At 58.5% G+C, this 53450-nt stretch carries 43 protein-coding genes, 1 other RNA gene and 1 riboswitch; of the genes, 14 read left to right on the forward strand and 30 right to left on the reverse strand.

The features are described from left to right. A partial coding sequence (tsaA, locus tag ACTOZL_RS03550; protein ID WP_482476708.1) for a tRNA (N6-threonylcarbamoyladenosine(37)-N6)-methyltransferase TrmO occupies positions 1 to 639 on the forward strand: 639 nt, incomplete at its 5' end. A 77-nt stretch (positions 640 to 716) separates the two neighbouring features. Here tsaA and ACTOZL_RS03555 read toward each other — a convergent pair. The 3 genes from ACTOZL_RS03555 to ACTOZL_RS03565 form a co-directional block, all read right to left on the reverse strand. Next, positions 717 to 1466, reverse strand: coding sequence for an alpha/beta hydrolase (locus tag ACTOZL_RS03555; protein ID WP_482476709.1), 750 nt, complete (start codon positions 1464 to 1466; stop codon positions 717 to 719). A 73-nt stretch (positions 1467 to 1539) separates the two neighbouring features. Then, on the reverse strand, positions 1540 to 2451 hold the full coding sequence (locus ACTOZL_RS03560; RefSeq protein WP_482476750.1) for an SPFH domain-containing protein: 912 nt from the start codon (positions 2449 to 2451) through the stop codon (positions 1540 to 1542). 17 nt (positions 2452 to 2468) lie between these two features. Then, positions 2469 to 2939 (reverse strand): NfeD family protein, encoded by a 471-nt coding sequence (locus ACTOZL_RS03565; protein WP_482476710.1) that lies wholly within the window; start codon positions 2937 to 2939, stop codon positions 2469 to 2471. 268 nt (positions 2940 to 3207) lie between these two features. Here ACTOZL_RS03565 and ACTOZL_RS03570 point away from each other — a divergent pair, with 268 nt between their 5' ends. The 3 genes from ACTOZL_RS03570 to ACTOZL_RS03580 are packed head-to-tail and all read left to right on the forward strand — an operon-like array spanning position 3208 to position 6603. Further along, entirely contained in the window at positions 3208 to 4551 is a 1344-nt protein-coding gene (locus ACTOZL_RS03570) for an AI-2E family transporter (RefSeq protein WP_482476711.1), read from the forward strand. A 14-nt stretch (positions 4552 to 4565) separates the two neighbouring features. Next, on the forward strand, positions 4566 to 5111 hold the full coding sequence (locus ACTOZL_RS03575; protein WP_482476712.1) for a hypothetical protein: 546 nt from the start codon (positions 4566 to 4568) through the stop codon (positions 5109 to 5111). 25 nt (positions 5112 to 5136) lie between these two features. Beyond that, positions 5137 to 6603 (forward strand): GH25 family lysozyme, encoded by a 1467-nt coding sequence (locus ACTOZL_RS03580; RefSeq protein WP_482476713.1) that lies wholly within the window; start codon positions 5137 to 5139, stop codon positions 6601 to 6603. 48 nt (positions 6604 to 6651) lie between these two features. On the opposite strand, the gene ACTOZL_RS03585 is transcribed toward ACTOZL_RS03580, so the two are convergent. After that, positions 6652 to 7308, reverse strand: coding sequence for an HAD family hydrolase (locus ACTOZL_RS03585; RefSeq protein WP_482476714.1), 657 nt, complete (start codon positions 7306 to 7308; stop codon positions 6652 to 6654). Between the two features lie 106 nt (positions 7309 to 7414). On the opposite strand from ACTOZL_RS03585, the gene ACTOZL_RS03590 reads away from it, so the two are divergent. Continuing rightward, the gene (locus ACTOZL_RS03590) at positions 7415 to 8068 is read left to right on the forward strand and encodes a thiamine diphosphokinase (protein WP_482476715.1); all 654 of its coding nucleotides are present in this window, start codon (positions 7415 to 7417) and stop codon (positions 8066 to 8068) included. A gap of 77 nt (positions 8069 to 8145) precedes the next feature. Here ACTOZL_RS03590 and ACTOZL_RS03595 read toward each other — a convergent pair whose 3' ends face one another. The 11 genes from ACTOZL_RS03595 to ACTOZL_RS03645 all read right to left on the reverse strand — a co-directional run bounded on the left by ACTOZL_RS03595 (position 8146) and on the right by ACTOZL_RS03645 (position 22400). Then, positions 8146 to 8949: a hypothetical protein gene (locus ACTOZL_RS03595; protein ID WP_482476716.1), complete on the reverse strand. Its 804-nt coding sequence runs from the start codon at positions 8947 to 8949 to the stop codon at positions 8146 to 8148. A 253-nt stretch (positions 8950 to 9202) separates the two neighbouring features. Beyond that, a complete protein-coding gene (locus ACTOZL_RS03600) occupies positions 9203 to 10912 on the reverse strand; it encodes a glutamine--tRNA ligase/YqeY domain fusion protein (RefSeq protein ID WP_482476717.1) in 1710 nt (569 codons plus the stop codon). Between the two features lie 109 nt (positions 10913 to 11021). Next, the gene (locus tag ACTOZL_RS03605; RefSeq protein ID WP_482476718.1) at positions 11022 to 12605 is read right to left on the reverse strand and encodes an NAD(P)/FAD-dependent oxidoreductase; all 1584 of its coding nucleotides are present in this window, start codon (positions 12603 to 12605) and stop codon (positions 11022 to 11024) included. Between the two features lie 91 nt (positions 12606 to 12696). Next, a complete protein-coding gene (locus tag ACTOZL_RS03610) occupies positions 12697 to 13260 on the reverse strand; it encodes a prolyl-tRNA synthetase associated domain-containing protein (protein ID WP_482476719.1) in 564 nt (187 codons plus the stop codon). Positions 13261 to 13340: 80 nt separating this feature from the next. Then, a complete protein-coding gene (locus tag ACTOZL_RS03615; protein WP_482476720.1) occupies positions 13341 to 14489 on the reverse strand; it encodes an acyl-CoA dehydrogenase in 1149 nt (382 codons plus the stop codon). A gap of 90 nt (positions 14490 to 14579) precedes the next feature. Further along, positions 14580 to 15599, reverse strand: coding sequence for an electron transfer flavoprotein subunit alpha/FixB family protein (locus ACTOZL_RS03620; RefSeq protein ID WP_482476721.1), 1020 nt, complete (start codon positions 15597 to 15599; stop codon positions 14580 to 14582). Between the two features lie 21 nt (positions 15600 to 15620). Beyond that, positions 15621 to 16355, reverse strand: coding sequence for an electron transfer flavoprotein subunit beta/FixA family protein (locus ACTOZL_RS03625; RefSeq protein WP_482476722.1), 735 nt, complete (start codon positions 16353 to 16355; stop codon positions 15621 to 15623). Positions 16356 to 16820: 465 nt separating this feature from the next. Further along, positions 16821 to 18032, reverse strand: coding sequence for an aspartate kinase (locus tag ACTOZL_RS03630; protein WP_482476723.1), 1212 nt, complete (start codon positions 18030 to 18032; stop codon positions 16821 to 16823). A gap of 80 nt (positions 18033 to 18112) precedes the next feature. Continuing rightward, a complete protein-coding gene (locus ACTOZL_RS03635) occupies positions 18113 to 19306 on the reverse strand; it encodes a homoserine dehydrogenase (RefSeq protein WP_482476724.1) in 1194 nt (397 codons plus the stop codon). Positions 19307 to 19331: 25 nt separating this feature from the next. Beyond that, positions 19332 to 19772, reverse strand: coding sequence for an ACT domain-containing protein (locus ACTOZL_RS03640; protein ID WP_482476725.1), 441 nt, complete (start codon positions 19770 to 19772; stop codon positions 19332 to 19334). A gap of 234 nt (positions 19773 to 20006) precedes the next feature. Further along, entirely contained in the window at positions 20007 to 22400 is a 2394-nt protein-coding gene (locus ACTOZL_RS03645; protein ID WP_482476726.1) for a transglycosylase domain-containing protein, read from the reverse strand. A gap of 254 nt (positions 22401 to 22654) precedes the next feature. Between ACTOZL_RS03645 and ACTOZL_RS03650 the strand changes: the two genes are divergently transcribed. From ACTOZL_RS03650 to ACTOZL_RS03675, 6 genes are all read left to right on the forward strand, one after another. Beyond that, positions 22655 to 22951, forward strand: a complete 297-nt coding sequence (locus tag ACTOZL_RS03650; RefSeq protein WP_482476727.1) for a DUF1292 domain-containing protein — start codon at positions 22655 to 22657, stop codon at positions 22949 to 22951. Between the two features lie 33 nt (positions 22952 to 22984). Continuing rightward, positions 22985 to 23176: non-coding RNA, 6S RNA (gene ssrS, locus ACTOZL_RS03655), on the forward strand. A 253-nt stretch (positions 23177 to 23429) separates the two neighbouring features. Next, positions 23430 to 24584: an iron-containing alcohol dehydrogenase gene (locus tag ACTOZL_RS03660; RefSeq protein WP_482476728.1), complete on the forward strand. Its 1155-nt coding sequence runs from the start codon at positions 23430 to 23432 to the stop codon at positions 24582 to 24584. Positions 24585 to 24731: 147 nt separating this feature from the next. Then, the gene (locus tag ACTOZL_RS03665; protein ID WP_482476729.1) at positions 24732 to 26012 is read left to right on the forward strand and encodes a hexokinase family protein; all 1281 of its coding nucleotides are present in this window, start codon (positions 24732 to 24734) and stop codon (positions 26010 to 26012) included. Positions 26013 to 26082: 70 nt separating this feature from the next. Continuing rightward, positions 26083 to 26709, forward strand: a complete 627-nt coding sequence (locus tag ACTOZL_RS03670) for a flavodoxin family protein (RefSeq protein ID WP_482476730.1) — start codon at positions 26083 to 26085, stop codon at positions 26707 to 26709. 10 nt (positions 26710 to 26719) lie between these two features. After that, positions 26720 to 28015 carry a CapA family protein gene (locus tag ACTOZL_RS03675; protein WP_482476731.1) on the forward strand — a complete coding sequence of 432 codons (1296 nt, stop codon included), beginning with the start codon at positions 26720 to 26722 and terminating at the stop codon, positions 28013 to 28015. A 118-nt stretch (positions 28016 to 28133) separates the two neighbouring features. On the opposite strand, the gene ACTOZL_RS03680 is transcribed toward ACTOZL_RS03675, so the two are convergent. Further along, entirely contained in the window at positions 28134 to 28841 is a 708-nt protein-coding gene (locus ACTOZL_RS03680; RefSeq protein WP_482476732.1) for a DUF2461 domain-containing protein, read from the reverse strand. A gap of 438 nt (positions 28842 to 29279) precedes the next feature. Here ACTOZL_RS03680 and ACTOZL_RS03685 point away from each other — a divergent pair, with 438 nt between their 5' ends. Continuing rightward, on the forward strand, positions 29280 to 30644 hold the full coding sequence (locus tag ACTOZL_RS03685; protein WP_482476733.1) for a radical SAM protein: 1365 nt from the start codon (positions 29280 to 29282) through the stop codon (positions 30642 to 30644). Positions 30645 to 30767: 123 nt separating this feature from the next. Beyond that, positions 30768 to 33137 carry an HAD-IC family P-type ATPase gene (locus tag ACTOZL_RS03690; RefSeq protein ID WP_482476734.1) on the forward strand — a complete coding sequence of 790 codons (2370 nt, stop codon included), beginning with the start codon at positions 30768 to 30770 and terminating at the stop codon, positions 33135 to 33137. 58 nt (positions 33138 to 33195) lie between these two features. On the opposite strand, the gene ACTOZL_RS03695 is transcribed toward ACTOZL_RS03690, so the two are convergent. The 3 genes from ACTOZL_RS03695 to ACTOZL_RS03705 form a co-directional block, all read right to left on the reverse strand. Then, positions 33196 to 34524, reverse strand: coding sequence for an MATE family efflux transporter (locus tag ACTOZL_RS03695; RefSeq protein ID WP_482476735.1), 1329 nt, complete (start codon positions 34522 to 34524; stop codon positions 33196 to 33198). Next, positions 34517 to 35368 carry a GNAT family N-acetyltransferase gene (locus tag ACTOZL_RS03700; protein WP_482476736.1) on the reverse strand — a complete coding sequence of 284 codons (852 nt, stop codon included), beginning with the start codon at positions 35366 to 35368 and terminating at the stop codon, positions 34517 to 34519. The genes ACTOZL_RS03695 and ACTOZL_RS03700 overlap by 8 nt, the downstream gene beginning before the upstream one ends. Before the next feature lie 174 nt (positions 35369 to 35542). Then, entirely contained in the window at positions 35543 to 36748 is a 1206-nt protein-coding gene (locus tag ACTOZL_RS03705) for an acetate/propionate family kinase (protein WP_482476737.1), read from the reverse strand. Positions 36749 to 36906: 158 nt separating this feature from the next. Here ACTOZL_RS03705 and ACTOZL_RS03710 point away from each other — a divergent pair, with 158 nt between their 5' ends. After that, positions 36907 to 38094, forward strand: coding sequence for a tRNA(Met) cytidine acetate ligase (locus tag ACTOZL_RS03710; RefSeq protein ID WP_482476738.1), 1188 nt, complete (start codon positions 36907 to 36909; stop codon positions 38092 to 38094). 55 nt (positions 38095 to 38149) lie between these two features. Here the strand turns inward: ACTOZL_RS03710 and ACTOZL_RS03715 are convergent, their stop codons facing one another. The 11 genes from ACTOZL_RS03715 to ACTOZL_RS03765 all read right to left on the reverse strand — a co-directional run. Then, on the reverse strand, positions 38150 to 39817 hold the full coding sequence (locus ACTOZL_RS03715; RefSeq protein ID WP_482476739.1) for a formate--tetrahydrofolate ligase: 1668 nt from the start codon (positions 39815 to 39817) through the stop codon (positions 38150 to 38152). Between the two features lie 12 nt (positions 39818 to 39829). Beyond that, positions 39830 to 41335 carry an IMP dehydrogenase gene (locus ACTOZL_RS03720; RefSeq protein WP_482476740.1) on the reverse strand — a complete coding sequence of 502 codons (1506 nt, stop codon included), beginning with the start codon at positions 41333 to 41335 and terminating at the stop codon, positions 39830 to 39832. 30 nt (positions 41336 to 41365) lie between these two features. Then, positions 41366 to 45052, reverse strand: coding sequence for a phosphoribosylformylglycinamidine synthase (locus ACTOZL_RS03725; protein ID WP_482476741.1), 3687 nt, complete (start codon positions 45050 to 45052; stop codon positions 41366 to 41368). Between the two features lie 20 nt (positions 45053 to 45072). Continuing rightward, entirely contained in the window at positions 45073 to 46338 is a 1266-nt protein-coding gene (gene purD / locus ACTOZL_RS03730) for a phosphoribosylamine--glycine ligase (protein ID WP_482476742.1), read from the reverse strand. Positions 46339 to 46356: 18 nt separating this feature from the next. Continuing rightward, positions 46357 to 47535: a phosphoribosylaminoimidazolecarboxamide formyltransferase gene (locus tag ACTOZL_RS03735; protein WP_482476743.1), complete on the reverse strand. Its 1179-nt coding sequence runs from the start codon at positions 47533 to 47535 to the stop codon at positions 46357 to 46359. Next, on the reverse strand, positions 47532 to 48263 hold the full coding sequence (locus ACTOZL_RS03740) for an IMP cyclohydrolase (protein WP_482476744.1): 732 nt from the start codon (positions 48261 to 48263) through the stop codon (positions 47532 to 47534). Before ACTOZL_RS03740 ends, ACTOZL_RS03735 begins: the two co-directional genes overlap by 4 nt. Beyond that, positions 48260 to 48874 carry a phosphoribosylglycinamide formyltransferase gene (purN, locus tag ACTOZL_RS03745; RefSeq protein WP_482476745.1) on the reverse strand — a complete coding sequence of 205 codons (615 nt, stop codon included), beginning with the start codon at positions 48872 to 48874 and terminating at the stop codon, positions 48260 to 48262. The genes ACTOZL_RS03740 and purN overlap by 4 nt, the downstream gene beginning before the upstream one ends. Beyond that, positions 48868 to 49905: a phosphoribosylformylglycinamidine cyclo-ligase gene (purM, locus tag ACTOZL_RS03750; protein ID WP_482476746.1), complete on the reverse strand. Its 1038-nt coding sequence runs from the start codon at positions 49903 to 49905 to the stop codon at positions 48868 to 48870. The genes purN and purM overlap by 7 nt, the downstream gene beginning before the upstream one ends. 45 nt (positions 49906 to 49950) lie before the next feature. Next, positions 49951 to 51372 carry an amidophosphoribosyltransferase gene (locus ACTOZL_RS03755; protein ID WP_482476747.1) on the reverse strand — a complete coding sequence of 474 codons (1422 nt, stop codon included), beginning with the start codon at positions 51370 to 51372 and terminating at the stop codon, positions 49951 to 49953. An 18-nt stretch (positions 51373 to 51390) separates the two neighbouring features. Next, positions 51391 to 51885, reverse strand: coding sequence for a 5-(carboxyamino)imidazole ribonucleotide mutase (purE, locus tag ACTOZL_RS03760; RefSeq protein WP_482476748.1), 495 nt, complete (start codon positions 51883 to 51885; stop codon positions 51391 to 51393). Between the two features lie 85 nt (positions 51886 to 51970). Next, positions 51971 to 52052, reverse strand: a riboswitch (ZMP/ZTP riboswitch). A 150-nt stretch (positions 52053 to 52202) separates the two neighbouring features. Next, positions 52203 to 53450: alanine/glycine:cation symporter family protein (locus ACTOZL_RS03765; protein ID WP_482476749.1), on the reverse strand; the 1248-nt coding region annotated here is incomplete at its 5' end.

Here is a 53450-nt window from a genome sequence, read left to right on the forward strand (position 1 = left end):
GCCAAGTTCGGCATCCCCCGCCAGAGCGGTTTAGTGGAAAGCCTGCGCTCCACCATCGTCTTTGCGCCAGAGTACCGCAACCCAGACGCCCTCCGGGGGATTGAGGGCTTCTCCCACCTGTGGTTGATCTGGTGCTTCTCCCAGGCAGTCCGGGAGGGATGGTCCCCCACGGTCCGTCCGCCCCGGCTGGGGGGCAACACCCGCATGGGAGTATTCGCCACCCGCTCCCCTTTCCGGCCCAATGCCATGGGCCTGTCCTCGGTGAAGCTAGAGGGGGTAGAGCAGCACCCCGACTGGGGGCCGGTGCTCTATGTCTCCGGGGCCGACTTACTGGACGGCACTCCCATTTTTGATATCAAGCCCTACCTCCCCTACACCGACGCCCACCCAGAAGCCACAGGGGGCTTCACCGCCCAGTACCAGGGGTATCATCTTGACGTGGTGTTCCCCCCAGCCCTTCTGGCCCAGGTGCCCCCGGAACAGCGGGAGGCCCTCAGGGGGGTGTTGGCCCAGGATCCCCGGCCCTCCTATCAAGAGGACCCCACACGGGTCTATGGCATGGCGTTTGCAGGGCTGAACGTGAAGTTTTCTGTGGCAGAAGGGGTACTCACGGTGGTGGCCGTGGAACCCCTCACTTGACGCGTTTCCCCCTTTAACAAAAGATGGCGCAGGACAAACGATATTGTTGTCCTGCGCCATCTTGATTTGTTTGCCTATCAATCCGCCAAAAGGAACCCACTGGACCAGGCCAACACCTGTTCCAGTTCCCCCTCCCCCATGAGGTTGTGTTCCCCCTGGGGGAGGGTGTGAAAGTCCGCACCGGAGGCAGCGGCAAAGGTCTGGGCAGCCTGATAGGGGGCCACCGAGTCCTGTCCTCCATGGACCATAGACAAGGCCGCAGTCCCCGCCTTGTAGCGTTCAAAGACGTTATACGCCTCTAAGTCTTGGAGGAAAGCTGGTGTAACCCGCATCTCCCGGACATAGTCGTAGTCTGGCACAAAATAGCCCTGCCGGGCCATATCCTCCCTGGCTTTCTGATCCACCCAGGTGTCCACCAGCGCAGGCATGTCCACCGCCGCTGAGCGCAGGAACGCCCGCTCCCCGTGGACTGCCGCCTGGGACAGGTACAGCAAGGTGATATAAGCCCCAAAGCTGGAACCGAAATATCCGATCTTCGCCTGGGGCCGTTGGGCGCGGACGTAGTCCTCCACCACAGCCAAGTCGTCGATGCAGTAGGGCACCCGCAGCCCCTCCTGCCACACCGGGCTCTCCCCATGGGCGGGGAGGTCGAAGCTGACCACCCCACAGCCCTTTGACGGAAGGGCCTGGTTTAATGCCTGGATCATGGGGCTGGCCTTGCTGCTGCCAAAGCCGTGGCAGGCGATTATCACCCGCTCCTCCCCGGACCAAATCGCCTGGGTGGGGATTTCATAGCCGTGCTTGCTGTTCAAACGCTCTGTTTGCATGGTACCGTTTCCTTTCTCTCAAAAGCCCCCGCCCCGGACAAATACGGGGCGGGGGCTCTGGGCATTTGCTTGTTTATCCCTTGGTATTCTGTTCCGGCTCCGGGCGCTTCACCGTCTGGATCACACCCTCTGCCAGGCCAGCCAGGCCTTGAATTTCCGAGGGGATGATGATCTTGGTGGCCTTGCCGTCGGCGGCAGCCTGGAAGGCCTCCAAGGCCTTGAGCTTGATAACCGAGTCCGTGGGACCGGCCTCGTTGAGGAGTTTCAACGCCTGGGCGGTGGCCTCGTTCACCCGCAGGATGGCCGTAGCCTCGCCCTCGGCAGCCAGGATGCGGGCAGCCTTTTCGGCATCGGCCCGGAGGATACGGGACTCCTTCTCGCCCTCGGCCACCAGAATCTGGCTCTGCTTCTGGCCTTCGGCCTGAAGGATGGCTTCCCGGCGTTCCCGCTCGGCGCGCATCTGCTTCTCCATGGCGTTCTGGATATCTCTGGGGGGCAAGATGTTCTTCAATTCCACCCGGTTGACCTTGATGCCCCAGGGGTCCGTGGCCTCGTCCAGGATGCTGCGCATCCGGGCGTTGATGATGTCACGGGAGGTCAGGGACTGGTCCAGCTCCAATTCACCGATGATGTTACGCAGGGTGGTGGCGGTGAGGTTCTCAATGGCGCTCATGGGGTTCTCCACCCCATAGGCATACAGCTTTGGGTCGGTGATCTGGAAATAGAGCACCGTGTCGATCTGCATGGTGACATTATCCTTGGTGATTACCGGCTGGGGCGGGAAGTCCGCCACTTGCTCCTTCAAGGAGACCACCTTCAAGACCCGGTCCACCACCGGGAGCTTAAAATGCAGGCCCACACTCCACACTGTGTAGAACGCGCCCAAACGCTCAATGACGTAGGCCTTGGACTGCTGGACGATGCGGATACATCTGGCCAAAATAATCAAAATGACAACGATTAAAACAATGACTGGGATACCCATTCCTGAAATAAATTCCATCACTCTTCTCCCTTCTCGTTTTCCCATCTCTCTACGATGGCTTTCACACCTTCAATGCGCAGGACACGGACCAAGCTGCCCTCTGGAATCACGTTGCCGTCGGCGGAGCGGGCAGTCCAAACCCCGCCGCCTACCTTGATCTGCCCATGGGCATTCAGGTTGTCGATGGTCTCCAACACCACTCCCTGGTGCTCCAGGATGCGGTCAGCGTTGGTCTTTTCCGTCCTGGGCAGCCACCACTTCCGGGCCAAGGGCCGGATCAGTGCCATGCTGAGGACAGACACCACCACGAACAGGCCCAGCTGCACTACCAAGTTCGCCCCCATCCAGGCGGCGAACAGGGCTACCAGGCTGCCCAGGCAGAACCAGATGGAGATGAGCCCTGCGGTGAGCCCCTCGATCCCCGCCAAGGCAATGAACAGCACCAGCCATACCATGGGGAAGCTCACATGGGTCGTAAAAAACGTCAACAAGGAAACCTCCTTTCCCTCTTCTCCTACTTCTATTTCCTATTATGTTTATTATAACAGAGCCCCCCTCTGGAAGCAAGCGCCATTTTCCCCCGTATCCACCACCATCGCGCCGTATCCTCAAAGAATTTTTCAGAATCTTCCTCCTTCGCTTGCAAGCTCCTCCTGGCTTTGCTATACTAGAGGGGATTTTGGGCCGTTTTCCCTGCACACAGCCCTTTTTTCATATCCATCAATCATCCCCCTATTTGGAATGGAGTATTTTCTTATGAAACCACAAGCGAAAAAAATCTTCTTTTATTTTGGCGTCGCTCTGCTGGGGCTGGTGGTAGTCTTTCTGGTGGTTCGGATCATGCTGAACCTGGGCAGCATCGCCACCACCCTTGCCGCCGTGCTGGGTGCCCTGCGGCCCATCCTGCTGGGCTGTATCCTGGCCTACCTGCTCTATCCCCTGGCCCGCTTCTCTGAGCAATTTTTACTCTACCATAAGGTACGGCAGAAAACAGCCCGGTCCCTGTCCACCATGTTCACCACCCTGGTGCTGCTTCTGTTTATCGTGCTGTTGATCTATTTCATCATCCCCCAGCTCTTCATCAACCTGCCTAACCTGGTGCAATCACTCCCCAGCATGATCCAGTCCTCCTCCCAGGAGTTGTCAGAATGGTTGAAAGCCCACGGGCAGCAGGCAGACATCGTGCAAAAGGCTACGGACACCATCACCGCAAAATTCACCCAATGGCTCTCCAACGGCTCCCTGTCCACCTTGCTTGACCTAGCAGGCCGGGTGGCCCAGGCGGCAATGAGCGTGTTCCATTTCCTCATCGGCATCATCGTCATGGTCTATGTGCTCATGAGCCGGGACCAGTTCGTAGGCCAGGCTAAAAAGCTCCTCTTCGCCATGAGCCGCAACCGCAGCTTTTGTGACAAGCTCCTGCACCACCTGCGGGCCATCAACCGCATTTTCAGCAACTTCGTCTCCGGCAAGCTGCTGGACTCCCTGATCATCGGCCTGATCTGCGCCGTGTGCTTGAGCATTATGCAGATGCCTTACACCGCCCTCATCAGCATCATCGTGGGCATCACCAATATCATTCCCGTCTTTGGCCCCTTTATCGGCGCCATCCCCAGCATCTTCCTCCTGCTGCTCACCGACCCCTATAAGGCCCTGATCTTCGCCGTCTTTATCATTATTTTGCAGCAGGTGGACGGGAACATCATTGGCCCGAAGATTTTGGGCAACTCCACCGGCCTTTCCGCCTTTTGGGTCCTCTTCTCCCTGTTGTTCTTCAACTACTTCATGGGTTTCTGGGGCATGCTCCTGGGCGTCCCCCTCTTCGCCTCCTTCTACTACCTGTCCAGGGAGTTTGTCAACTCCCGCCTGCGGCGGAAGTCCCTGCCCATCAATACCCTGGAATATGTCAACGCCGCAGGCTTCGACGACAAGGGGGCCCTCACCCATGTGGAGCCCAAAGGCATTGAGTTCAGTCCCCTCTTCCGGGGGGAAAACAGCCTGTTCAACCAGTTGCGCCGGATGATGAAGAAGAAGTCTGTCTCCCCCCACAGCAAGGAAAAAACAGGCCATACCAGTGACGAATCAGACGATCAGCCCTAAGGAGGCGTGGCTCCATGCAAAACAAAGCCAGTATCCGTGTGGCCTTTTGCGGCCTCTCCGCCGCCCTGATGTTGGTGGTGATGCTCTTGGGCACCATGGTTCCCTTCTCCACCTTCCTCTGCCCCGGCATCGCGGGGGCACTGGCCATTCCAGTGCTGTGGGAATTTGGCCTGCGGCCGGGCATGCTGCTCTACATTGCCGTGTCCATCCTCAGCCTGATTCTGGCCCCGGACAAGGAAGCCGCCTTCCTCTTTGTCTTTCTCCTGGGCTGGTATCCCATCCTGCGCCCCAAGCTCCAGCATATCCGAAACAAGCCCCTGCGGGGGGCGGTGAAGTGGGTGGTTTTTGCGGCGGCCATCTGCGCGGTATATGCCCTGCTGCTGTTCGTGTTCACCATGCCGGAGCTCACAGCGGAGGCCGCCACCTGGACCCTTCCAATCCTTACCGCCATGCTCCTGCTTGGCAGCGTCACTTTTTTATGTTATGATATCCTCCTGGGACGGTTGCAGCTTCTCTATGTCGCCCGGCTGCGTCCCAAGCTATTCTCTCGAAAGCCATAACCCCCTGACATTTGCGAGGTAACCCATGAAACAAAAATTATTATCCCTGCTCCTTCTTTTGGGACTGGCCGTTTCTTTGGCTGTCCCCGCCGCTGCCGCAGAGCCCCTGCATTTCACCGACGTGCCCACGGACAGCTGGTACTATACCTATGTCCAAGACCTCTACACTGCCGGTGTGGTGGACGGCATCTCCCTCACCACCTTCGGCCCCCAGGAGGACGTCACCTTGGGGCAGGCCTTGAAGCTGATCCTGTTGGCGGCGGACTGTCCAGACACCGCCCCCACCGGTGACCACTGGGCCAGCGGCTACTACAGCTTCGCCCGGGAACAGGGCTTCCTGCCAGAGGATATCCCCACAGACCTGGACGCCCCCATCCAGCGGGTGAAGATCGCGGAAATCGCTGTGCGGGTCCTGGACCTCTCCCGCACCGGCAGCGATAACCCCTTTGCCGACACCGACAGCGAAGCCGTCCTGACCCTCTTCGACCATGGCATTTTGTTCGGCACCGTGGTAGACGGCCAGAACCTCTTCTACCCCCAGCAGAGCATCACTCGGGCGGAGATCAGCGCCATTATCTGGCGTATGGACCACTTAGGCCAGCCCACACCTGACCCGAACCCTGACCCGAAGCCGGAACCAGACCCCAAACCCGATCCAGAGCCGGACCCTGAGCCCGACCCGAAACCAGAACCCGATCCCGATCCGAAACCGGAGCCGGACCCCAAACCCGATCCAGAGCCAGACCCGGACCCCACCGAATACTTCACCTGGGGCAACCATCAAATCCCCATTGCCAGCAAGATCCCTGTGAACAGCTATGACAAAACGCTCTTCCAGAAAAATGACAAGGGCTATATTACCTACGAAAACGACAAATATACGTCCCGCATCGGCATCGACGTCTCCCGCTATCAGGGGGAGATCGACTGGAAGCAAGTTAAGGACGCTGGTGTGGAGTTCGCCATCATCCGCCTGGGCTACCGGGGCTACGGTACTGGGAAAATCGTAACAGATACTTATTTCCATAAAAACATCAAGGGGGCCTTGGCCCAGGGGCTGGATGTGGGCGTATACTTCTTCTCCCAGGCCATCACCCCGGAGGAAGGGGCGGAGGAGGCCCGGTATTGCCTGAACGCCCTGAAGGGCTACAACATCACCTATCCCATCATCTTCGACTGGGAGCCCTACCCCGACAGCTACGACGCCCGCACCAAGGACCTGGACGACAGTATCCTGACCCAATGCGCCGTATCCTTCTGTGAGACCGTGAAGGCCGCAGGCTACCAGCCTATGGTCTATGCCAACCTCACCTACTTCTATCTGCACTTCGACATGACCAAGCTGGCGGACTACCCCTTCTGGCTGGCCCAGTACAGCGCCAAGCCTACTTTCTACTATCACTTCAATATCTGGCAGTATTCCAGCACCTTGGAGGTGCCCGGTATTGAGGGCAACGTGGACATGAACGTCCATCTCATCCCCCGCAGTTAACCACAAAACATGCCCTGGACGGTCTTGCCATCCAGGGCATGTTTTATATTATAGCATCTGGGCCTGTTGATAAAAGCCCGAAGCATCTGTGAGGTCCGCCAGGTAGAGGTGGCTCACCTTACGCAGGGCCACTTGGTCACTGTAAGGGTCAGCTACCCCAGCCACCCGGTATCCCGCCTGAAAGGCCGTAGACGCGGCATGGACGGCATCCTCAAACACCCAGGTCTCCCCGATCTCCGTGCCCATCTTCTCCCGCACAGTGTGGAATAGGGCGGGGCTGCGCTTGTCCATCCCCAGGTCGCCACAGGTATAGACCCCCTCCAACAGGGGCAGCAGCTCCGTGCGCGCCAAGCCCTCCAAGATCACCGAGCGCTCCGTGGCCGTGGCCAAGGTGAGCTTGACGCCCCGCTCCCTTAGGGCCGTCAAAAATTCCTTGGCCCCCGCCTTGGCGCGGACCTGGCTGCGGTAAAAACTGCGGATGGTGCCGTTAATGCCGTCCTCAATGGCCTGATGGGACAGAGCCAAGCTGTACGCTTTCTTCAAATAGACGGCACACTCTGCCAGGCTCAGGGGGAACAGCTCTGCCCGCAGCCCTGGCCGGGCCGTAACACCCAAGGAGGCCAAATAGCGGTCCCCTACTGTGTCCCACATCCCCATGGAGTCCAGCAAGGTCCCGTCCGCGTCAAAAATCGCCCCTTTTATCATACCGCCACGCCTTCTTTCTCTTGGAATCATACCGTAGCATTGTACCACAGCTTGTTGCACAAATCCACCCCACTGTGGTACACTACTAAAAAAGGAGGCATACACCATGGCAGAGAAACCCAAACCCGCTCAGCCCAACACCACCCCCGCCTGCTTCATCTTCGGGGCTGGCCCCTTCTACGGCCTTGGCGTTCCCCCCGCCCCTGGCGACCTGATCCTGGCTGCCGACGGGGGCTATCGCCACTGCTGCACTGTAGGTTTGCAGCCCCATCTGTTGTTGGGGGACTTTGACTCCCTAGATGTCCCCCCCCCTCAGGATATCCCCCGCCAGGTGTTTCCCCCGGAAAAGGACGACACCGACACCATGTTAGCGGTAAAGCTGGGGCTAGAACGTGGTTTCCGCCGCTTCCACCTGTACGGCGGTACAGGCGGGCGCTTGGACCACACCCTGGCTAGCCTCCAAACCCTGGCTTATCTGGCTTGTGCCGGGGCACGGGGCGAACTCCACGACGAGGGTTTCGTCTTTACCGCCATCCAGGGGCCTGACAGCCTCCAACTTCCCCCTCGGGCAGATGGCCTCTTCTCCGTGTTCTGCCTGGGGGCAGATGCCAAGGGGGTCAGCATCCAAGGCGGGAAATATGAGGCCCAAGACGTCACCCTCACCGCCGCCTTTCCTCTAGGGGTGAGCAATCAATTCCAGGGAAAGCCTGTGGTGGTCTCTGTAACCAGCGGCTGCCTGCTGGTGGGATGGGAACGGTAGGCTGGAAAGGCTCAATGTACAGCAGAAAACCCCTGGTCCCTGCCAGATTTGGCAAGAACCAGGGGTAACTTTTTCATTTACATCATCCGAGAGGTAAAGAACACTGCCAGGATCAGCAGCCATGCAGCCAACACCCAGATGGAATAGTAGGCCACCGCTGCACCCAGGGCCATGGGGACCAGGAGCAGCACCACCGTCAGGACGGCGGTAAGGTAATAGGCCGGGTAGGCCGTATCCTTCGGGAGCAGCGTAAGCTCCCGCTCCTTCCACTTCCAGATACCCTCCTGCTTTTGCAGCTTCCAGGCGAGCAGGGTAAGCAGCGCCGTAATCACCAGGGCGACCACCAGATACAGGACGTAGTTGTGGGAACCAAAGGTGATGCGGAAAATCCACAGGCCCAAGATCCCCATACCGCCCACTAGGGCGCAGGCGAAAAATTCCTTTTGGTACAGGTAAAACACCATGGCCAGCACCGCCAGCCCCGGCACCACTGCCAGAACCACCGGTGCCACCGAGCTGGTATACTGCCGCATGGCATAGCCACCCACACCAACGCATAGGCACCCTGCCGCCAGGATGAACTGAAGGGTACCGCTCTGCCCGTCCCCTTTGCGCAGCTGTATGCCCCAGGCCAGGAACGCCGCAAAGAGAATGATGCCTACCACCAGGAGGATCAGCAAAACCGTGCGCCACACAGGGACCACACCCAGCTCTGAAACGCGGGCATGGACATAGACGCGGTTGAAGAGCAGCATGATCAGCTCGACCACAACGGCCCCTGCCAGCCAGAGGAGCATCCGGTTAAAGACCCGGTCCTCTGCCTGCTGCTTGGTCAGTTCCTGATTCCTGGTGTTTCCGTTTTTTGTTTCGTTTTTCTTCATAGTGGTGAGAACACTCCTACTGTTGGGACTTGATCCTCGGGGGGACCACCGGCACTGCGGCCCAATGAAAACGATGTTTCCCAAGCCGGTACCGCTGCCAAGCACACTCTGTTTTTCAGCGCTTGCAAACGTCCTCTCATAAACAATCCATGGTATTATACCAGATTTCTGCGGATTTCGCAAGGAAAAACACGATTTCTCTTGCCCTGCCGGCTCAAAAAGCGGCAAAAATACGCCATCCTTTACAAATTATTCAAGGTTTCCCGCCGCTCTTGCCCCGGAAGCTGTCTTTTAATGAGACGCTGCGGTTAATGACCAGATGGCCGGGGGTGGCGTCCTGGTTGTCCAGGCAGAAGTAGCCCTGGCGCATAAACTGGTAGGCCGTGGCAGACTTGCCCCGCTCCGGCATGGGGGCTTCCGCCAGGCTCCGCTCCACCTTGCAGCCAGTGAGAATTTCCAGGCTGTTGGGGTTCAGCTCCTCCAAAAAGTCCTTGCCCGGGGCGTCTGGGGCTGGGTCGCCAAAGAGGTAATCATACAGGCGGACTTCCGCGTCCACCGCGTTGGCCGCGTCCACCCAATGGATGGTGGCACCCTTCACCTTCCGCCCGTCGGCGGGGTTGCCCCCCTTGGAATCTGGGTCATACTCGCACAAAATCTCTGTGATCCGCCCCTGCTCGTCCTTCACGCAGCCAGTGCAGCGGATCAAGTATGCACCCTTCAAGCGGCACTCCGGCCCCCCCGGGTACAGGCGCTTATACTTGGGCACCGGCTCTTCCAAAAAGTCCTCGGCCTCCACATATAGCTGCCGGGAGAAGGTCACACTGCGGTTGCCAGCGGCAGGGTCCACAGGGTTGTTCTCCACCTGGACCTCCTCGCTCTCCCCCTCTGGGTAGTTGGTGATGGTCAGCTTCACCGGCCGCAGGACAGCCATCACCCGCTGGGCAGTCTCGTTCAAATCGTCCCGGAGGCAGGACTCCAAAAAGGCCCAGTCCACAGTGGAGTCCACCTTGGAAACACCAATACGCTCGCAGAAATTCCGCACTGCCCGGCTGGTGTAACCCCGGCGGCGCAGGCCACAGAGGGTGGGCATTCTTGGGTCGTCCCAGCCGCTGACCCTCCCCTGCTCCACCAGCAGGCGGAGCTTGCGCTTGGACATCACCGTATAGTTGATCCCCAGGCGGGCAAACTCGATCTGCCGGGGCTTGCTGGGCAGGTCACAGTGGTCCACCACCCAGTCATACAGGGGGCGGTGGTCCTCAAATTCCAGGGAGCACAGGGAGTGGGTAATCCCCTCTAGGGCGTCCTCAATGGGGTGGGCAAAATCGTACATGGGATAGATGCACCACTTGTCCCCCTGGCGGTGGTGGTGGGCATGGTTGATGCGGTAAATGGCAGGGTCCCGCATGTTGAAGTTCCCGGAAGCCAGGTCGATTTTGGCCCGTAGGGTCATCCGACCCTCTGGAAACTCCCCGTTCCGCATCCGCTCAAAGAGCTCCAGAGATTCCTCCATGGGACGGTCCCGGTAGGGAGAGGTGGCGGGAACCCCAATGGACCCCCGGCTGGCCCGCATCTCCTCCGGCGTCAACTCACAGACATAGGCCAAGCCCTTGCGGATGAGACCCACCGCACAGTCGTACATGGTGTCAAAGTAATCGGAAGCATAGTAAAAGCGGTCTGCCCAGTCGAAGCCCAGCCAGTGGATATCCTCTTTGATGGCATCCACATACTCCACGTCCTCCTTAGAGGGGTTGGTATCATCCATGCGCAGGTTACACAGGCCCCCATACTTCTCCGCTGTGGCGAAGTCAATGGTGAGGGCCTTGCAGTGGCCAATGTGCAGGTAGCCGTTGGGCTCCGGAGGGAAGCGGGTGTGGACCTTCTGCCCCTCACAGCGTCCGCCGGGCTGAAGCTCTTCCTCAATGATGCTGTGGATAAAATTGGTGCTGACGTTTTCTTCCGCCATGGTGTTCACTCCTATGTTATGGTCAAGAAGGGGCAAAGCTGCCGCCTGTATCGTCTTGACTCTATGGTTTCGTTTCATAACGGGTATTATACACTTGGAATTACAAGGGTTATCCCAGAGCCACGGCCTCTGCCACCCGCACGCCATCCACGGCCGCAGACACGATACCACCGGCATAGCCTGCCCCTTCTCCGCAAGGGTACAACCCCCGGATATTGGATTGCAGGCTCTTGTCCCGGAGCAGCCGTACCGGCGAGGAGGAGCGGGTCTCCACTCCCACCATCAAGGCATCTGGGGCGGCAAAGCCGTGGAGCTTTTTCCCCAGCACCGGCAAGGCCTGGGCCAGGGAGTCGGTGACAAAGCCGGGCAAGGTTTCACGCAAATCCCCAAAGTAGACATCGGGGCGGTATGTGCTACGATGGGTAAGGCCATTGGGGCTGGGCAAGCCCCGGAGGAAGTCTCCCACCCGCTGGGCCGGAGCCAGATAACCGGGCTGACCAAAGTGGTAGGCCTTTTCCTCCCAAAGTTCCTGGAAAGCCACCCCTGCCAGAGGGTCATTCCCCGGAAAATCCCCAGGGCCCACCCCCACCAAAAAGCCGCCGTTGATAAAGGCACCGTCCCGGGCACGATTGCTCATGCCGTTGGTGACCAGACGTTCCGGCTGGGAGGCCGCTGCCACAATCTGTCCGCCAGGACAGACACAGAAGGTATAGGCAGAGCGGCCTGTGGGCAGGTGGCACACCAGCTTATAGTCCGCTGGGGGGAGCTTTTCCCAGGCATCCCCATACTGAGCCCGGCTGATGCTCTCCTGTTCATGTTCCAGGCGCACCCCAATGGCGAAGGGCTTTTGCTCCATCTCCACCCCGGCCTCCCGGAGCATCCGAAACGTATCCCGGGCGGAGTGGCCTGGGGCCAGGATGAGGGCGTCGCAGGGCATGGTATACGGGCTTCCCCCCTCATCCACCGTAATCTCCGTCAGGCATTGTTCCCTCACCGCAATGCCGCTGAGACGGTGGCCAAAGCGGACTTCTCCCCCGTGGGCCAAAATCTCCTCCCGGAGGTTCCGAACCACCTGGCGGATCAAGTCCGTCCCCACATGGGGCTTATGCTGCCAGAGGATATCCGCTGGTGCCCCGGCGGCTACAAAGGCATGCATCACATGGGACAGGCGGGGATCATGGGTGCCGGTGGTCAGTTTCCCGTCAGAGAAGGTCCCAGCGCCCCCCTCTCCAAATTGAACGTTGGACTCCGGGTTCAGCTCTCCCCCCTGCCAGAATGCCTCCACATGGCGCACCCGCTGCTCCATGGCCTGTCCCCGCTCTAACAAGATGGGCTTCAAACCGGCTTTTGCCAAGCTCAGCGCCGCCAACAGGCCAGCGGGACCGCTGCCCACCACCACAGGGGGCAAGGACGAACTGCGCCGCACCTCTGGGAACTGGTATGGGACTGCCTCCTTCCGGAGCTGTACATGGGGGCTGTTGGCCCGTCGGACCACCTCCGCCTCATTGGAGAGGGACACATCCACAGTCATAACATAGTGGATGTGCTCTTTTTTGCGGGCGTCGATGGACTGGCGCACGGGAGTACAACTGCGCAGCCGCCCTACAGAGACCCCCAGGGCTTTGGCGGCCCGCCGCTTCAACAGCTCTGGGTCGCCCCCTGGCGGGAGGATCAGGTTGGTGATTCGTACCATAGGGCGGCGTCTCCTATCCAGTCAAATTTTAACGAGTTATTATACCATATATCCTTGGATATTTCTACTATTTCCGACGAGATTTATCCCCTCAGCTTGCATCCTCCTCAGGAAGCTCCACCAGCAGTGGTGTCACCCCCAGAGCCGGGAGTAGTTTTTCCCGGATATCCGAAAAGGGGATAGACAGGGAGGAGGTATTGGCACAGGGGTGGCAACCGAAGTGCTCCAATCCCAGGACAGAGTTGTCCAAGATTAACTTCACCTTGTGCTCCCTATCATTCATCAACGCCAGGATGGTAGCAGAACCGGGGGTAACGTCCAGCAGCTCCGCCATGGCCTCTGGGGGCGCGAAGGAGAGCCGGGAGGTACCAATCTGCTTGGATAGGTCCTTGGTATGGAAAGGCTTCTCCCCCGCCATCACCAGTAAGTAGAAATCAGTCTTTTGGCGGTTACAGAGGAACAGGTTTTTACAGATCTGTGCCTTGAGGTAGGTCTCCACCTCCTGGCAGTGGGCAATGGTATCCGCATGCTCGTGGTCTACCCGGGTATAGGGAATGGACAAGCTGTCCAGGAGGTCATAGCAGGCCAGCTCCTGAGGGGTACGGCCTTGCACATCCTGGGGGCGTCCGGAATAGAGTGTGGTGTCGATTTTCATAAGGTCCCTCACAAAAGAAGGCCCAGCGGCAAAACCGCTGAGCCTTCTGAGTATTCTTGGTAAAACAATACCCGGAGCAATTAGTCCTTCAGCATCCAGCTGGAGACAACCATCTTCTGAACTTCGGTGGTGCCTTCATAGATCTCGGTGATCTTAGCGTCACGCATGAATCTCTCGAAGGGATACTCACGGGTGTAGCCGCAGCCGCCAACCAGCTGGACAACACGACGGGTCACGTCGGAAGCCACGTCAGCAGCCATCATCTTACCCATGGCAGCCAGGTGGCTGTAGGGCTCGTGGTTCTGCTTGGCCATAGCAGCACGATAGATCAGCAGACGGGAAGCGTCCACCTTGGTCTGCATGTCAGCCAGCTCGAACTGGGTGTTCTGGAAAGCAGACAGGGGCTTGCCGAACTGCTTACGGGCCTTCAGATAGGGGATGCACTCATCAATGGCACCCTGGGCAATACCCAGAGCCTGAGCAGCAACGCCGATACGGCCGCCGTCCAGCAGCATCATAGCAATCTTGAAGCCTTCGCCTTCCTTGCCCAGCAGGTTCTCTGCGGGGACCTCGCACTCGTCAAAGACCAGCTCGTAGGTGGCGGAAGCACGGATGCCCATCTTCTTCTCCTTGGTGCCGAAGCTGAAGCCCTTGAAGCCCTTCTCCACGATGAAAGCGGACAGGCCCTTGTGGCCAACGCTCAGGTCGGGGTTGGTGCGGGCAAAGACAACATAGGTGTCGGCATAGTAGCCGTTGGTGATGAAGATCTTGCTGCCGTTGAGGATATACTTATCGCCCTTCAGCACAGCGGTGGTGCGCACGCCGTTGGCATCGGTGCCAGCGCCGGGCTCGGTCAGACCCATAGCGCCCAGCTTCTCGCCCTGAGCCAGGGGAACCAGATACTTCTGCTTCTGCTCCTCGGTGCCGAACTCCAGGATGGGCCAGGAGCACAGGGAACCGTGCACGGAGAACATGATGGAGGTGGAAGCGCAGTACTTTGCCAGCTCTTCGCAGCAAGCGATATAGGTCAGGTAGGACAGGCCAGCGCCGCCATATTCCTCAGGAATATAGGTGCCCAGCATACCCATCTCGGCCAGCTTCTCGCGGGCGTTCTGGGTAAACTCTTCCTTCTCGTCAAGCTCAGCAGCGATGGGCTGCACTTCCTTGACGCAGAAGTCATGCAGCATGTCAACAATTTCCTGCTCGATTTCGTTCAGTTTGAAGTCCATAGTGTTTCCTTTCTCTCCGCATGAGGCGCGCCTCCCCTCAGGGGGGCGCGCCTCACAAGGTATCTTAATTTTTAATTTTTAACGAAGAAATTAGTCCTTGTCAGCCAGAATCAGCTTGGTCAGAGCCGGGCAGACATCAAACAGGTTGCCGATGACGCCCAGGTCAGCCACGCCGAAGATGGGAGCCTCGGGATCCTTGTTGATGCAGACGATGAAGTCGGAGGAACCCATGCCAGCCAGGTGCTGGATAGCGCCGGAGATGCCGCAGGCAACATACAGCTTGGGGCCAACGGTCTTACCGGTCTGGCCAACCTGGTGGGAGTGGGGGATCCAGCCAGCGTCAACGGCTGCACGGGAGGAACCAACAACGCCGCCCAGAGCATCAGCCAGAGGCTTGATGATGGTGTCGAAGGGCTCGGGACCACCCAGGCCACGACCGCCGGAGACGATGATGTCAGCGCCTTCCAGGTCGACCTTCTCGCCTTCCTCGGCGATGGTCTCAATGACCTTGATGCGGATGTCAGCAGCGGGGAACACGAAGTCGATCTTCTCCACGGGAGCGGTACGGCTTGCGTCGGGCTCCAGCTTCTTGTTCACGCCAGGACGGCAGGTGCCGATCTGGGGGAAGGTGAAGGGGCACAGGATGGTAGCCATCAGGTTACCACCGAAGGCGGGACGGGTCCATGCAACCTTGCCGGACTCTTCGTCGATGTCCAGGGAGGTGCAGTCTGCGGTCAGACCGGTCTTCAGACGGCCGGCGACACGGGGGCCCAGGTCACGGCCCATGGGGGAAGCGCCCATCAGAATGGTGGTGGGGCAGTCGTTCTCAACAGCATGCACGATGGCAGCGGTATAAGCGTCGGTGCTGTAGTGGCTGTAAACCTCGTTGTCGATGACCAGGACCTTGTCAGCGCCATAAGCGATGGCATCCTTCACGGCCTCGTCGCAGTTGTAGCCGACAACCAGAGCGACAGTCTGGCCACCCTGAATGCCAGCCAGACGACGGCCGGGGTTCAGCAGCTCCAGGCCAACGTTTCTGGCCTTACCATCTTTGGTTTCAATAAAGACCCACAGGTCCTTGCTCTTTGCTTCATAGCTAGTCTGTAACATTGTTCTGTCTCCTCCCCTCTATTAGATAACGCCCTTGTCTCTGAGCAGGTCGTAAAGCTTCTTTGCGGATTCTTCAGGAGTCTCTTCCTTGATCTTCAGACCGCCTTCCTTACGGGGAGGAGTGAAGCTCTTCTTAACCTTGGTGGGAGAGCCCTTCAGGCCGGAACGCTCAACGTCCAGGCCGCAGTCAGCGGCGGACAGGGTGGGGATCTGTGCCTTCTTGGCAGCCATCTTAGACTTGATGGTGGGGAAGCGGGGCTCATAGTCGGGCTTGGTGATGGTCACAGCGCAGGGGCAAGCCATTTCCAGGATTTCGAAGCCGTCTTCCAGCTCCTTCTTCACGCGCACGTGCTTGCCGTCCTCGGTGGGCCAAACTTCCCAGCCGTAGGTGACCTGGGGATAGTCCAGATCCTCAGCGACCTGGGGGCCGACCTGAGCGGTATCGCCGTCGATCGCCTGCTTACCGAACATCAGCATATCGAACTTGATGCCTTCCATCTCTTCGATCTTCTTGATGCCCTTGGACAGGATGTAACCGGTGGCCAGGGTGTCGGAACCGCCGCAAGCGCGGTCGGAGACCAGGAAAGCCTTGTCACCGCCGACGGACAGGCACTCACGCAGAGCTTCCAGAGCCTGAGCAGGACCCATGGACAGGACATAGATCTTGGTATCCTTGTCCTTATCCTTGATGCGGGCAGCAGCTTCCAGTGCATAGGCATCGAAAGGGCTGACGATGGCAGGAACGCCTTCACGCATCAGGGTGTTGGTCACGGGATCGATTTTGATGATGGTCGTGTCCGGCACTTGTTTAATGCAAACAAGTATGTTCATTTCTGATTTCCCCCTATTTTTGATTTGTTTTATTTTGATACCCCGTCCTGTACTCCGGCTTTCTTGGCTGGGAGGGCCACTACGGTCTTCCCCTACCCTTCCGCAATCGACAAATTCCAGACCAGGCTATCGAAAAAACGCCACACCGGAGAGGTTCCCGGTGGCAGACGTTTCTGCGGACAGACCATGCCTGCGCATGTCCATCCATTGAACTACGGTTGCATTATATCAGAGGATTCCCCAAATTACAAGATAGGATCGCAGCGGTGCAGAAAAAAAATCTTCCAGCTTTTCCAGTGAATTTAGTCGTTTCGCCTAAAAACATCTGGATGGCGCAAGGGGAAGGGCGATTCTCTTCCCTTCCCCTTGCTGGATTTCCAAATTTTTACTTTATTCCCCGAAGAATTTATCGTGGATCGCTTGGACTGCCGCGTTGCCGTCTGCCTCGTCCAGAAGGACGGAAACCTTAATCTCACTGGTGGAAATCATCTGGATATTGATGTCCGCGTCGTACAAGGCCCCAAACATTGAGGCGGCAATGCCAGCGTTGTCCAGCATCCCGGCCCCCACGATGGAGACCTTCACCACACCTTTGTCCACGTCGATGTGGTCGAAGCCCAGGGTAGACTTGTATTCCTCCAACAGCTTCTTCGCCTGGTCGGCATCGTCCCGCCGGACGGTAAAGCTGATGTCCTGGGTGCCGTCCCGGCCGATGGATTGGAGGATGATGTCTACGTTGATGTTCTCCTTCCCCAGCAGGGAGAATACCTGGTAGGCAATACCCGGCTTATCCTCCACCTCCACCAGGGCCAAGCGGGCCACATTTTTGTCTTTTGCCACGCCGCTGATTAGTGTTTTTTCCATCCTCTTTGCAACCTCCTTAACTTTCGTCCCCGGCTTCTTGGCGAAGCTAGAGAGCACTTCCAAATTCACGCGGTATTTTTTCGCCATCTCCACAGAGCGGTTGTGTAACACCTGGGCACCCAGGCTGGCCAGCTCCAACATTTCGTCAAAGGTGATCTCGTCCAGCTTTTTTGCGCCGGTGACATAACGGGGGTCGGCGGTATACACCCCCTCCACGTCGGTGTATATCTGGCACAGGTCCGCTTTCAGCGCCGCCGCCAGGGCCACCGCCGAGGTGTCAGACCCCCCGCGGCCCAGGGTGGTCACATCCCCAAACTTGTTGATGCCCTGGAAGCCGGTGACAATGACCACATTGTTCCGGTCCAGCTCTGACTGGATACGCTCGGTGCGGATTTTCTTCACCCTTGCGCTGCTGTAAGCGCTGTTGGTCTGCACCCCGGCCTGCCAGCCTGTGAGGGAGACCACTGGCACACCCATGGTCTCCAAGGCCATGGCACACAGGGAACAGGAAATCTGCTCCCCTGTGGACAGCAGCATATCCATTTCCCGCCGGGATGCCTTGGGGTTGATTTCTTTTGCCTTGTCAATGAGATCATCGGTGGTGTCGCCCTGGGCGGACAGCACCGCTACCACCTGGTTCCCCATGCGGCGGGTCTCGGCGATGATCTGGGCCACATTCCGCAGCCGTTCCGCGTTGGCCACCGAGGTCCCGCCAAATTTTTGTACGATCAGTCCCATCGTATTTCGATACCTCCTAGATAACAGTGCATGGGCACTGTGAATGCTCTATGTTCCTCTCTCTATGCTATGCACAGCCCTTAGTCCAGGACCCGAATGACGGAAAGGACTTTTTGATCCCGAAGCTGTGCCTCTAGTGTCTGCCGGGACATCGGGGGCGTCAGGTAGGCCCCCTCCCCCTCTGCCGCGCCGGGGCGGGTGAGGAGCTGGCCGCCGGAGAAGCTCCCGGATGCCAAGCGGACATACCAACGGCTCTCCAACTGCTCCGGGGAACGTACCCCCTCTGGACGGTTGGCCTGCCAGGGGCGGTAGCCTGCCCGCTCCATCTTCCGGGCCGCGGCAATGACGTCAGCCACCACGGCACTGGCGGTGGGGAGCCTGCCTGCCCCCCGTCCATAGAACATCACGTCCCCGGTGGCGTCGCCCTTCACCTTGATGGCGTTGAACACATCCTCTACCCCGCCTAAGGGGTCCTGGACGCTGACAAAGTGGGGCTCCACATAGGCACAGAGGCTGCCATCCTCTTGGATGATGGACCGACCCAGGAGCTTGATCCGGTGGCCGCAGGCGGCAGCGTAGGCCTCGTCCTCCAAGGTGATCTTGGTGATCCCCTGGGTGGCCACCTGCTCCGGTAGGACGTGCCACCCAAAGGCGATGGAGGAGAGGATGCACAGCTTGCGGCAGGTGTCGTGGCCCTCCACGTCGGCGGTAGGGTCCTGCTCGGCATAGCCGTTGGCCTGGGCCCCTTTCAACGCCTGTTCAAAGGGGACACCATCCTGGACCATGCGGGTAAAGATATAGTTGGCAGTACCGTTGAGGATGCCGCAAATCTCCAAAATATCGTTGGCGGCCATACAATCACTCAGAGGCCGCAGGATGGGGATGCCGCCCCCCACACTGGCCTCAAAGAGATACACTGCCCCGTGCTCTGCCGCCAGGTCCAGCAGGCGGCGGCCGTGGGTGGCCACCAACTCCTTATTAGAAGTTACCACGCTCTTCCCCGCCCGCAGGGCCCGCTCTGTGAAGTCCAGGGCAGCGCCCACGCCGCCGATGGTCTCCACCACCACGTTCACCTCTGGGTCCCCCTCAATGATGGAAAAATCCTTGACAAACTGCTCTGCCAGGGGGCTGTCTGGGAAGGACCGCAGGTCCAAAATATACTTCAACCCGATGAGCTCATCGGCCTTTTTCCGCACGTCCCCGCCGGAGCCTGTCAAAATCTCCGCCACGCCGGAGCCCACCACGCCATAGCCTAAAATCGCTACCTTTACCATAATTGCAATCACCTTTACTTCAAAATTATCCCGCCAGGATTTCCCCCCGGATGACCCCCTGGGTACCGTTGATCTGCTCCACCAATTCCTGTAGCGTTCCGTGGAGGCCGGAGGTCTCCACATTCACCGTCACGATGGCACAGCCACTGACGGGCAGCCCCTGGTTGATGGTGAGAATGTTTGCCCCGGAACCGGCAAAGAGGTTCAGCACATGGGATAAAATCCCTGGCAGGTCTTTCAGCATCAGCTGAAAGGTGACAATCCTGCCGTGGAGCATATCCTGGAAGGGCCGCACAGCATCCTTATATTTATAGAATGCGCTGCGGCTGATGCCGGAGAGGGCCGTAGCCTGGTTTACTGTCTCGGCCTCCCCTGTCTCCAAAAGGCGCCGGGCCTCCACCACCCGCCGGAAAATCTCCGGCAGGGCCTGAGCCTCCACAATGTAGTAGTCCGGTTTTTTCGCCATGGTCCCGCCCCCTTCCGTCCACCCTGTGCGGTCATTTGTTTTTGTATCGAGAGCTATTGTACCACACTCTTGGAAACACTGCAACAAAAAGTATTTGCCCGAACCACAGTTTTTCCAAAACCTCTCCCCTATTTTCAGTCATATCGTCAAAATCCCCGGCCTTCCCCCAATGGACAGGAGGCGGACCCTGTTGGTGGGTCCGCCTCCTGGGGAATATTTTATACCTGGGGGGGGCTATTCCGTCCCCGCGTCCGGGGGTGGGTCTGGGGTCACGGGAGGCGGATCTGGGTTCACAGCGGGCGGGTCCGGGGTGTTGGGCTCGTTCCCTCCCGGGTTGGTGGTGGGCGGGTTGGTGGTGTTTCCACCAGGCTCCTGGCCGCCCGGCTCCTCCTCGTTGGGCTCCTCCGGTTCCTCCGCCGGCTTGGATGTGTGGATGGTGCAGGTCCCCTTGGGCACATCCTCGGGGAAGAAGCTGCCAGTGACCAGATGGCCCGCGCAGGCCGAGGTGGGCAGCATACCACTCACAGAGCAGTAAGTCACGCTCTTCATGCCGCTGGTGTCGGGCTTGTTGAAGTCCTTGTAGGCCAAGCCTGCATGGATCTTGGACATGACCTGCTTGAACATGCCTGTAGAGGGGTTCTTCAAATAATTCGCCAGACGTTCCTGCTGGTCGTAGCCCGTCCAGACTGCGGCGGTATAATAGGGTGTATAGCCCACGAACCACAAATCCTTACGGGCGGTAGTGGTCCCTGTCTTACCCGCGATCTCCTGACCAGAGAAGTTGGCCGCTGTACCTGTGCCCCTAGCTACCACCTGCTTGAGCATGTTGGTCATATAGTAGCAAGTGCGCTGAGAGAGGGCATTTTCCTCTTTCTTTTGGTCGTTTTGAAGAATGATTTCTTTTGTTGTCTTATCCAGTACCAAAGTATACAAGCGAGGTGCAATATAGGTGCCCTGGCGGGGGAACACCGAGTAAGCAGCGGCCATATCAAAGGTACTCACACCATCCGTGAGGCCACCCAAGCCCAATTGCGCATGGCCGATGTCTGAAAACGTCTTGCCACCGATGTTCCGGTTTTCCACTAGCTGGATGTGGAACCGATCCCGCATAAACTCAAAACTGGTCTGGCAGCCCACCTTATCCAGGGTTTTGACCGCCACAGTATTGATGGACTGCTCCACCGCATAAGCAATGGAAACTGTACCAGAGAATTTTCCGCTGGCGTTCACTGGCCACTTGTCCTCGGGCTTAAAATAGCTGTCTTCTTCCGTGGACGAAGGGGTCACGATGCCCAACTCAATGGCTGGGGCATAGACCGCTAGGGGTTTAATGGAGGACCCCGGGGGCCGCAGAGAATCGGTGGCCCGGTTCCAGGTCAAGCTGGTGGTTTTGGGGCCCATGCCCCCGGCCATGGCCACCACTTCCCCCGTTTCATTATCGACAACAGTGATAGCAGACTGTAGCTTTTGCCCTGCGGCAGAGGTATAGTTTAGGTTGTTGATGTCGCCATAGACAGCGTCCACCGCCGCCTGCACATTGGGATTCATGCAGGTATAAATCTCCAAGCCGCCGGCATAGAGCTTGGTCTTTGCAAACTCCCTGGACCAGTTATAGGTAGTCTGCAAGTCGTCCAGGACCTGGTTGATCACCGCATCCTGGTACCAGGTATAAATACGGGAGTTCTTCTCTGTGTCCCGGCCTTGGCTGAAATCCAGAGGTTCGGCAATGGCCACATCCCGTTCCGCTTCAGAAATCATCTTCTGATCACACATGGCGTTCAGAATGCTCACCTGGCGTTCTTTGTTAAAGTCCTCAGAGGTCTTGACTTCGCCGGTCTCCGGGTCCGTCACCTCCAACTTGCCCAAAGGGTCATACTTGGAGGGGTTGTTGGTGATGCCGATGAGGCTGGCACACTCTGCCAAGCTCAGCTCAGAAACAGGCTTACCAAAATACTTATAAGAGGCGGTATACACACCGTTGCAGCCCTGTCCCAAGTAGATATAGTTCAGATACCACTCTAGGATGGCCTCCTTGGTGTAGTTCTTCTCCAATTCCAAGGCCCGGAAAATCTCCATGACCTTCCGCTTTACTGTAACCTCATCGTCGGTGGTCATATTCTTGATGAGCTGCTGGGTCAGCGTGGAACCACCCACGATCTTCCTCCCTGTAAACATATTCAAAATACCTCTACAGGTACGGACCCAGTCCACGCCATGGTGGTCATAGAAACGCTTGTCCTCAATGGCTATCGTGGCCTTGATGAGGTTTTCGGGAATCTCTCTCAGCTCCACCCATACCCGGTTTTCCTCTGCATAGAGGGTTTGCATCTCTACATATTCTCCCGTCCCGGGATCCTTGTAGTGCATCGTGGTGGTAAGCTTGGCCGTATAGTCCGCCATATCCAGCCCCGCCTGGGGAATGATGACATTCTTAATATACATCGCTGACATACACACCAGGATGGCCCCTGTGATGAGCACGATGAGCAGGATGGTCAGGAGGACTCTCCTCACCTTATGGTCCTTCTTCTTTCGCTTTCGCTCCGGGCGGCGGGGGCTCCGGCGCTCTGGCCGGCGGCTGCCTCCACCGCGGTCATGGTCATAATCATATTGTCTGCGTTGATCCAATGTGACACCTCCAAATGTATCTGTATAGAAGCGCTTCCACACGCCCCCACAGCCGTGTCTGTTCCATGCAAAACCTTCAGGATAAACTGTGCCGCAGTCTATCAGAGCCTATTATAGCACAGCTTTTTTATTTGTCCAGCCGTTAATTCTTAAGATATCTTCTCAGATTCTAAAATTTTTCTGATTTTCTCCCTTGCTTTTTTCCTCATCCCGTCGTACAATAGGACTCAGCCAAGAGAACGGAGACTGACACAATGAGTGAAGAATACGGTGCCAACTTCATCACCGTCACCGATGACGAGGGCAATGAGTTTGAGCTGGAACATCTGGACACCATGGAGTTCCAAGGCCAGACCTATATGGCCTTCTTCCCCGCCGTCAAGGAAGGCGAAGAGGTAGACGAGGAGGAAATGGGCCTCATCCTGCTCAAGGTCATCCAGGAAAACGGCGAGGAAATCCTCTCCACCCTAGACGATGACAACGAGGTCGAGGCTGTGTACGGCGCGTTCATGGAAGAGCTCTTCCCCGACGAAGAGGGCGAGGAACCATAAGCCTGGCCCAGACAAGTAAATAAACGACAGGGAAATACCCTGCTCGGTGCGTGAATCGGACTCTTTTAAACCCACATTTTTGAAACGGGACGCTCACTCGCTGTGTGAATTGCAGGCCTCCCGACCTCCGGTTGGAAGTTGGAAGCAGAGAAGCACGGCGGAGGCAACCCACCTGCCATTCTGTGCAGGTTTTAAACGGGTCCCCACGGCCAGAGCGGGGTATTTTTTGCTTTTTTAACGCTTTTTTTGCTGTTTTGACGGAGTTTTTGCCGTTTCCCCAAACCCGTTTCCCTGCCCCAGCTGTCAAGTGTACATTATACCCAAAAAAGAGCCTGCGTTATTGTGATATATTTTCAGGTGATAATAACTTGCAAGGCTACCCTTTTAATGTTATACTAAATGCAACGGGAGTTTTAGCCAAGTTTGTGGTTAAACCGCCCAAGGCACTATTGAGTATTTTGGAAAGGATGCGATTCCCATGATTAAAGATTTCGGTTTCATCATTCCTCAGAACTGTCAGTTTGGTATGGGCGCTTTGAAGAAGCTGCCTGACTTCCTGAAGGCTTGCGGCTCCGACAACGTGATGATCATCTCCGACCGTGGCCTGGAGGCCATCGGCGTCGTGGACAAGGTCCGCGAGATCGTCAAGGCTGGCAACCTCAAGTACAGCGAGTATCTGGACGTTCTGCCCAACCCCACCGTTGACATTGTCAATGAGTGCGCTGCACAGTACAAGGCTGCTGGCGCCACCTCCATCCTGGCGCTGGGCGGCGGCTCCCCCATGGACGTTGCTAAGGCTGTTGGCGTCGTTGCTAAGTTCGGCGGCTCCATCACCGACTACGAAGGCGTGGGCAAGGTTCCCGGCCCCATTGATCCCCTGATCGCTGTCCCCACCACCGCCGGCACTGGCTCCGAGGTTACCGTGGCTGCCGTTATCACCGACGAAGCCCGCAACTACAAGCTGTCCGTCCTGGGCCCGGAGATCTCCCCCACCTATGCAATCCTGGATCCCGAACTGATCATGACCGCTCCCGCTTCCGTGGCAGCTGCCTGCGGCGTGGACGCCCTGATCCATGCTATGGAGTCCTACATCAACACCGATGCCAACCCCTTCGCCATGGCTATGGGCGAGAAGGCTATGGAGCTCATCGGCGCCAACATTCGTAAGTTCGTGGCTCGCCGCAACGATGCCGATGCTGCTTGCGCTATGATGCTGGGTTCCACCTTCGCTGGCATTGCTTTCGCCAACAACCGTCTGGGTGACATCCACGCTATGTCCCACCCTGTTTCCGCTTTCTTCCACGTTGCCCATGGTGTGGCCAACGCTGTGCTGATGCCCACCATCTTCGAGTTCAACGCTCTGGCCAGCGACGAGCGCTATGCTAACATCTATCAGTACATCACTGGTAAGGAAGCCGGCGCTGACTTCGTGCCCCAGATGCTGTGCGACGCTCTGCGTCAGCTGAATGTTGACCTGGGCATCCCCGCCTGCCTGGCAGACGTGGGCGTGACCGAGGACAAGATTCCTCAGATGGCTGTTGACGCCATGAAGAGCGGCAACGTCACCGTCAACCCCAGAATCACCACCGTGAAGGACGTCGAGGCCCTGTATCACAAGGCTATGTACAAGTAATCCTTCTGGCAAGGTATCTTACAAAAGGGACCGGCTTTCGCCGGTCCCTTTTTTCTTACGAAAATACCCCAGAAGGGCTTTATCTTTTTTCAAAAGATGTTATAATAGGTATATTCTGACGATTCTATAGCTAGGAGGCCTTGTCCCATGACCGAATCCCTCACCGGCCTGCTCCGCCAGAGCAGCATGACGGCTGACAGCTTGGACCTGCGCACCCTGACCCAGCTCTTCCTCTCGCAAATGCGCATTTCCCTTTACGGCGGCGTCTCCACCGTTCCCATGCTGCCCACCTTCCTGGCCCCCTTTGGTTCCCCAACGCGGGGCGAAGTGGTGGCTGTAGCGGTGTTAGACGACCGGGAGGTTCGGGTCTGCCTGGTGGATTTTTCCGAGGACAAGCCTGCCTGCCGGGAAGAAAACAGCTTTCCCATCCCTGGCCGGGAGTATCCCGCGCCGTTGGAAGATATATTGTACGCCGTGGCAGAACTGGTAGAACCCCTGCTGGGGCAGGCCAACCGCTTTGCCCTGTGCCTCCCCTTCCCTGTGGACTACGACGGCAAAGGGGACGGGTGTATCCGCCGCTTTCCCGGTTCCATGACGGTCAGCGAATTCAGCGGCCAATCTGTACTTGCCCTGCTGCGGGCAGAACTGCAAAGCCGGGGTTGCCCCAGCTTGCCCATGGTGTTGGTAAGCGAACCAGACGCGGTGCTCCTGGCCACCAGCGTTGCCCAGGCTCCTGGAACCCGTTGCTTGGGGCTCAGTTGGGGCAGCAATATAGACTTGGGCTTCACCGCCCCCGGCAGCATTGTCCTGCGCTGGCCGGGGATCGACGGAAAGCTTATGCTCTTTGACGGAGGCTTTTCCAGCGCCCAATGCGTCCCCTTCGGTATGGTGGACTACAGCAAGGACCGGGACTGCTACGGCCCCGGGCAGGACCTGTACCTAAAAATGGTCTCCACGGATTATCTGGGGGAGATTTATCGCCTGACCATGATCAAAGCGGCAGAGCGCAAGCTCCTCTCCTTTGGGTGCAGCCGGGACGTCCTCTCCCTGACCTATTTAGGCCTGGACGCTGTGCTGGACTTTTTAGATGACCCCATCCGAGGCAGGACCCTAGCCCACTTCTGCCGGGAACCCCAAGACCGTGAGGTGGGGTTGGCGGTGGCCCATGCCGTACTGGAACGGGCTGTCCGCCTGGTGTGCGCCAGTCTCTCCGCCGTACTCTCCTTTGTGGGGGCTGGGCAGGACGCGGAACATCCCCCCTGCGTAGGCCTGTGGGGAGAGGCTTTCCAGTCCCCCCGCCTGCGGAGCTTATTGGAAGAACAACTGCAAGGATTCACACGGGATGTTCTGGGCTTACACGTTACCCTTAGCCCAGGGCTGGCATCCCCAGCCATTGGTGCCGCCCTGGCAGCCTGTTACAATGGCTGAGCCTCTCACCTTTGGATAGATACACCGGCGGGTCAATGCCCCCGGTTCACGATAGTAAGGAGACATAAATATGAAAGTGATCGGCATCAATGGCAGCCCCCACGCCAACGGCAACACCCGTCTGGCCCTGGATATTATGGGGAAAGCATTCAAGGATGAGGGGATAGACTTTGAAATCCTCCACGTGGGAAAGGACCTCGCCCCCTGCACCGGCTGTTTCCGCTGTGCCAAGACCCATCGCTGTGTCTTACCTGACGACGGGCTCAACGCCCTCTACGAGACCATGATTCAAGCCGACGCCTTGGTGTTCGCCTCCCCAGTCTATTTTGCCTCCATCACCAGCGGGATGCGCTGTTTTATGGATCGCACTGGCTGCATCGACATGAACAACGGCAGGAAACTCCGCCTCAAAGTAGGAGCCCCTGTGGCGGTGGCCCGTCGGGCCGGGGCTGTGAATGCCATTGACCAGCTCATCCATTATTTGAACTATGCCCAAATGCTCATCCCTGGCTCCCTCTACTGGCCCCTGGCTTTCGGCAACAGTCCTGGGGAGCTGGAACAGGATGCGGAAGGTGTCCAGACCCTGCAAGTCCTGGCCCATACCATGGCCTATCTGATGAAGGTCATGGCCATAGGCCAAGCCCAGCTCCCCCCGCCGGAGCTGCCCAAAAAGCATTACACAAACTTTATTCGCTGAGGAGGGTGGCATGATGCGTCGAAAGCTCAGTTTTTTTGCCCTGGCCGTACTGGCCGCATGCATCGTCTTGATCTTCCTTGGACTCTATAAAGACTCCAACGAAACCACCGGGGGGCCTGGCGGGCCTCAGAATGCCGATTCCCAAGCCCCCATCACCGCCACCCTGGCTGTCTGCGGTGACACCATGAGCCATACTCCCCAAACCAACGACGCTTACGATTCCGCCACGGATACTTACAGCTACCTCCACTGTTTCCAGTTCGTCCGCTCTTGGATTGAACAGGCCGATTTCGCCGTCGCCAACCTGGAAACCACCCTCAATGGCCCGCCCTATTCTGGCTATCCCCAGTTCTGTGCCCCGGATGCCCTGGCCCATAACCTCAAAGAGGTGGGCTTTGATCTGGTGACCACCGCCAACAACCACAGTATGGACAAGGGTTTCTCCGGCCTATCCCGGACCCTGGATGTGCTGGACGAGGCAGGCCTAGCCCACGTGGGTTCCTTCCGCAGCCAGGAAGAGTTCGCCGCCAATAAAGGCGTGGTGGTGGCCGACGTGGGGGGCATCTCTGTCGCATTCCTGGGCTACACCTATGGCACCAACGGCATCCCCATCTCTGGGGAAAACGACTTCTGCCTGAACCGCTTCAACAGCGACTACACCACAAGCTGCTCCACCTTGGATGAGTCCAAGCTCTTCCAGGAGATGAGTTACGCCAAGAGCCTGAACCCCGATCTCATCGCGGTGATGGTCCACTGGGGCGTCGAGTATCAAACCACCCAGAACGCCTACCAGGACAAGGTGGCGGACTTCCTCATTGAAAACGGTGCGGACCTGGTCCTGGGCAGCCACTCCCATGTCCCCCAGCCCATGATGACCCGGACCGTCACCCTGGCCGATGGCAGCACCCGTTCCGGCTTCGTGTGCTACTCCCTGGGGAACTTCATCTCCAACCAGAGCCCTGAAACGGTGAATGTAAACTACAGCGACACCACCGCCATTCTGAACTTGGAACTCACCAAGGATTTCACCACCGGGAAAACCACTGTATCCAAGGTGAGTTATGTCCCCCTGCTGGTGCTGAACCGGGGCACTGGGGCAGATGAGCAGTATTACATCCTGGATGTCCACGCAGGGATGGAAGCCCACGACTCCGGCGACACCTCTGTGGTCACCGACCAGGTATACCAAAAACTCCAATACGCCCTGACAGGCTGCCACAACATCCTGGGTGAGGCATTCGACTATGTAAACGCCACCGCCAGCCAATCCCAGGGCGGCGCCGGCGGCCAGCAGAGCGCCGCATAGCTTCCCTACAGCAACACAGAGACGGCCGCTGATGTTCCAGCGGCCGTCTCTGATTATAAAGAATCCAGTTATAAGGGTACCACGGTGTGCATATCTTAACGGAAACGATGCTGCATCCTCAGTCCTCACGGGTACACAGTGTTTGGAAATAGCGATAGTACGGCAACAGCGCCGTAAAATCCTCCAATAACAACTCCGCCAAGTCCCCACTGTAAAGCTGCTGGTCCACAGGATGGTAACTGCACAGGTTGATACTCTTCCGGTTATACCACTGGTCCAGAGGGGCTGGGGGCGTCCCCTTGGGGCGCTTATAGCTCTCCCCCTCTAGGACAAAGCGCTCCTGTTTGGCAAAGTCCTGGGCCAATGCTCGGATGGCCGCCGGGTGCTGGTCAATCTCCCGGCGGAAGCGGGCCATGGTGGCCGGGGCGGCACTGTAAATGCCCATGCCGTAGTTGTAGCCCTCCGCCCGGACCTCAAACCAAAAGGCGGGCTGACGGCTCCAATCCTCCCCCGCCGTGCGGAAGGTAAACCACATGCTCTTTTTATACGGGCCCTTGCCGTAGAGGCGGCGGGCATCCCGGTAAATGCGGCTGACCCGCAGAGTCAGGGACAGGTCAGAATGCGCCTCCAAAAATCGGTCGTACACCTCCTGCGCCAATTGACGCAGAGGCGTAACTACGTAATCGGTATAGCGCTGCTTGTGGGCCTGAAACCAGTCCCGGTCGTTGTTGAGCTGTAGCTCCCAGAAAAAGCGGATGGTCTCCTCTGAAAATCTCTTGTCCATGCCTTCTCCTTCCCCCGGCAGGAATTTGGCTTGCCGGTGCATAGAATCCCCTGTTCGGGTTATTTTACTTCTGCTGATGCCTATACTTTCCCGGCCATCCTACCACATTCCTCTTGTTTTTTCAACCAAAGGCTGATACCCCGCCCTGTGTCAAACATACTCCCATCTCAGCTTCATTGCCACTTTAATATTGCTTCTTTTTATTTTCTTTAGCTTTTCATTAAGAAATATTTCCTAGAGAAGTGCTTGCATTATAGGATATAAAGGTGTATAATACATCGGGATTGAAACGGAAGATGCTAGGCATTTTTGTAGTTCTGCCTAATTTTCAATTTATTCTTTCTTTTTTTACCATTTTCTCTTGAAGTACTGCCACATTTTGTGATATCATGTTTTTTAAATTTACTTTCATCTATACTGACCAATTCTGTATTCAGAGTTTGATATAAGACACCTAAAAGAGACAAGGAGGAAGTCGTTATGCTTGGCAACAGCATCAAAAAATTTGCACTCAATCAAGCCTTCTCTTACATTGAGAAGGATCCCATTAAGAACCTGGTCCATGTGATGGACATGATCGACAAATTCGCTGGTGACGGTCCTCAAAGTTTCCCTCGCCAGCGGGCGGCCGTCCGCGAAGCCGTCAGCAATGAGGACGCCACCTCCCACAAGCTGGTGGTGCGGATGATGACAGAAATGGACCTGGGCTTCACGGAAACCCTACTGTCCAACTTCTTCCTCAACGCCAGCATCACCGGCTGGAAGAAGGGTGACGAAATCCGCCAGAAATATGACTGCAACGTCCCCTGGGCCATCCTGTTGGACCCCACCTCCGCCTGTAACCTCCACTGCAAGGGCTGCTGGGCAGCGGAATATGGCAATAAGCTGAACCTGTCTTATGAGGAAATCGACGACATCATCCGCCAAGGCAAGGACATGGGCACTTATTTCTACATCTACACCGGCGGCGAACCCCTGGTGCGGAAGCATGATCTTTTGAAGCTCTGTGAAGCCCACAACGATGCCATCTTTATGTGCTTCACCAATGCCACCCTCATCGACGAGGAGTTTGCCCAGGGCATGGCTAAGGTGAAAAACTTCGTCCCTGTTATCAGCGTGGAGGGTTTTGAGGAGGCCACCGATTCCCGCCGGGGCAACGGCACCTACGCCAAGGTGGTCAAGGCCATGAAACTGCTTAAGGAGCACCGCCTGCCCTTCGGCGTGTCCACCTGCTACACCAGCAACAACGTCAAGGACGTCAGCTCCGAGGCCTATATCGACCAATTGGTGGAGTGGGGCGCATTCTTTGTGTGGTACTTCCACTACATGCCCGTGGGCAAGGACGCCGTGCCTGAGCTCATGCCCACGCCGGAGCAGCGGGAATATATGTATCACCAGATCCGCTCCATGCGCAATACCAAGCCCATCTTCATGATGGACTTCCAGAACGACGGCGAGTATGTGGGTGGCTGCATCGCCGGTGGGCGGCGCTATCTGCACATCAACGCCAACGGCGACTGCGACCCCTGCGTGTTCATCCACTACTCCGACTCCAACATCCGGGAAAAGACCTTGCTGGAAGCCCTGCGCTCCCCCCTGTTTAAGGCCTACCATGACGGGCAGCCCTTCAACGACAACCACCTGCGCCCCTGCCCCATGTTGGAGAATCCTCAGGCCCTGCGGGATATGGTCAACAAAACCCAGTCCGCGTCCACGGACATGGAGTCCCCCGAAACGGTGGAGGAGCTCTGCTCCAAGTGCGATGCCTATGCCGAAAACTGGCGGCCCACCTCTGAAAAGCTCTGGGGCTGTGCCCATGGCTGTGTGAGCTGCGGCGAAACCTAAGGAAGATATTGCACATTTTGTCAAAAAAGTGTATGATACCTTTGGTATGAATACCGGAGGCCTGTCGGGATTCACCCACAGGCCTCCGGTTTTTCCACTTTGTCCCAACTGAGAGGTACGACTATGTCTGCAAATACAAAAGACTACCCCACCCAAGGCCTCACCTCCGCGCAGGTCCAAAAGCGTAGAGACGCCGGCCTGGAGAATACCCCGCCAGAGTCCCCCACCAAGTCCGTACAGCGGATCGTGCTGGAAAACGTCTTTTCCTTCTTCAACCTCATCTTCTTCGTCCTGGCTGGCATTCTCATCGCCGTGGGCTCCTTTGACGAGCTGCTTTTCCTAGGGGTAGTCCTGGCCAACACCGCCATTGGCATTGTCCAGGAACTTCTGTCCAAGAAAAAGCTGGACGAGCTCTCCCTACTCTCCGCCCCTAAATCCCAGGTGATCCGGGACGGCAAGTCCGTTACTGTCCCCACCAGCAGCCTGGTGAAGGACGACCTGGTAGTGCTGGGGGCAGGGAACCAGATCACTGCCGACGCCCAAGTGGTGTCCGGTTCTGTCCAGGTAAACGAATCCCTCATCACCGGTGAATCCGACGAGATCGCCAAAAGCCCAGGGGACACCCTCCTCTCCGGCAGTTTCGTGGTTTCCGGGAAGTGCCGGGCCTGCCTCACCAAGGTGGGGGCAGAATCCTACGCGTCCCAGCTAACCAACGAGGCCAAGAAATCCAAAAAGAGCCATCTGCCCGGCATGATGCGCTCCCTCAACCGCCTGCTCCTGGTCATTGGCATCCTCATCATCCCCATTGGCCTGTTGCTCTTCCACCGGCAGACGGCCCTGCTGGGCCTGTCCGTGAAGGAAGGGGTGGAGACCACCGCCGCTGCCGTCATTGGCATGATCCCGGAGGGGCTGTACCTCCTGGTGAGCGTAGCCTTGGCCACCAGTGTGGCCCGGCTGGCCACCAAGGGCACCCTGGTCCAGGACTTGAAGTGTACAGAGACCTTGGCCCGGGTGGACGTGCTGTGTGTAGACAAGACCGGCACCATCACCCAGCCGGAGATGGCCTATCAGGGCTTGATCCCCCTCAGCCCCGATCTCAGCCAGGAAGCTCTGACCACCGTGCTCTCTGACTTCGTCTCCAACATGGAGCCGGACAACGAGACCATGGTTGCCCTGCAAAAGGCCCTGAAACGGGAGGGGGCCCGGAATGCCGTCCAGGTCCTGGGCTTCTCCTCGGAGACCAAATACAGCGCCGTGGCCTACAATATGGAGGAGTGTTACGTCCTGGGGGCCCCAGAGTTCATCTTAGGAGAGGCCTACGCCCCTTACCGCGCCACCGCCGAAGAGGCCATGGCCGACGGCAGCCGGGTGTTGCTTCTGGCCGCCTGCAAGCCGGGCCCTGACGGCCGGGGCATTGCCTCCCCCAGCGCCTTAGCGTTTGTGTGCCTGAAAAACCCGGTGCGGGAAAAGGCCAAGGAAACCTTTGCGTTTTTCCACCAACAAGGGGTCACGGTAAAGGTGATCTCCGGGGACAATCCCGTTACCGTATCCGCTGCCGCCAAAGAGGCGGGAATCCAGGGCGCGGAGCGCTATGTGGACGCCTCCACCCTGAAAAACTACGAGGATGTGGAGGCCGCCTGCCAGGAATACAACGTCTTTGGCAGGGTGAAACCCAACCAGAAGAAACTACTCATCCAGGCCCTGCAAAAGGCGGGGCATACCGTGGCCATGACCGGAGATGGGGTCAACGACGTGCTGGCCCTCAAGGAGGCTGACTGCTCCATTGCTATGGCCTCCGGCAGCGATGTAGCCGCCCAGATCTCCGACCTGGTGCTGATGAACTCTGACTTCTCCTCCATGCCCGACGTGGTGGCGGAGGGGCGGCGGGTCATCAACAACATTGAGCGCTCCGCCTCCCTCTACCTGGTGAAAAATATCTTCTCCCTGATCCTGGCTGTTATCTCCATCACGGCAGTGTTTTCCTATCCCCTGACCCCCTCTCAGCTCACCTTGATGAGCCTGGTGTCCATTGGCATTCCCTCCTTCGTCCTGGCCTTGGAGCCCAATGAAAACCTGGTCAGTGGACAGTTCCTGCGCAACGCCATCCTCCGGGCTCTCCCGGCGGCGTTTACGGACTTGTTCATCATCATCTTCGTCTTGCTCTTCCAACAGGCGTTCCAAATGGATAACGACCAGATTTCCACCATCACCGCCCTGTTGGTGACCATTGTGGGGTTCTTCATGATTTGGAAGGTAGCCAAGCCGGTAAACCTGCTGCACTTGGGGATGATGGGGGCGTTGATCCTCCTGCTCTTAGTGATCCTCCTCTTCTTCCCCGGCGCGTTCTCCCTGTCCGCCCTGGACTTTGGCAGCTTCCTGGTGTTGACGGTGTTTATCCTCCTGATCCCCTCGGTTATCTGGCTGCTAAACAAGCTGCTGGAAGGCGGCGGCTTGTTGTTCAACCGCGTCAGCGGTGGGAAGTACGCAGAATAATCAAATGCAATACCCCTGCGGCCCCCTCACGAGGAGAAGTGAGGGACCGCAGGGGTTTTTATCGTGTTATGGTACACCTGACCACCGGGACTGTCACCCCAAGGGTGAGCAGCTCCGCCAGGGGGATTGCAAGCCAAACCCCCATGACCTGGAATACCTTTGGCAACGTCAGCAGAAGAACCGTGATCCATCCAAAGGTCCTCAGAAAGGATATGGCCGCGGAGGCCTTTCCCTTGGACAGCGCGGTGAGGCATGCGGAGGCAAAGATATTACAGCCAGAGAAGAGGAACCCAAAGGAAACGATGGAAAAGCCCTCCTTCGTGATGGCAAATACCGCCGCGTTCTCCTTGGCGAACAGCCCCGCAATGGTTTCCCCGCCAAAGAAGGAAAGGAGAAAGACGAAAAGGGACACCACCAGGATACAGCGGAAGCAAAGATAGACGATACTCCTGAGCTGTTTCTCATCCCCACTCCCATAGTGGTAGCTGATCACAGGGGCTACCCCCATAGAAAAGCCAATGGTAAGGGCCGTCAGCAGGAATTGGGCATATATCATCACCGTAACCGCTGCCACGCCATCCTCCCCCAACAGTTTCATCATAGACGCATTGAAGAGAAAGGTGGTGACGGCAGTGGATAATTGGCTGACCAGTTCCGAAGCCCCATTGGAACAGCTTTTCCACAAAACTGCGGCATCTAGTCTCGGCCTACAAAAGTGCAGCTCGCTTCTGCCTGTGAAAAAGAATACCGTCCCCATCAGGGTCGGGATCATAGAGCCGATGCCTGTCCCAAGGGCAGCTCCTTTGATTCCCATTTGCAGAAAGACAAGAAAGAAACCGTCAAAGGCAATGTTCGCAACACCTGCCAGCACAGAGAGGAGCAGACCCAAGGCGGGTTTGCCTGCGGTGACAAACAGGGTTTGATATAAGACCTGCATGATATTCCCCACAGCAAACACCAGTTGTATGGTCAGATAGTCCCTGCAATAGGGAAACAATCGTTCACTGGCCCCCAAGCCCCAGACAATTTCCTCCAAAAAAAGCAGGCCAAGGGCGGTGATGGCCAAGCCTGTGAGCAGTCCCACCAAAATAATCAGAGTAAAATCCTGCCGCGCCTCCCGTACCTTTCCCTGTCCTACCTTCGCCGCAACGATGGCGCTCCCCCCTGCCGCCAGCATGGTCCCCAAGCCCACAATCAGGTTGATCACAGGACAGACAATATTGATGGCGGACAAGGCGTCGGTATGGACAAAACGGGCTACAAAAAATGTATCCGTTATGGTGTACAAGCCCATAAACAGCATCATAATCATGCTTGGCGCTGCAAAGCGCAGCAGGGCCGGCCCGTGAGCCCGCTGGGCCAGGGGGTTGCTGTATACTTCACCCATCGCTGGCTTCCCTCTTGTTTTCCGGAGGAAACACAAAGCGCTGTACCGGATAACCATATTCCACAAGGAGCTCCCGCTCCACAAAGCCCATGCGGCGATATTCCTCCCGGTAGCCCGTATCCGCCCGGTCCCCTGCGCGGAAGGTCGTCACGGTAATCGTCTGGCCCCGCAGCAGTCCATTCGACAGACAGTCAAGAAATCGTTGGGCAAGGCCCTGGTGACGGTATTGGGGATGGATGGCCAGGTAGTCTATGCTCCCAGGTTCAGTGGAAAACCCCATGGCGCCAATCAGCAGCCCGCCATCCCGTAGGATTAGAGCCCTTTCCGACGCGATATACTGCCGCAACCGCGCCCTGTACTCCCCTTGGTCCAGGCAGGGGTAGCCGTCTACTGTGAGACGCACCAGCTCCATCCAGTCCTCCATGTCCTCAGGTCCCGCAAAATGGATTGCCTCCCTTGCACAATCCATACCGGCTGGCAACTCCTTCAAGTGAAGTTCCAGTTGCAGGGGATAAAAGGCCTCTGCCTCCCGAAAGTCCCCAGGGGTCATTTTATACAGCGCTTTGAAGCGCCCTGTAAACGCCTGTTGGCTTTCATAGCCGCTCATTAGGGCAATCTCCAAGATTGGTTTTCTCGAAAAAACCAAAAACTTTGCCGCCTGGGTCAATTGCCGTCTCTGGACATAGTCGTGGACTGTCAGCCCCACTGTCTTGGTAAAACAGCGGTGCAGGTAGAACTTGGAATAGTGCAGCGCGGCCGCCACGGTTTCCAGCTCTAGCTTGCCATTCAGATGGCCCTCGATATAGCGAATGGCCTGGGCCGTAATGTGTGTCTGGTTTTGCATCCAGCTCCCTCCCTTCTAAACGAAAATCATAGCACAAAGGATGGTTCGGGTTTTCATCATCCTTGCTCTATTCTCCCTCCATCCTGAACCCTAGACCTCCCGACACAAGGGAAAGGGCACCTCCCAGCGGGAAGTGCCCTTTCTATGGCTTGATGTTACACGATCCGTTTTTGATTACTTATCGTCGATCTCTCTGACCAGACGGGCGGTGTCACGGGCGATCACCAGCTCCTCGTTGGTGGGGATGAGGAGGATCTTATTGGGGGAGTCGTCGGAGGAAATGATGGCCTCCTTGCCCCGGACGTTGTTCTTCTCCGGGTCGATCTTCAGGCCCAGGAACTCCAAGCCCTCCATGATCCGGGCGCGGAGGGTGGCGGAGTTCTCGCCTACGCCAGCGGTAAAGACCACTGCGTCCACACCGCCCATGGCAGCAGCACAGGAGCCGATGCGCTTGGTGACCTTGAAGCAGAAGATGTCGATGGCCAACTGGGCACGCTCGTTGCCCTCACTGGCAGCAGCTTCCAGGTCGCGGAAGTCGGAGGAGACGCCAGAGACGCCCAGCATACCGGACTCCTTGTTCAGCACGTTCTCCACGCGCTTGGCGGAATAGCCACGCTGGTCTGCGATGTACTCGGTGATGGCAGCGTCGATGGCACCGGCGCGGGTACCCATGGGCAGGCCGTCCTGGGGGGTGAAGCCCATGGAGGTGTCGATGGACTTGCCAAACTTCACGGAACAGGTAGACGCACCGTTGCCCAGGTGGCAAGTAACGATACGCAGTTCCTCAATGGGGCGGCCAATCAACTCGGCAGCCCGCTGGGAGACATACTGGTGGGAGGTGCCGTGGAAGCCGTAGCGGCGGACCTTATTCTCGGTGTACCAACGGTACGGCACAGCGTAGATAAAAGCCTTGGGGGGCATGCTCTGGTGGAACGCGGTGTCGAACACAGCCACCATGGGCTTGTCGGGCAACACATCCATGCAGGCCTCAATACCGGTGATGTTGGCGGGGTTATGGATGGGAGCCAAGGGGATGCAGGCCCGAATGCCACGCATGACCTTGTTGTCGATGATCACAGAGTGGGTGAAGTTCTCACCACCGTGGACGACACGGTGGCCCACAGCGTCGATCTCGTCCATGCTGGTGATGACACCATAGTGGTTGTGCTGGAGGATGTCCAGGACTTCCTTGATGGCGGCCTCATGGTCGGGCATGTCCACATCAGCGTCGAACACGTCCTTGCCGGTGGGGGTGTGCTTCAGGTGGCCGTCGATGCCGATGCGCTCACACAAACCCTTGGCCAGGACTTCTTCGCTGTCGGGATCCAGCAGCTGATACTTCAGGGAAGAGCTGCCTGCGTTGATAACCAGAACTTTCATTGTGGTTTTCACTCCTTATTATGTTAAGATGAATGTCTTGCTTCCCGCGGGGTTTCGGGGTAAACTGTTCATATACTCTTATATCTTATCCCATTCTCTCCAAAAGGACAACTGTTTTTTCCCCCAATTTCAAACTTTTTTCACCGAGGACTTTGTTTATGCATACCATAGGTATCATCGCAGAATACAACCCCTTCCACAGCGGCCACCGCCACCATCTGGACAGCCTCCGCCGGGAATTTCCAAACTGTGCTCTGGTCTGTGTCATGAGCGGCAATTTCGTCCAGCGGGGGGACGCCGCCCTGGCGGACAAATGGACCAGAACCCGGCTGGCTCTGCTGGGGGGCGCGGATCTGATGTTAGAACTCCCCACCCCCTGGGCCATCTCCTCGGCAGAGGCCTTTGCCCGGGGAGGCGTGGCTCTGCTGGACGCCACAGGGGTGGTGGACACCCTCTCCTTTGGCAGCGAGGCGGGGACGCTCCCCCCTTTGAAAGCCGCCGCAGCGGTCTTGGATTCCCCACTCTGGAAGGAGGCCCTTGGAAAGCATCTAGCCCAAGGCCTCCCCTTCCCTGCCGCCCGGCAAAAGGCGGCAGCGGAGTGTTTGGGCCAGGGGGCAGACTGCCTTTCCACCCCCAACAACAACTTGGGGGTGGAATACCTGCGGGCCTTACAGGCCTTGGGCAGCAGCATCCAGCCCCATACCATCCCCCGCCAGGGCGCAGCCCACGACGGGATGGAGCCCAATGCGCTGCACCGCTCGGCCTCCCAGCTCCGTCATGCCCTGCTATCCGGAGACAGCGCCACCCTCGCCCCGTTCCTGGATCCCCAGGATGAGGCGGTTTTACGAAACAATCCCGCCAGCCTGTCCTTCTGCCCCCGCGCTGTCCTGGCCCGGCTGCGGGGGATGCCAGAGGCGGACTTTGCAATGCTCCCGGACTGCGGGGAGGGTCTCGACCGTCTGCTCTACCGGGCTGCCCAGCAGGCCACCTCCCTGGAAACGCTGTACAACATAGTGAAAAGCAAGCGATATACCCATGCCCGCATCCGGCGGCTGGTTCTGTGGGCTTTCCTGGGGCTGACGGAACAAGACCGTCCAGCGCTGCCCCCCTATCTGCGGGTGTTGGGCTTCTCCCCCAGGGGACAGGCGTTGCTGCGGCAGATGAAGGGCCGCGCCACCCTCCCCATCCTGGTAAAGCCCGGCCATATCACCCGGCTATCCCCGGAGGCCCAGCGTCTTTTCCTCTTAGAGGCCCGCTGCACAGGCTTCTATGGCCTGTGCCAGCGGGAATTGGGGCAGATTTCCCAGGAAACGGAGTATCGGACTGGGCCGGTAATCATACCTTAGGGGAAAAAGAAACTCCAACCCACAGGGGCCGGAGTTTCTTTTTGCCATTGAGAACTCAGAACAAGCCAGAAATCCGGCCCAGCTCGTCCACGTCAATCTTCTCCGCAGCGGGTACCTTGGGCAGGCCCGGCATGGTGAGGATATCCCCGGTGAGGGCCACAATAAACCCAGCCCCAGCAGATACCTTCAAGTTCCGCACCGTAACGGTGAAGTTCTCCGGCGCACCCAGAAGGGCGGCGTTGTCAGAGAAGCTATACTGGGTCTTGGCCATACAGATGGGGTAGTTCCCAAAGCCCTGCTCTGTGAGCTGCTTGGCCTGCTTCTTGGCGTTGGGGGTAAGCTCCACCTTGCTGCCCCGATAAATCTTGGTGACAATGGCGGTGAGCTTATCTTCAATGGAGCTCTCCAACGCATAGCTGGGCGTATAGGTCTTGGACTGCTCACACAGCCGGACCACTTCCTCTGCCAGGGCCTTGCCGCCCTCGCCGCCCTTGGCCCAGACCTCGGACAGGGCCACGTTGACCCCCAGCTCCTTGCACTTGCTCTCGATCAGGGCCAGCTCCGCTTCGGTATCTAAGGGGAAGCGGTTGATGGCCACCACACAGGGCAGGCCAAAGACCTTGGTGATGTTCTCCACATGGCGCAGGAGGTTTGGCAGACCCTTTTCCAATGCCTCCAAGTTCTCGGTGCCCAGATCCGCCTTGGCCACGCCGCCATGGTGCTTCAAGGCCCGGACGGTGGCCACCACCACCACAGCATTGGGATTCAGCCCCGCCAGGCGGCACTTGATGTCCAAGAACTTCTCCGCCCCCAGGTCCGCGCCGAAGCCCGCCTCGGTGACGGCATAATCCCCCAGCTTCAAAGCCGCCTTGGTGGCCATGATGGAGTTGCAGCCGTGGGCAATGTTGGCGAAGGGGCCGCCGTGGATGAAGGCAGGGGTGCCCTCTAGGGTCTGGACCAGGTTGGGCTTCAGGGCATCCTTCAGCAGGGCAGTCATGGCCCCCTGGGCTTTCAGGTCCCCGGCGGTAATGGGGGTATCGTCGTAGCGATAAGCCACCACCATACGGCTCAACCGCTCCTTCAAATCAGAGATGGAGGTCGCCAGGCACAGCACCGCCATAACCTCCGAGGCCACGGTGATGTCAAAGCCGTCCTCGCGAGGCACCCCCTGCATCCGGCCCCCCAGGCCGTCCACAATATTTCGGAGCTGCCGGTCGTTCATGTCCACGCAGCGCTTCCAGGTGATCTTCTTCACGTCAATCCCCAGCTGGTTCCCCTGCTGGATGTGGTTGTCCAGCATCGCCGCCAGCAGATTGTTGGCCGCGCCAATGGCGTGGAAGTCCCCGGTGAAGTGGAGGTTGATGTCCTCCATCGGCACCACCTGGGCATAACCGCCCCCGGCGGCACCACCCTTGAGGCCAAACACAGGACCCAGGGAGGGCTCCCGCAGGGCCACCACGGACTTTTTCCCGATCTTCCGCAGGCCATCGGCCAGGCCCACGGTGGTGGTGGTCTTACCCTCCCCGGCGGGGGTGGGGGTGATGGCGGTGACCAGGATCAACTTGCCGTCAGGCTGGTTGGCCTCCCGGAACATATTGTAGTCAATCTTTGCCTTATGGTTTCCATAGAGCTCCAAATACGCTTCGTCCACTCCGGCGGTCTTGGCAACCTCCCGGATATCCTTCATTTCACAGGCCTGGGCAATCTCAATGTCAGTTTTCATGGAAAGTTCTCCTTATTGGTTTCCGCTGGTGGCGCGGAGGGTCACGTCATGGTAGCCGCCCTCCACGATGCTCGTGGCAGACACCAAGGTCAGCTTGGCATCCCGCTGCAAGTCGGGGATGGTAATGACACCGCAGTTGCACATGGTGGACTTCACCTTGTAGAGGCTCTTCTCCACGTTGTCGTGGAGGGACCCGGCGTAGACCACATAGGAATCCACGCCCTCCTCAAAGGCCAGGTCGCTTTTGCCCCCTAGGTCATAGCGCTGCCAGTTCCGGGCCCGGTTGGAACCCTCGCCCCAATACTCCTTCACATACACCCCGTTGACCATGAGCTTGGGGGTGGGGCTCTCGTCGAAGCGGGCGAAGTAACGGCCCAGCATCAGGAAATCCGCCCCCATGGCCAGGGCCAGGGTCATGTGGAAGTCAAAGACGATGCCGCCATCGGAGCAGATGGGCACATAGATGCCTGTCTCCTTGAAATACTCATCCCGTGCCGCTGCCACCTCAATGAGGGCAGTGGCCTGACCCCGGCCAATGCCCTTGGTCTCCCGGGTGATGCAGATGGAGCCGCCGCCGATGCCCACCTTGACGAAGTCCGCCCCGGCGTTGGCCAGGTAGCGGAAGCCCTCCCGGTCCACCACGTTGCCCGCGCCAATCTTAACGCGGTCCCCGTAGTTTTCCCGGATAAAGTCAATGGTTTTCTTCTGCCAGACGGAATATCCCTCGGAAGAGTCGATGCAAAGCACGTCGGCACCGGCCTCCACCAGGGCGGGGACCCGCTGGGCATAATCCCTAGAGTTGATGCCCGCCCCTACCAGATACCGCTTATCGGCGTCCTGAAGGGCCAAGGGATGCTCCTTGTGCTCGGCATAGTCTTTCCGGAATACAAAATAGAGCAGGTGGTCTTCCTCGTCCACCACAGGCAGAGCGTTGAGCTTGTTGTCCCAGATGATATCATTGGCCTCTTTCAAGGTGGTGGAAGACGGGGCGGTGATGAGCTTTTCCCTGGGCGTCATAAATTCCCGAACCGGAACGTCCTCGGTCATACGGGTGACGCGGTAGTCCCGGCTGGTCACCAGGCCTAAGAGCTTCCCGTTGGGGGTAGCGTCCTCGGTGATGGCGATGGTAGAGAAGCCGTTGCGGGCCTTCAGGGCCAGCACGTCCCCCAGGGTGGCGTCGGGGGTGAGGTTGGAAGCGCTGACCACAAAGCCTGCCTTGCTGCTCTTCACCCGGCGGACCATCTCCGCCTCGCTCTCAATGCTCTGGGAGCCGTAGATAAACGCCAACCCGCCCTCTTTTGCCAGGGCGATGGCCAGGGTATCGTCGGACACAGACTGCATGATGGCGGAAACCAGGGGGATATTCAAACGGATGGGGCATTCCTCCTCCCCCTTCCGGTAGCGCACCAGAGGGGTTTCTAGGGAGACGTTGTCTGGGACGCAGTTCTCTGCGGTAAAGCCTGGCACCAGCAGATATTCGCTAAAAGTATGGGAAGGTTCGGAATAGTAAAAAGCCATAGCGTTGCTCCTTTCGTTTTCTCTCTCTTTTTATTTGAAATATTCCACCGCAGAGCGGAAGAGCTTCATGTCATATTCTCCGGGAACGTTGCGGTACAGCCCGGTACCCCAGCGCTCGCTGTGGCCCATCTTACCAAAGACCCGTCCATCGGGGGAGGTGATACCCTCCACGGCAAAGGCGGAATCGTTGGGGTTGCAGCAGATATCCGCTGTGGGCTTGCCCGCCAAGTCCACATACTGGGTGGCGATCTGCCCCTTGGCCGCCAGCTCTTGGAGCAAGGCGTCAGAGGCCAAGAAGCGGCCCTCCCCGTGGGAGATGGGAACGGTGTAGATTTCCCCGGGGGTGGTGTTCATCAGCCAGGGGGACAAGTTGGAAGCCACCCGGGTGCGTACCAGCCGGGACTGGTGGCGGCCAATGGTGTTAAAGCTCAGGGTGGGGCAGTTCTCATCGGTGTCGATGATCTCCCCATAGGGCACCAGCCCCAGCTTAATCAGGGCCTGGAAGCCGTTGCACACCCCCAGCATCAGGCCGTCCCGGTTTTTCAACAGGTCATGGACCTGGTCCTTGATCTTCTCGGCACGGAAGAAGGAGGTAATGAACTTGGCGGAGCCATCGGGCTCGTCGCCCCCGGAAAAGCCGCCGGGGATGAATACAATCTGAGCCTGGGACAACCGCTGGGCCACGTAGTCCACAGACTGGGCGATGGCCTCCGCGCTGCGGTTACGGATGACAACAATCTCCGGTTCCGCTCCTGCGGAACGCATGGCCTTGGCAGCGTCGTACTCACAGTTGGTGCCGGGGAACACAGGGATGAGCACCCGTGGTTTCGCTGCCTGGATGCGGGGCTTCGGCCAGCTCTCCACCGTCTTTTCAAAGGCAGGGATGTTCTCCTTCCCCTGGGAAATGTTGCAGGCATAGATGGGTTCCAGCTTGCTTTCATAGCGCTCCAACAATTCCTGAATGGCAATAGTCTGTCCCCGCCAGGAGAGCATACCGTCCTGGGTGGTAACCCCCAGGGGCAGGCCCACATCCTCTGCCTCGCTGAGCTCCAAAACAAAGGAGCCATAGGCATAGCCAAAGAGCTCGTCCATGGTGCAGCCCTCGTCAAAGCGCAGGCCGATGCCATTCCCCAGAGACATTTTCAGCACCGCTTCTGCCACGCCGCCGTAGGTTGGGGTATAGGCAGAGAGCAGCTTCCCCTTCTTGTTCAGCTTCGCCACGGTCTGGTAGACCTTTTTCAGGGATGCCGCCACCGGCAGCCCGTCCGGGCCATACTCCGGGCAGAGCCAGACCACTGGATGGTCCGCGCCCTTGAACTCCGGGGAAACCACGCTGCCGATGCTGTCCGTGGTCACAGCGAAGGACACCAACGTAGGCGGCACGTGGAGCTCCTCAAAGCTGCCGCTCATGGAGTCCTTCCCGCCGATGGCGGCAATCTCCAACTCCCGCTGGGCCCGGAAGGCACCCAGCAGGGCCGCCAAGGGCTTGCCCCAGCGCTGGGGGTCCTTCCCCAAGCGTTCAAAATACTCCTGGAAGCTCAAATAGCTGTCTTTCAGAGAGGCACCGGTGGCCACCAGCTTGGACACAGATTCCACCACCGCCAGGTAAGCCCCGTGGTAGGGGCTCTTTTCCGTAATGTAGGGGTTGTATCCCCAGGCCATCAGGGAGCAGGTATCGGTATCCTTCTCCTCCATGGAGATTTTATGCACCATAGCCTGGGCGGGGGTGAGCTGATGCTTTCCGCCAAAGGGCATGAGCACGGTGCCGCTGCCGATGGTGGAGTCGAAGCGCTCACTGAGGCCCCGTTTGGAGCAGACATTCAAATCCTCCGCCAATTCCAAATAGCCTTTTTTGAAGTCCCGCACCTGCTCCTTTAGGATGGACTCCGGCTGGGCGGTGACGGCGGTGACGTGCTTTTCCACCCCGTTGGTATCCAGGAAAGCCCGGGAGATGTCCACGATATTCTTCCCATTCCACTGCATGGTCAGGCGGCCCTTGCCGGTGACGGTGGCCACCACAGTGGACTCCAAGTTCTCCTGGTCCGCCAGCTCCTGGAAGCGGGGGGCATCCTTGGCCTCCACCACCACAGCCATACGCTCCTGGGATTCGCTGATGGCCAGCTCCGTGCCGTCCAAGCCCTCGTACTTCTTGGGGACCTTATTCAAATCAATTTCCAGGCCTTCCGCCAGCTCCCCAATGGCCACGGATACGCCGCCGGCGCCGAAGTCGTTGCAGCACTTGATAAGCCGGGAGGCCTCTGGGTTGCGGAACAGCCGTTGGAGCTTGCGCTCCTCCGGGGCGTTGCCCTTCTGGACCTCCGCCCCGCAGGACTCCAAGGACTCCGTGGTGTGGGACTTAGAGGAACCGGTGGCCCCGCCGCAGCCGTCCCGGCCGGTGCGGCCGCCCAGAAGGATCACCACGTCCCCCGGCTCCGGCCTCTCCCGGCGGACATTCTCTGCCGGTGCAGCCGCGATCACCGCGCCGATCTCCATACGCTTGGCGGCATAGCCAGGGTGGTAGAGCTCGTCCACCTGCCCGGTGGCCAGACCGATCTGGTTGCCGTAGGAGCTGTAGCCTGCGGCGGCCTTGGTGACAATGGTGCGCTGGGGCAGCTTCCCCGCCATGGTCTGGTCCAGGGGGGTGAGGGGATCTGCCGCGCCGGTGAGGCGCATAGCGGCATAGACGTAGGAGCGCCCGGACAGGGGGTCACGGATGGCCCCACCTACACAGGTGGCCGCGCCGCCAAAGGGCTCGATCTCTGTGGGGTGGTTGTGGGTCTCGTTCTTAAAGAGGAGGAGCCAGTCCTCCTTCCCCTGGGGGGTGTCCACCTTGATCTTGACGGTACAGGCGTTGACCTCCTCAGACTCGTCCAGCCTTGGCATCTTCCCCTGCTTTTTTAGATACTTGGCAGCGATGGTGCCGATGTCCATGAGATTGATGGGCTTGGTGCGGTTTAGGCGCTTGCGCACCCCCAAATAGTCCTCATAGGTCTGTTGGAGGATGGGGCTCTCAAACTTAACCTCGTCGATGGTGGTGAGGAAGGTGGTGTGGCGGCAGTGGTCGGACCAATAGGTGTCGATGACCCGCAGTTCAGTGATGGTGGGGTCCCTGCCCTCATCCCGGAAATAGTCCCGGCAAAAGCGCAGGTCGTCCACGTCCATGGCAAGGCCCTGCTCTGCCACCATCTTCTCCAAGGCCGCTTCGTCCAGCGTCCGGAAGCCCTCCAAGGTGGCCACGGTCTCTGGAATCTCGTAGACCATCGCCAGGGTGTCAAAGGGCTCCAAGGCTGCTTCCCTGGATTCCACAGGGTTGATGAGGTACTTTTTAATGGCCGCGATCTCCTCCCCGCTGAGCTTGCCCAGAAGCTGATAGACCCGTGCGGAACGGACCAAGGGCCGCTCCCCCTGGGAGAGGATTTGGATACACTGGGCAGCGGAGTCCGCCCGCTGGTCAAACTGGCCGGGGAGATACTCCACAGCAAAGACCACGCCGCCCTCTGGAAGCTGTGTACTTACCTGGTCCAGCTGGGGTTCAGAGAGGATGGTTTTGACGCTGTAGTCAAAGAGCTCCGGTGTGATATTTTCCACGTCATAGCGGTTATAAAGGCGCAGGCCTTCCAGCGTTTCAATCCGCAGGAGGGTGCGCAGGTCGCCCAGCAGGGCTTCCGCCTCTGTGGCGAGCCCTGGGCGCTTTTCTACATAAACCCGATATACCATGATTACTCAACCTCTTTATTTCACGTTTCCGCCCGCAGGGCCCGGGCGCCGATGTCCTTGCGGCAATAGGCATTTTCAAAGGTCACCCGGGCCGCCTGGGCGTAGGCCTGATCAATGGCCTCCTGGAGACTGTCCCCCAGGGCAGTGACCCCCAGGACGCGGCCCCCAGAGGTTTTCAGCACCCCGTCCTCCAGCTTGGCCCCGGCCACATAGACCTGGGCATCCAAATCCTCTGGGATGGTGATGGGGAAACCCGTCTCGTACTTCTTGGGATAGCCTTGGCTGGCCAGCACCACACAGCAGGCATGCTTGCCGCTGAACTTCACCTGGGTCTCCGCCAAAGTCCCTTTGGCAGTGGCCTCCATTACAGTGAGCAAGTCGCTTTCCAGCAGAGGCAGAACCACCTGGGTCTCCGGGTCGCCAAAACGGCAGTTGTATTCAATGACCTTGGGCCCCTGCTCCGTGAGCATCAGGCCGAAGTACAGGCAGCCCTTGAAGGGACGGCCCTCAGCGTTCATGGCCTCCATGGTGGGGAGGAAAATCTCCTTCATGCACCGCGCTGCCATCTCCTCGGTGTAGTAGGGATTGGGGGCCACAGTGCCCATGCCGCCGGTGTTGGGGCCAGTGTCCCCATCCCCGATGCGCTTGTGGTCCATGGAGGACACCATGGGCACCAGCACTTTCCCATCGGTAAAGGAAAGCACGGAGACCTCCGGGCCGGTGAGGAATTCCTCAATGACCACGTGGCTGCCGCTGTCCCCAAAGACCTTATCCTCCATACAGGCCCGGACGGCCGCCTCGGCCGCCTCCCGGGTTTCCGCAATGGTGACGCCCTTGCCCAGAGCCAGGCCGTCGGCCTTCACCACCGTGGGGATGGGGGCGGTTTTCAGATATTCCAACGCCGCCGTCAGGTCGTCAAAGGTCTCATAGGCCGCGGTGGGGATGTTATACTTCCGCATCAAATTCTTGGAAAAGACCTTGCTGCCCTCCAAAATGGCGGCGGCCCGATTGGGGCCGAAGCAGGGGATACCCACCCCTTCCAGCAGGTCCACACAGCCCAAAACCAGGGGGTCATCGGGGGCCACCACGGCAAAGTCGATGGCCTCCTTTTGCGCAAAGTCCCGGATGGCCTCTAGGTCCTTGGCCCCGATGCCAGTGCAGTGGGCGTCGGCGGCGATGCCGCCGTTGCCGGGGGCGGCGTAAATCTCCGTGGCACGGGGGCTCTTCTTTAGGCTCTTAATGATGGCGTGCTCCCGCCCACCGCCGCCTACGACAAGTATTTTCACAGAAACGTCCTCCTTTTGTCAGTGGTGGAACAGGCGCATACCCGTAAAGGCCATGACCATATTGTACCGGTTGGCAGTGTCGATCACGTGGTCGTCCCGGATGGAACCGCCGGGCTCCACGATGTAGGATGTGCCGGACTTCCTAGCCCGTTCCACGTTGTCGCCAAAGGGGAAGAAGGCGTCGCTGCCCACGGTCACGCCGGTCTGGGTGGCGATCCACGCCTTTTTCTCCTGGGCGGTGAGGGGCTCCGGACGGGTCTTGAAGGTCTGCTCCCACACACCGGGGCGAAGAATGTCCTCATACTCGTCGGAGAGATAGATGTCAATGGCGTTGTCCCGGTCCGGACGGCGGATGCCATCCACAAAGTCCAGGGCCAAGGTCTTGGGATGCTGGCGCAGATACCAGTTGTCCGCCTTATTCCCCGCCAGACGGGTACAGTGGATACGGCTCTGCTGGCCGGCACCCACACCGATGGCTTGTCCATCCTTCACGTAGCAGACGGAGTTAGACTGGGTGTATTTCAACGTGATGAGGGCCACGATCATGTCCCGCTTGGCTCCGTCGGGCAAGTCCTTGTTCTCTGTGACCAAGTTTTCCAACAGGCTCTCGTCCACCTTGTAGTTGTTGCGGCCCTGCTGGAAGGTGATTCCGAACACGTCCTTGCGCTCCTGGGGCGCGGGAATGTAGGCGGGGTCAATCTTGACGATGTTATAGCCGCCTTTCTTCTTCCCTTTCAAAAGCTCCAACGCTTCGGGGGTGTAATCCGGGGCGATGATGCCATCGGAGACCTCCCCTTTCAAATAGGCGGCGGTGGCGGCATCGCAGGTGTCGCTGAGGGCCGCCCAGTCGCCATAAGAGCACAGGCGGTCCGCCCCCCGGGCCCGGATGTAGGCACAGGCAATGGGCGTCAGCTCTGCGTCAGGCTCTACAAAGTAGATGGCCCGGTCTGTATCGCTCAAGGGCAGGCCCACCGCCGCCCCGGCGGGGGACACATGCTTGAAGGAGGCCGCCGCGGGCAGGCCTGTGGCCTCCTTTAGCTCCTTCACCAGCTGCCAAGAGTTAAAGGCATCCAAGAGGTTGATATACCCCGGCCGTCCGTTGAGGACCTCAATGGGCAGGTCCCGGCCGTCGCTGACGGAAATGCTGGCGGGCTTTTGGTTGGGGTTACAGCCGTATTTCAGTTCCAATTCTTTCATGTATTCTTCTCCCCTGCTTCCAGATGCTTATTGCGGATGATTTCCCGATAGTCCCCGGTGGCCCGATCTGTGAAGCGGACGTAGAGGGAGATTTTATTGGCCTCATTGAGGTTGTCCCAGATCATCCCGGCAAATTCCTCCAACGTCCCCTGGATGGCCACCCGCTCCGGCTCCCCCTGGAAGGTGGGGATGGGGTTGCCATCGGTGACATAGGTGTGGAGGAAGTGCCCCACACCGGGGAGTCCGGGATACTCGAAGGTATAGCGGGCGCAGCCACTTCCCTGGGCGTCGGCGCTTTTCAGGATGGACAGCTTATAGCTGCCATCCGGGGACAACAGGCCGGAAATCCGGGGGGTCCAGTTGGGGCCGTCGGGCTCAAATTCCCGGGTACGCAAGGCCTGTTCAAAGGGCAGGCCCTGTTCCAAAAAGTCCCGGATGGTGTCCGTCTGGTCCCCATTGGTGACCACAAGCCCCCGGCCGAACTGCCGCACAGGATGGTAGATGATCAGGCTGGGGTCCTCCAATTTGGCGGGGTCATGGGCCTGGGTGCGGATGCCGTCGGGCTCTTTTACAAAAATCCGGTTGCGGCTGTTCTCGCTGCGGCCCATGATGAAATAGGCCGCCACGTTCTGGCTCCCGTCCGCCGTCTGGCCCAGGACGATGCCCCGGCCAGGATAGGGGTTTCCGGAGAGCAGCGCGTTCAGCGCGTGGTTCTCATATCCATTCATTTTTCTTTCCCTTTCCCGATCTCTTCCGATACCATCTGGGCAGCTTGGGGCAGGAGCTTCCACTCCGCCTGCTCCATCACCCGGCGCTGCAAGGTCTCTGGGGTATCCCCCGGCTGGATTTCCACCGCCTTTTGCAGGAGGATTTCTCCTCCGTCAGGCACCTCGTTGACAAAGTGGACGGTGGCGCCGGTGACCTTCACCCCATACTCCAAGGCGGCCTCGTGAACCTTCAGGCCATAAAAACCCTTCCCGCAAAATGCGGGGATCAGGGAGGGGTGGACGTTTAGGATACGCCTGGGCCACTGGCAGGTGAAGTCCTCACTGAGGATGCTCATGAAGCCTGCCAGGACGATCAGCTCCACGCCATGGTCTGCCAGGGCCTTGGAGATGGCCGCCTCAAAGGCCTCCTGGCTGCCCAATTCCTTGCGGCTGCACACAATGCCGGGAACCCCCGCCTGCTCTGCCCGGGTGAGGGCATAGGCCTTGGGGTTGCTGGAAACGACCAGCACAATTTCCCCGGCGGTGAGCAGGCCGCTTTTCTGGGCGTCCAACAGGGCTTGCAGGTTGGTGCCGCCGCCGGAGACCAGCACGGCAAGTTTCGTCTTTACCATAGCTCCACGCCCTGGTCCCCGGCCACAATCTCACCCAGGCGCGCAGGCTTCTCGCCCAGAGCTTCCAGGGTGGCCATGGCCTTGTCCGCCTGGGCAGCAGGCACCACCACGGTCATGCCAATGCCCATGTTGAAGGTGTTGAACATCTCCCGCCGGGGGATATTGCCCTTGGACTGGATCAACTCGAAGATGGGCAGGACGGGCACGTCGCTTTCCTTGATCTTCGCCGTCATCCCCTTGGGCAGGCTCCGGGGGATGTTTTCATAGAAGCCGCCGCCCGTGATATGGGAGACGGACTTGATGTCCACCTCTTCCATCAGGGCCAGAATGGATTTCACATAGATGCGGGTGGGGGTGAGCAGGGTTTCTCCCAAGGAGGCCCCTCCCAGCTCTGCCACAGGCGCTTTCAAGTCACAGTGCTCCACATCCAGCACCTTCCGCACCAGGGAGAAGCCATTGGAGTGAACCCCGGAGGAAGGCAGGCCGATGATTGCGTCCCCCGGCTGGATGGTGGTCTTATCAAACACCTTAGCCCGGTCTACCACCCCCACAGAAAAACCCGCCAGGTCGTATTCATCCACCGGATAGAAGCCGGGCATCTCCGCCGTCTCCCCGCCGATGAGGGCAGCCCCTGCCTGGACGCAGCCCTCGGCCACGCCGGAAACGATACCGGCAATCTTCTCCGGCAGGTTTTTCCCGCAGGCGATATAGTCCAGGAAAAACAGCGGCTTGGCTCCGCAGCAGATGATATCGTTGACACACATGGCCACACAGTCAATGCCCACAGTGTCGTGCTTATCCATCAGGAACGCCAATTTCAGCTTGGTACCCACACCATCGGTGCCGCTGACCAGCACCGGCTGGGTGATGCCTGTGAGGTCCAGGGCGAACAGGCCTCCGAAGCCTCCAATATCCCCCACCGCTCCGGCGGTCATGGTCTTGGCGATGTGGGTTTTCATCAACTCCACCGCTTTGTACCCGGCGGTGATATCCACCCCGGCGGCGGCATAACTGTCAGAGTGAGACTGCATATACACTACCTCGCTTTCTTTTGATCAAAGGGCTTACATTCTCGCTTATTCTTTCCCGCTCCAGCAATAGGTACACAGGCTGCACTCCGGCAGGCCGATGGCTTCCACCAGGCCGTCCAGAGACTGGAAGCCCAGGGAGGTGAAGTGCATCTCGTCACAGATGGCCTGGCGCAGCTTCTTCCCCCGCTCTGTGGAGCCATCAGAATACTCCTTGGTGTGCTTCAAGCCCTCTTCCCCCTCTAGCTCCACAATGATCCGGCGGGCGAGAAGCTCCATCTCCGACTTGCTGCTAGAGAAGTTCAGGTACTTACAGCCAAAGATGATGGGGGGACAGGCGGAGCGAATGTGGACCTCCTTGGCCCCGTTCTCATAGAGGAATTCCACCGTCTCCCGAAGCTGAGTCCCCCGGACGATGCTGTCGTCCACCAAGAGCAGTTTCTTGTCCTCAATGAGCTCCGGCACGGGAATCTGCTTCATCTTCGCCACCCGGTTGCGCTCCCGCTGGTTGCTGGGCATAAAGCTCCGGGGCCAGGTGGGGGTATATTTGATAAAGGGACGTCCAAAGGGCGTTTTACTGGCGTTGGCATAGCCGATGGCGTGGGGGGTGCCGGAGTCGGGAACCCCGCTGACGTAGTCCAACTCCTGGGCAATGCCCTGCTCCTGGTCGGCCCGGGCCAAAATCTCCCCGTTGCGATAGCGCATCATCTCCACATTGATGCCCTCGTAGTTGGAGTTGGGGTAGCCATAATAGGTCCACAGGAAGGCACAGACCTTCAGCTCATCCCCCGGGGGCAACAAGGTCTCCCACCCTTCTGGGGTGACTTTAACCACCTCCGCCGGGCCCAGCTCATAGGCATCGTGGTAGCCCATTTTCTGGTAGGCAAAGGTCTCGAAGGAGATGCAGCAGCCCTCGTCGTCCTGTCCAATGTGGATGGGCAGGCGGCCGTAACGGTCCCGCCCGGCGATGAGGCCGTCCTTGGTCATCACCAGCACGGAAACGGTCCCCTCCACCACCATCTGAGCATAACGGATGCCCTCGGCGATGGAGTCCCGCTGGCTGATGAGGGCCGCTACCAGTTCGTTGGAGTTCACCCGTCCGCCGCTCATGGCCTCAAAGTGGCCATCCTCCGTCTGAAGCAAGCCCTGGATCAAGTGCTCCTCGTTTTTGATGACCCCTACCACGCAGATGGCAAAGGTGCCGTGGATGGAGCGCACCAGAAGGGGCTGGGGGTCCGTGTCGCTGATGCTGCCGATGCAGACCTTCCCCTTCAGTTCCCCCAGGGCCTTGTCAAACTTGGTGCGGAAGGGGGCGTTCTCAATGTTGTGAATCTCCCGCTGAAAGCCTAACTCCGGGTCCCAGGCCGCCATGCCCCCCCGGCGGGTGCCGAGATGGGAGTGGTAGTCCGTGCCAAAAAATACGTCCATTACAATGTCGCGCTTGGAAATTGCGCCGCAGAATCCGCCCATTGTGTTCCTCGCTTTCCTTTATTGGTTATATTTTTTCTCTACATCGGCGCTCTTTTTCAGGACCGTCTCCTGCTCCGCCGCCCGGCTGGCCTGAAGCTTGTCCGCCAGAGCCGTGTCCTCGATGGCCAACATCTCCACCGCCAGCAGAGCCGCGTTGGCCGCGCCGTCGATGGCCACCGTGGCCACGGGGATGCCCGTGGGCATCTGGACAGTGGAGAGCAGCGCGTCCAGCCCGTCCAAAGTAGAGGACTTCACTGGGATGCCGATCACCGGCAGGGTGGTCCCTGCTGCCATGGCCCCGGCCAGGTGGGCCGCTTTCCCCGCAGCGGCAATGATGACGCCAAACCCCTTTTCCCGGGCACTGCGGGCAAAGTCCCCGGCCTGCTGGGGGGTGCGGTGGGCAGAGTAGACATGGACCTCATAGGGAACACCGTATTCCTTGAGCTTATCCATAGCCTTTTCCACAACGGGCAGGTCGCTGTCGCTGCCCATAATGATCCCAACTTTTTTCATAATACCCATCCTCTCTTCTCTCATGTGTACGGCGGCAGGGCTTTGAAATGGAAAATGGCAGTCCAATTCCCGTTCCTTCAGAAAATTGAACTGCCCAGACGGTCGGCAAAACGCTGTCACTTTTGCTCCCCGTGGTTCCACCACTTCCGTCAGTCACAAAAAGCGTCCATTATTTTTTTGTCCTGCCATATAGGTTTTCTGTCTTTTTCATTATACTATATCTTCTCCTATTGCGCAAGCGGAGAAATGGAAGCCATGCCCTGGGAAAGTAAAAAAATCATCCGCAGGACGGTAGACCCGTCCTGCGGATGGCAGACTTATTCCTCTGTGTTCTTCTTGGTAAAGTGCTCCTTGGTCACTTTTACGATGACAGGAGACAGAAGCAGAATCGCGATCAGGTTGGGGATCGCCATGAGGCCGTTGAGGGTATCCGCGATAGCCCAAGCCAAATCCAGAGACATGGTAGCGCCCACGATCACGAACAGGATGAAAACGATCTGATAGGGCTTGATGGCCTTGGGCCCAAGGATGAACTCCAAGCAGCGGGAACCATACAGAGACCAGCTCAGCACGGTAGAGAACGCGAACAGGGTCAGGCCAATGGCGATGACCAGGGTACCGGCCTTGTCGCCAAAGACGGTGCCCAGGGCAGCGGCGTTCAGGCCAGTGTCGCCCTGGACGCCAAAGTTCAGGTCCAGGTTCGCACCCTTGGCAGCGCACAGGAGGCACAGACCAGTGAGGGTGCAGATGACGATGGTGTCCATGAACACTTCAAAGATGCCATACAGGCCCTGCTTCACAGGGTCAGTTTCAGAAGTGGTCGCGTGGGCGATGGGCGCGGAGCCCAAGCCAGCCTCGTTGGAGAACACGCCGCGCTTCACGCCCCACATAACCACCATCATGGCCGAGCCAACCGCGCCGCCGGTAACACCCTCAGGGCTGAACGCACCTGCAAAGATGTCGTGGAACACTTCGCCCAGAGTGCCGGCGTGATAAATCAGCACGATAATACAGGCAATGATGTACACCACAGCCATGAAGGGCACCAGCTTCTCCGTAACACTGCCCAGGCGCTTCACGCCGCCCAGGATGACGATACCCACCAGGACAGCCAAGACAATGCCCAGCACCAGGTTCAGGGTCTTTGCTCCATCTGCGCTAAAGCTGGGGTCAAATGCCTTCACCACGTTGCCGATGGAGGAGGTGATGTTGCCCACCTGGGTGGCGTTGCCGATGCCGAAGGAAGCCAGCGCACCGAAAATACAGAAGATAACACCCAGCCACTTCCAGTTTTTGCCCAGGCCGTTCTTGATGTAATACATGGGGCCGCCGACCCAGTCGCCATACTGGTTGCGCTCACGGTATTTGACCGCCAGCATAACCTCGGAGTACTTGGTCACCATGCCGATGAGGGCGGTGATCCACAACCAGAAGATGGAACCGGCACCGCCCAGGGTGATGGCGGTGGTGATGCCGGCGATATTACCGGTACCCACCGTCCCAGCCAGGGCGGTGGACATGGCCTGGAAGGGCGTAATCTCACCCTCGCCGGCCTCTTGCTTTTT

Source organism: Evtepia sp. (assembly GCF_056797215.1).

Coding starts and splice junctions, on each gene's coding strand:
- ACTOZL_RS03690 (WP_482476734.1), top strand. CDS start 30,768: ATGTCTGCAAATACAAAAGACTACCCCACCCAAGGCCTCACCTCCGCG.
- ACTOZL_RS03620 (WP_482476721.1), bottom strand. CDS start 15,599: ATGTTACAGACTAGCTATGAAGCAAAGAGCAAGGACCTGTGGGTCTTT.
- purN (WP_482476745.1), bottom strand. CDS start 48,874: ATGGTAAAGACGAAACTTGCCGTGCTGGTCTCCGGCGGCGGCACCAAC.
- ACTOZL_RS03595 (WP_482476716.1), bottom strand. CDS start 8,949: ATGAAGAAAAACGAAACAAAAAACGGAAACACCAGGAATCAGGAACTG.
- ACTOZL_RS03755 (WP_482476747.1), bottom strand. CDS start 51,372: ATGGGCGGATTCTGCGGCGCAATTTCCAAGCGCGACATTGTAATGGAC.
- ACTOZL_RS03675 (WP_482476731.1), top strand. CDS start 26,720: ATGATGCGTCGAAAGCTCAGTTTTTTTGCCCTGGCCGTACTGGCCGCA.
- ACTOZL_RS03700 (WP_482476736.1), bottom strand. CDS start 35,368: ATGCAAAACCAGACACACATTACGGCCCAGGCCATTCGCTATATCGAG.
- purE (WP_482476748.1), bottom strand. CDS start 51,885: ATGAAAAAAGTTGGGATCATTATGGGCAGCGACAGCGACCTGCCCGTT.
- ACTOZL_RS03710 (WP_482476738.1), top strand. CDS start 36,907: ATGCATACCATAGGTATCATCGCAGAATACAACCCCTTCCACAGCGGC.
- ACTOZL_RS03725 (WP_482476741.1), bottom strand. CDS start 45,052: ATGGTATATCGGGTTTATGTAGAAAAGCGCCCAGGGCTCGCCACAGAG.
- ACTOZL_RS03680 (WP_482476732.1), bottom strand. CDS start 28,841: ATGCACCGGCAAGCCAAATTCCTGCCGGGGGAAGGAGAAGGCATGGAC.
- ACTOZL_RS03740 (WP_482476744.1), bottom strand. CDS start 48,263: ATGAATGGATATGAGAACCACGCGCTGAACGCGCTGCTCTCCGGAAAC.
- ACTOZL_RS03625 (WP_482476722.1), bottom strand. CDS start 16,355: ATGCGTGAAGGCGTTCCTGCCATCGTCAGCCCTTTCGATGCCTATGCA.
- ACTOZL_RS03695 (WP_482476735.1), bottom strand. CDS start 34,524: ATGGGTGAAGTATACAGCAACCCCCTGGCCCAGCGGGCTCACGGGCCG.
- ACTOZL_RS03570 (WP_482476711.1), top strand. CDS start 3,208: ATGAAACCACAAGCGAAAAAAATCTTCTTTTATTTTGGCGTCGCTCTG.
- ACTOZL_RS03705 (WP_482476737.1), bottom strand. CDS start 36,748: ATGAAAGTTCTGGTTATCAACGCAGGCAGCTCTTCCCTGAAGTATCAG.
- ACTOZL_RS03555 (WP_482476709.1), bottom strand. CDS start 1,466: ATGCAAACAGAGCGTTTGAACAGCAAGCACGGCTATGAAATCCCCACC.
- ACTOZL_RS03635 (WP_482476724.1), bottom strand. CDS start 19,306: ATGGTAAAGGTAGCGATTTTAGGCTATGGCGTGGTGGGCTCCGGCGTG.
- ACTOZL_RS03640 (WP_482476725.1), bottom strand. CDS start 19,772: ATGGCGAAAAAACCGGACTACTACATTGTGGAGGCTCAGGCCCTGCCG.
- ACTOZL_RS03720 (WP_482476740.1), bottom strand. CDS start 41,335: ATGGCTTTTTACTATTCCGAACCTTCCCATACTTTTAGCGAATATCTG.
- ACTOZL_RS03670 (WP_482476730.1), top strand. CDS start 26,083: ATGAAAGTGATCGGCATCAATGGCAGCCCCCACGCCAACGGCAACACC.
- ACTOZL_RS03615 (WP_482476720.1), bottom strand. CDS start 14,489: ATGGACTTCAAACTGAACGAAATCGAGCAGGAAATTGTTGACATGCTG.
- ACTOZL_RS03660 (WP_482476728.1), top strand. CDS start 23,430: ATGATTAAAGATTTCGGTTTCATCATTCCTCAGAACTGTCAGTTTGGT.
- ACTOZL_RS03650 (WP_482476727.1), top strand. CDS start 22,655: ATGAGTGAAGAATACGGTGCCAACTTCATCACCGTCACCGATGACGAG.
- ACTOZL_RS03580 (WP_482476713.1), top strand. CDS start 5,137: ATGAAACAAAAATTATTATCCCTGCTCCTTCTTTTGGGACTGGCCGTT.
- ACTOZL_RS03610 (WP_482476719.1), bottom strand. CDS start 13,260: ATGAAAATCGACACCACACTCTATTCCGGACGCCCCCAGGATGTGCAA.
- ACTOZL_RS03665 (WP_482476729.1), top strand. CDS start 24,732: ATGACCGAATCCCTCACCGGCCTGCTCCGCCAGAGCAGCATGACGGCT.
- ACTOZL_RS03575 (WP_482476712.1), top strand. CDS start 4,566: ATGCAAAACAAAGCCAGTATCCGTGTGGCCTTTTGCGGCCTCTCCGCC.
- ACTOZL_RS03685 (WP_482476733.1), top strand. CDS start 29,280: ATGCTTGGCAACAGCATCAAAAAATTTGCACTCAATCAAGCCTTCTCT.
- ACTOZL_RS03715 (WP_482476739.1), bottom strand. CDS start 39,817: ATGAAAACTGACATTGAGATTGCCCAGGCCTGTGAAATGAAGGATATC.
- ACTOZL_RS03735 (WP_482476743.1), bottom strand. CDS start 47,535: ATGAAAGAATTGGAACTGAAATACGGCTGTAACCCCAACCAAAAGCCC.
- ACTOZL_RS03605 (WP_482476718.1), bottom strand. CDS start 12,605: ATGGTACGAATCACCAACCTGATCCTCCCGCCAGGGGGCGACCCAGAG.
- ACTOZL_RS03590 (WP_482476715.1), top strand. CDS start 7,415: ATGGCAGAGAAACCCAAACCCGCTCAGCCCAACACCACCCCCGCCTGC.
- ACTOZL_RS03585 (WP_482476714.1), bottom strand. CDS start 7,308: ATGATAAAAGGGGCGATTTTTGACGCGGACGGGACCTTGCTGGACTCC.
- purM (WP_482476746.1), bottom strand. CDS start 49,905: ATGCAGTCTCACTCTGACAGTTATGCCGCCGCCGGGGTGGATATCACC.
- ACTOZL_RS03600 (WP_482476717.1), bottom strand. CDS start 10,912: ATGGCGGAAGAAAACGTCAGCACCAATTTTATCCACAGCATCATTGAG.
- ACTOZL_RS03560 (WP_482476750.1), bottom strand. CDS start 2,451: ATGGGTATCCCAGTCATTGTTTTAATCGTTGTCATTTTGATTATTTTG.
- ACTOZL_RS03630 (WP_482476723.1), bottom strand. CDS start 18,032: ATGGGACTGATCGTACAAAAATTTGGCGGGACCTCGGTGGCCAACGCG.